Annotated in this window: 42 protein-coding genes (2 of these 42 cut by a window edge); 30 read left to right on the top strand and 12 right to left on the bottom strand. The window is 50.7% G+C overall.

Translation table 11 applies throughout. From position 1 onward, the window contains the following. On the bottom strand, nucleotides 1–668 hold the start of the coding sequence (locus tag EFA69_RS01955; protein ID WP_123131497.1) for an aldehyde dehydrogenase. 718 nt of this gene lie to the left of the window's left edge; only the first 668 of its 1,386 coding nucleotides appear in the window; its start codon is at nucleotides 666–668; its stop codon lies beyond the left edge, outside the window. 279 nt (nucleotides 669–947) lie between these two features. On the opposite strand from EFA69_RS01955, the gene EFA69_RS01950 reads away from it, so the two are divergent. Beyond that, entirely contained in the window at nucleotides 948–1,430 is a 483-nt protein-coding gene (locus EFA69_RS01950) for a hypothetical protein (protein WP_123131390.1), read from the top strand. 142 nt (nucleotides 1,431–1,572) lie between these two features. Here the strand turns inward: EFA69_RS01950 and EFA69_RS01945 are convergent, their stop codons facing one another. Continuing rightward, entirely contained in the window at nucleotides 1,573–7,959 is a 6,387-nt protein-coding gene (locus EFA69_RS01945) for a T9SS type A sorting domain-containing protein (RefSeq protein ID WP_123131389.1), read from the bottom strand. A gap of 554 nt (nucleotides 7,960–8,513) precedes the next feature. On the opposite strand from EFA69_RS01945, the gene EFA69_RS01940 reads away from it, so the two are divergent. The 3 genes from EFA69_RS01940 (at nucleotide 8,514) to EFA69_RS01930 (ending at nucleotide 10,550) form a co-directional block, all read left to right on the top strand. Continuing rightward, complete coding sequence (locus tag EFA69_RS01940) at nucleotides 8,514–8,885, top strand: DMT family protein (RefSeq protein WP_123131388.1); 372 nt, start codon at nucleotides 8,514–8,516, stop codon at nucleotides 8,883–8,885. A 53-nt stretch (nucleotides 8,886–8,938) separates the two neighbouring features. Next, nucleotides 8,939–9,931, top strand: coding sequence for an AAA family ATPase (locus EFA69_RS01935; RefSeq protein ID WP_123131387.1), 993 nt, complete (start codon nucleotides 8,939–8,941; stop codon nucleotides 9,929–9,931). Between the two features lie 283 nt (nucleotides 9,932–10,214). Next, entirely contained in the window at nucleotides 10,215–10,550 is a 336-nt protein-coding gene (locus tag EFA69_RS01930; protein WP_148041228.1) for a hypothetical protein, read from the top strand. 199 nt (nucleotides 10,551–10,749) lie between these two features. Here the strand turns inward: EFA69_RS01930 and EFA69_RS01925 are convergent, their stop codons facing one another. Next, nucleotides 10,750–12,087: a T9SS C-terminal target domain-containing protein gene (locus EFA69_RS01925; RefSeq protein WP_123131385.1), complete on the bottom strand. Its 1,338-nt coding sequence runs from the start codon at nucleotides 12,085–12,087 to the stop codon at nucleotides 10,750–10,752. 42 nt (nucleotides 12,088–12,129) lie between these two features. Continuing rightward, nucleotides 12,130–14,943, bottom strand: coding sequence for a TonB-dependent receptor (locus tag EFA69_RS01920; protein WP_123131384.1), 2,814 nt, complete (start codon nucleotides 14,941–14,943; stop codon nucleotides 12,130–12,132). A gap of 600 nt (nucleotides 14,944–15,543) precedes the next feature. Between EFA69_RS01920 and EFA69_RS01915 the strand changes: the two genes are divergently transcribed. The 13 genes from EFA69_RS01915 to recO all read left to right on the top strand — a co-directional run bounded on the left by EFA69_RS01915 (nucleotide 15,544) and on the right by recO (nucleotide 27,179). Continuing rightward, nucleotides 15,544–16,185 (top strand): heme exporter protein CcmB, encoded by a 642-nt coding sequence (locus tag EFA69_RS01915; RefSeq protein WP_123131496.1) that lies wholly within the window; start codon nucleotides 15,544–15,546, stop codon nucleotides 16,183–16,185. Nucleotides 16,186–16,209: 24 nt separating this feature from the next. Next, nucleotides 16,210–16,875 carry a cytochrome c biogenesis protein CcsA gene (ccsA, locus tag EFA69_RS01910; RefSeq protein WP_123131383.1) on the top strand — a complete coding sequence of 222 codons (666 nt, stop codon included), beginning with the start codon at nucleotides 16,210–16,212 and terminating at the stop codon, nucleotides 16,873–16,875. After that, entirely contained in the window at nucleotides 16,862–17,140 is a 279-nt protein-coding gene (locus EFA69_RS01905; protein WP_123131382.1) for a CcmD family protein, read from the top strand. Before ccsA (EFA69_RS01910) ends, EFA69_RS01905 begins: the two co-directional genes overlap by 14 nt. A gap of 143 nt (nucleotides 17,141–17,283) precedes the next feature. Beyond that, nucleotides 17,284–17,709, top strand: a complete 426-nt coding sequence (locus tag EFA69_RS01900) for a cytochrome c maturation protein CcmE domain-containing protein (RefSeq protein ID WP_123131381.1) — start codon at nucleotides 17,284–17,286, stop codon at nucleotides 17,707–17,709. A 154-nt stretch (nucleotides 17,710–17,863) separates the two neighbouring features. Further along, on the top strand, nucleotides 17,864–20,458 hold the full coding sequence (gene ccsA / locus EFA69_RS01895) for a cytochrome c biogenesis protein CcsA (RefSeq protein WP_123131380.1): 2,595 nt from the start codon (nucleotides 17,864–17,866) through the stop codon (nucleotides 20,456–20,458). 164 nt (nucleotides 20,459–20,622) lie between these two features. Then, entirely contained in the window at nucleotides 20,623–21,405 is a 783-nt protein-coding gene (locus EFA69_RS01890) for a Rossmann-like and DUF2520 domain-containing protein (RefSeq protein ID WP_123131379.1), read from the top strand. Nucleotides 21,406–21,519: 114 nt separating this feature from the next. Beyond that, complete coding sequence (locus EFA69_RS01885) at nucleotides 21,520–21,849, top strand: 2Fe-2S iron-sulfur cluster-binding protein (protein WP_123131378.1); 330 nt, start codon at nucleotides 21,520–21,522, stop codon at nucleotides 21,847–21,849. 11 nt (nucleotides 21,850–21,860) lie between these two features. Beyond that, nucleotides 21,861–22,100 carry a Fe-S cluster assembly protein IscX gene (iscX, locus tag EFA69_RS01880; RefSeq protein ID WP_123131377.1) on the top strand — a complete coding sequence of 80 codons (240 nt, stop codon included), beginning with the start codon at nucleotides 21,861–21,863 and terminating at the stop codon, nucleotides 22,098–22,100. Nucleotides 22,101–22,187: 87 nt separating this feature from the next. Continuing rightward, nucleotides 22,188–22,682 (top strand): KdsC family phosphatase, encoded by a 495-nt coding sequence (locus EFA69_RS01875; RefSeq protein WP_123131376.1) that lies wholly within the window; start codon nucleotides 22,188–22,190, stop codon nucleotides 22,680–22,682. 111 nt (nucleotides 22,683–22,793) lie between these two features. Further along, nucleotides 22,794–22,988: a cold-shock protein gene (locus tag EFA69_RS01870; protein WP_062543874.1), complete on the top strand. Its 195-nt coding sequence runs from the start codon at nucleotides 22,794–22,796 to the stop codon at nucleotides 22,986–22,988. A 113-nt stretch (nucleotides 22,989–23,101) separates the two neighbouring features. Next, nucleotides 23,102–23,947 carry a geranylgeranylglycerol-phosphate geranylgeranyltransferase gene (locus tag EFA69_RS01865; RefSeq protein ID WP_123131495.1) on the top strand — a complete coding sequence of 282 codons (846 nt, stop codon included), beginning with the start codon at nucleotides 23,102–23,104 and terminating at the stop codon, nucleotides 23,945–23,947. A gap of 144 nt (nucleotides 23,948–24,091) precedes the next feature. Then, entirely contained in the window at nucleotides 24,092–26,374 is a 2,283-nt protein-coding gene (gene porZ, locus EFA69_RS01860) for a type IX secretion system anionic LPS delivery protein PorZ (RefSeq protein ID WP_221175650.1), read from the top strand. 94 nt (nucleotides 26,375–26,468) lie between these two features. Continuing rightward, nucleotides 26,469–27,179, top strand: a complete 711-nt coding sequence (gene recO, locus EFA69_RS01855; RefSeq protein ID WP_123131374.1) for a DNA repair protein RecO — start codon at nucleotides 26,469–26,471, stop codon at nucleotides 27,177–27,179. 106 nt (nucleotides 27,180–27,285) lie between these two features. Here the strand turns inward: recO and EFA69_RS01850 are convergent, their stop codons facing one another. Genes EFA69_RS01850 through EFA69_RS01840 form a run of 3 tightly spaced genes read right to left on the bottom strand, consistent with a single transcriptional unit; the run spans nucleotide 27,286 to nucleotide 29,860 of the window. Further along, nucleotides 27,286–27,807, bottom strand: a complete 522-nt coding sequence (locus tag EFA69_RS01850; protein ID WP_123131373.1) for an FKBP-type peptidyl-prolyl cis-trans isomerase — start codon at nucleotides 27,805–27,807, stop codon at nucleotides 27,286–27,288. Between the two features lie 18 nt (nucleotides 27,808–27,825). After that, entirely contained in the window at nucleotides 27,826–28,818 is a 993-nt protein-coding gene (locus tag EFA69_RS01845; protein WP_123131372.1) for an FKBP-type peptidyl-prolyl cis-trans isomerase, read from the bottom strand. A 31-nt stretch (nucleotides 28,819–28,849) separates the two neighbouring features. Then, nucleotides 28,850–29,860 carry a DHH family phosphoesterase gene (locus EFA69_RS01840; protein ID WP_123131371.1) on the bottom strand — a complete coding sequence of 337 codons (1,011 nt, stop codon included), beginning with the start codon at nucleotides 29,858–29,860 and terminating at the stop codon, nucleotides 28,850–28,852. A gap of 189 nt (nucleotides 29,861–30,049) precedes the next feature. Between EFA69_RS01840 and EFA69_RS01835 the strand changes: the two genes are divergently transcribed. Continuing rightward, entirely contained in the window at nucleotides 30,050–30,469 is a 420-nt protein-coding gene (locus tag EFA69_RS01835) for a nucleoside-diphosphate kinase (RefSeq protein ID WP_123131370.1), read from the top strand. A 300-nt stretch (nucleotides 30,470–30,769) separates the two neighbouring features. Next, nucleotides 30,770–31,531 carry a TonB family protein gene (locus EFA69_RS01830; RefSeq protein ID WP_183906653.1) on the top strand — a complete coding sequence of 254 codons (762 nt, stop codon included), beginning with the start codon at nucleotides 30,770–30,772 and terminating at the stop codon, nucleotides 31,529–31,531. Between the two features lie 146 nt (nucleotides 31,532–31,677). Here the strand turns inward: EFA69_RS01830 and EFA69_RS01825 are convergent, their stop codons facing one another. From EFA69_RS01825 to EFA69_RS01815, 3 genes are all read right to left on the bottom strand, one after another. Next, on the bottom strand, nucleotides 31,678–32,160 hold the full coding sequence (locus tag EFA69_RS01825; protein WP_123131368.1) for a DUF4199 domain-containing protein: 483 nt from the start codon (nucleotides 32,158–32,160) through the stop codon (nucleotides 31,678–31,680). A gap of 374 nt (nucleotides 32,161–32,534) precedes the next feature. Continuing rightward, nucleotides 32,535–33,590 (bottom strand): lysylphosphatidylglycerol synthase transmembrane domain-containing protein, encoded by a 1,056-nt coding sequence (locus EFA69_RS01820; RefSeq protein WP_123131367.1) that lies wholly within the window; start codon nucleotides 33,588–33,590, stop codon nucleotides 32,535–32,537. Next, on the bottom strand, nucleotides 33,574–34,350 hold the full coding sequence (locus tag EFA69_RS01815) for a segregation and condensation protein A (RefSeq protein WP_183906652.1): 777 nt from the start codon (nucleotides 34,348–34,350) through the stop codon (nucleotides 33,574–33,576). Before EFA69_RS01815 ends, EFA69_RS01820 begins: the two co-directional genes overlap by 17 nt. Nucleotides 34,351–34,670: 320 nt before the next feature. On the opposite strand from EFA69_RS01815, the gene dxs reads away from it, so the two are divergent. From dxs to EFA69_RS01795, 4 genes are all read left to right on the top strand, one after another. Then, nucleotides 34,671–36,587 carry a 1-deoxy-D-xylulose-5-phosphate synthase gene (dxs, locus tag EFA69_RS01810; RefSeq protein WP_123131366.1) on the top strand — a complete coding sequence of 639 codons (1,917 nt, stop codon included), beginning with the start codon at nucleotides 34,671–34,673 and terminating at the stop codon, nucleotides 36,585–36,587. Nucleotides 36,588–36,749: 162 nt separating this feature from the next. Then, nucleotides 36,750–37,034, top strand: coding sequence for a hypothetical protein (locus EFA69_RS01805; RefSeq protein WP_123131365.1), 285 nt, complete (start codon nucleotides 36,750–36,752; stop codon nucleotides 37,032–37,034). Between the two features lie 62 nt (nucleotides 37,035–37,096). After that, nucleotides 37,097–37,894 carry an alpha/beta fold hydrolase gene (locus tag EFA69_RS01800; RefSeq protein WP_123131364.1) on the top strand — a complete coding sequence of 266 codons (798 nt, stop codon included), beginning with the start codon at nucleotides 37,097–37,099 and terminating at the stop codon, nucleotides 37,892–37,894. Between the two features lie 214 nt (nucleotides 37,895–38,108). Further along, nucleotides 38,109–41,051: a VPS10 domain-containing protein gene (locus EFA69_RS01795; RefSeq protein WP_245964467.1), complete on the top strand. Its 2,943-nt coding sequence runs from the start codon at nucleotides 38,109–38,111 to the stop codon at nucleotides 41,049–41,051. A gap of 107 nt (nucleotides 41,052–41,158) precedes the next feature. On the opposite strand, the gene EFA69_RS01790 is transcribed toward EFA69_RS01795, so the two are convergent. Next, nucleotides 41,159–41,584, bottom strand: coding sequence for a response regulator (locus tag EFA69_RS01790; protein WP_123131363.1), 426 nt, complete (start codon nucleotides 41,582–41,584; stop codon nucleotides 41,159–41,161). Between the two features lie 230 nt (nucleotides 41,585–41,814). Between EFA69_RS01790 and EFA69_RS01785 the strand changes: the two genes are divergently transcribed. The 3 genes from EFA69_RS01785 (at nucleotide 41,815) to EFA69_RS01775 (ending at nucleotide 49,329) form a co-directional block, all read left to right on the top strand. Next, the gene (locus tag EFA69_RS01785; RefSeq protein ID WP_245964466.1) at nucleotides 41,815–42,885 is read left to right on the top strand and encodes a hypothetical protein; all 1,071 of its coding nucleotides are present in this window, start codon (nucleotides 41,815–41,817) and stop codon (nucleotides 42,883–42,885) included. Nucleotides 42,886–43,322: 437 nt separating this feature from the next. Beyond that, entirely contained in the window at nucleotides 43,323–48,821 is a 5,499-nt protein-coding gene (locus EFA69_RS01780; protein ID WP_123131362.1) for a phosphodiester glycosidase family protein, read from the top strand. 160 nt (nucleotides 48,822–48,981) lie between these two features. Beyond that, nucleotides 48,982–49,329 carry a DUF6970 domain-containing protein gene (locus EFA69_RS01775; protein WP_123131361.1) on the top strand — a complete coding sequence of 116 codons (348 nt, stop codon included), beginning with the start codon at nucleotides 48,982–48,984 and terminating at the stop codon, nucleotides 49,327–49,329. 82 nt (nucleotides 49,330–49,411) lie between these two features. Here EFA69_RS01775 and EFA69_RS01770 read toward each other — a convergent pair whose 3' ends face one another. Continuing rightward, nucleotides 49,412–50,401, bottom strand: a complete 990-nt coding sequence (locus EFA69_RS01770; RefSeq protein ID WP_123131491.1) for an aspartate-semialdehyde dehydrogenase — start codon at nucleotides 50,399–50,401, stop codon at nucleotides 49,412–49,414. Nucleotides 50,402–50,567: 166 nt separating this feature from the next. On the opposite strand from EFA69_RS01770, the gene EFA69_RS01765 reads away from it, so the two are divergent. The 4 genes from EFA69_RS01765 to EFA69_RS01750 form a co-directional block, all read left to right on the top strand. Next, a complete protein-coding gene (locus EFA69_RS01765; RefSeq protein ID WP_123131360.1) occupies nucleotides 50,568–53,138 on the top strand; it encodes a lamin tail domain-containing protein in 2,571 nt (856 codons plus the stop codon). Between the two features lie 119 nt (nucleotides 53,139–53,257). Then, nucleotides 53,258–54,013, top strand: a complete 756-nt coding sequence (locus EFA69_RS01760) for a sulfite exporter TauE/SafE family protein (RefSeq protein WP_123131359.1) — start codon at nucleotides 53,258–53,260, stop codon at nucleotides 54,011–54,013. Between the two features lie 166 nt (nucleotides 54,014–54,179). Further along, nucleotides 54,180–55,277, top strand: coding sequence for a DUF6588 family protein (locus tag EFA69_RS01755; protein WP_123131358.1), 1,098 nt, complete (start codon nucleotides 54,180–54,182; stop codon nucleotides 55,275–55,277). 543 nt (nucleotides 55,278–55,820) lie between these two features. Further along, nucleotides 55,821–57,671, top strand: the 5' portion of a protein-coding gene (locus EFA69_RS01750) for a SusC/RagA family TonB-linked outer membrane protein (RefSeq protein ID WP_245964465.1). The gene runs 1,278 nt beyond the window's last position; only the first 1,851 of its 3,129 coding nucleotides appear in the window; it begins with the start codon at nucleotides 55,821–55,823; its stop codon lies off the right edge, out of view.

Raw genomic sequence — 57,671 nt, 5'->3', positions numbered from 1 at the left:
TCTACCAGGCAGGGGCTTTTGCCGCCTAATTCCAAAGTGACCGGAATTAATTGCTTGGCGGCGGCCTGAGCTACAATTCTACCAACCGGTACGCTGCCGGTGAAAAAGATCTTGTCGAACGGGAGCTCCAGGAGGGCTTGGCTGGTTTCCGGGCCTCCCTGTACCACCGTTAAATATTCCGGCGGAAAAGTCTCCTGAAGCAGGCGGGCGGTAAGTTGGCTGGTGGCTGGGGTGAGCTCAGATGGTTTTAAGATGGCGCAGCATCCGGCCGCAATGGCCCCTAGCATAGGAGATAGCGTGAGTTGGAAGGGGTAGTTCCAGGCGCCAATAACTAAGGCTACACCGTAGGGCTCTGGGTAGATCAGGTCTTTGGACGGGAAATTCAGGAAACTTGACTTCACCCGCTTCGGCTTTGCCCACTTACCCAGGTGGCGCAGCATGAATTTGATCTCAGAGAGCAGAATGGCAATCTCAGTGGCATAGGTTTCAAAGGCTGGTTTGCCAAAATCAGCGGCTAAGGCTGCCATGATGGCGCTCTCTTCTTTTTCAATGGCGCTTTGGAGGCGGCGCAGCATCTGCAGCCTGAATGGCAGCGAACGCGTCTTACCGCTGTTGAAATGTTCTTTCTGCAGTTGCACCAGTGTCTGTAAATTGAGTAAAGCGTTCATAGAAGCGAGTGTTATTCTTACCATCTTCTTATACTCTTTCTGCTCCAAAAAGGCGTAGCAGGCTGGCAATAACCGGTTTGTATTTTCGGCCGCCGCCGCCCAGAAACTTAAGAATAGCTAAATTTCGTTTTTAAGCTATTTTTGCAAAAACAGCCGCTAAACGCAGCCTAACCCACAAGGTTTTCTGAATTTTGGCAGGCAATTTTTGAAACAGACACGTAAAAAGGAAAGCACTTTTTAAAGGCGAAAATTTATTTACAAAGCAAAAAGAGAACAGGCATGGCACCACGCGGCAGTTACGATGATGAATATGGCTACGATGAGGATGATTTCAACAGCAATCATTTTGATGATGAGTTCTCCTTTGACGATGACGACGATGATGATGTGTTAGGCGGCGGAAGAGGCGGTTTTGGCGCAGATGATGACGAGGAGGTAAACTTACCTTATGAGGGAGAGCTTTTCAATGAGATGCTGAGCAAACTGCACGGCACCCTTATCATGTATGGCGAAGATGACCCTGCCCTCATGGACCTGCAGGCCGAACTTCTGCAAGTAGACAATGACAAATTAGGCACTGCCACAGATGATATGTTCTATCTGGAAGAGGCCAGCCAGATTGCGAAGGTGTTGAAGAAACACATCTCTGCTTCGCCCAAGATCAAGGAGATCCATGACAATTTCATGAAGGACATCACCCGTTTCAGCGATGAGTCTGCGGAAGGTCACAAAGGCGATTATTATCTGGAAGACGAAGAGTAAAAACACTGCGCTACATAAAAAGGGCGGTCCTGCCAATTGGCGGGGCCGCCCTTTTTATGTAGCGCAAGTATAAGGTTTCTCCTGGTGTAAAAAACAGAATCGGCTCCTTTGGGAGCCGATTCTGTTTAGGAAGAGGTAGAGTTTATTGTTTCACCACACGAAGTACTGTCTCAAAACCGTTGCCGGCTAGCTTGAGCAGGTAAGTACCCGTGGCTACATTAGTCAGGTCAAGTGTCTGTACTGCGCCTCCCTCTAGTTCAGCGGTTTTCACCATGCGGCCATCCAGCGCGAACACTTTCACCATCACTTTGGCCGGGGCCACATTGGTCAGGTCAAGGTTCACCGCATCGGTGGTGGGGTTAGGGTATGCTTTCACAGTTACCTGAGGGGCAGCGGCTGCCTTGGTCTGCACGGCTATGATCTTGCTGTACTCAAACTTGCCGTCAAAGTCTACCTGTTTCAGGCGGTAATAGCTGGTTCCGCTCACAGACTTATTGTCAAGGAAGCCGTAGTTCAGGAGAACGTTACTGTTGCCGCCGCCTTTCACCTGTCCAATAACACTGAAGTTCTTGCCGTCTGTGCTTCTTTCAACAGAGAAGAAATCATTGTTTTTCTCTGCGGCAGTAGCCCACTCTAACTGTACCCCATCTTTCTGCACCTTGGCTGTGAAGCTGATCATGGTAACTGGCAGCGGAGTAACAATTGCAGCGGTACGGTAGGCGTATTCATTGTCTTCTTCGGTCTGCATAGAAGCACCACGGCCTCCATTGTCTGTGTCAAACAAATCTATGATACCATCATTGTTGGTGTCATGGTAGTAGGCGGATCCCTTGGTTAAGTAGTTAGGATATCCATTGGTTAACTTTAACCACTGCGGGGTACCATCTTTATCTTTGATGGTGTTCACGTACCAACCCTTGCTCGTTGCATCCTCAAACAGTCTGGCTCGTTCCATCAGGTCATCCATGGCTTTGCCGTCGTTGTTGTCATCAAAACCTTCTACATAGTCCATTGACATGTCATTGTCAGAGTCAAGGTCAAGATAATCTGGTGTGCCATCTTTGTCTGTGTCTACCGGTGTAATACTGGTGCCGCCGGTAGTGGCGTCATATTCATCACTGAGGCCGTCAAGATCACTGTCTAACCCAATACCATTTATGTAGCTGCTAGTGGCTTGAGCTTCATAGTTATCTAAGATGCCGTCATTGTCAGAATCTAGGTCTTCATAGTCACGGATGCCATCTTTGTCTGTGTCTGGGTATGATAGGATAGAAGTCGTGTTGTTGTTGCTAGGTTGTAACACTATGGGTATACCATTGGCGTTAACGGAGCCTTTGAAAACACCTATGGCTGCATTATAGATATCGCTAGAGGGAACTATGCCTCCATTAGATTCTACTGCGTTCGGGATACCGTCACCGTCAATGTCAGTGTCAAATCCTTTGATCAGTCCGTCTAAGTCTAAGTCAAACGCATCATTGATGTCATCATGGTTCTTATCCCGGAAGGCGCCATAGAGGGGATGGATGAAGTCTTTGTCCAAGAAGTTAGGGATTCCATCGCCGTCTGCGTCAGCGGTACCATCGGTGGCATTGTTTACCTGGGAGGTGAAGATACCGTCGTTGTTGTCGTCAAGGTCAAGAGCATCAGGCACTCCGTCGTTGTCCCAGTCGTCTGAGATCCGGAAGCTAATGGTGTTCTGCGTCATGCCCCCTATCGCATCTGCGGTTTCAATAGTTATGGTGTAAGTGCCAGCTACCAAGGCAAATCTGTTGCTCACTTCAATATCACCATTGCTTTCCAATTTGAGACCGGCAGGCAAGGTGCCGTTGACAACCTTGGCATTATTGATAGGGCCATCTTGGTCAGTTGCTTCCGCGATATTGTCTCCATTGCGCATAGCAAACGGGTGCTTGTTCACGGCGATCACCTGGTATTTCGCTTTCCGGTCAACGGCCGTGATGTACACAATGGTAGTATTGTTGCCGTCTTTGGTACTGCCTCCGTTTGGATCAAATTCATTGCCTGCTGACTTATAGCCAATGCTGTTCAGAACCCCAAGCGCAGTTGGCTGAACCAATAGAGATACTGTCTTGGTCTCATTCACTCCCAGGTTGCCAATAGTCCAGATGCCGGTGGCGGGATTGATGCTCGTACCTGCGTCTGGCGACCCGCTGCCAGGAACCAACGTCAAGCCTGGCGCTACCCCGGCCGTTACGGCTACCCCTGTGGCAGGGTCTGGCCCTATGTTAGTGGCGGTGATCGTTACTTTGTACTGCCCTCCTACATAATAAGGACCGGCTTCAATTATGCTGCTCAAAGCAATGTCTGCGGAAACGGTACCTTGTATACTTGCCTGCTGGCTGTTGTTAGAGGTAACCTGGTCATATTGGCCGGAGGCCACCACAGAAGCGGTTGTTGTATAGGTTATGGCACTTTGTGGTTTCACTCTGATGACTAATGTCTGAGCGTTGGCGGCGCCTGGGAGCACATCAGAATCTAAGGTCCAGCGGCCAGTGGCTGGGTCATAAGAACCGGAAGTGACGGTTGCGCTCACAAAGCTGAGGCCGGCGGGTAATTTGTCCTCAATGACTACACCGGTGGCAGCGTCTGGCCCGTTGTTCTGCAGTCTCACTGTGAACGACGTCTCCTGGCCATTGTAGAAGGTGGCTGCACTTGCTGTATTGGTTACGGCTAATTCTGCTACCGGCAACACATTGAGCAGGGCAACAGCGGTATTGTTTTCAGTAATGGCATCATATTGGTCCTGATTGGTTATTCTACCTCCTAGTGCCAAACGCCCTGTGGTGTTAGGAACGGCTTTCAAGGTTAAAGTGGCAGATTGGCCAGACTCTAAACTTCCAACTGACCAGATACCGGTTTCAAAGTTATAAACAGTGCCTTCTGAGGTGGCCAAATAGAAAGGAGTGTTCAAGGTTCCGGTGCGCGTGTCTCTTCCTGCAAGGTTGGTAACGCGGTCTGGGCCGTTGTTGGTCACTTTTATGGTGAAGGTAGCCTCTGAGATACCATTGTAGAATTTTCCCTCTGGGTCATTGCTTACCACAGTGAGCTCAGCTTTAACGTCTGCTTTCTTCCGGACAACCAAAGAGGTAGAAGCCGTGTTGTTAGAAGCTACATTATCTACCTGTTCTGCCGTGCCTGTTCTGGAAGCGGTGAAGGTGTAATTTTTATCTCCTGTTACTGTTGCGTCCGCATTGGGAACAGCCATCAAAATTAATTCAGTAGAGGCTCCGTCTGCTAAGGTTGGAATTGTCCAGATGCCGTTGGAGTAAGTTCCTGTTGTAGCATTTACCCGGTTTAAGGTAAAGCCAGCAGGAAGAGCTGCATCTACGGTAACATTGGTAGCCGCATCTGGCCCCGCATTCCTTACCACTACTTTAAATGGAACCAAATCCCGTGTATAATATTCATTAGAAGGAGTTGACACAGCCACGACAATATCTGCCGTGATGATACCTGAGCCCGATTGGATCGTGTTGGAGGCACTGTTGTTTCCAGCCACGTTGTCAAATTCAGTATGCGTCTGGCTGGCGGTAGTAGTGATTACCGCACTTTCTTTGATGATCGCTTTCACCGTTAGCGTTGCTGTAGCTCCGCTCGCCATAGAAGGGATAGTCCACTCTACTTTTCCGGTACTTGCAGTGGTGGTTACGGTTCCGGTGGTTACTTGGGCTGGCGAAATCTGCAGAGAAGTAGGGAATTGATCTGTGACTACTACATTGGTAGCGGTGCTTGGCCCGTTGTTTCTGACAACTACTGTATAGGTAACTTCTTCGTCATTCTCATACGTTGTTCCTGCCGGGGCAGAGACAGTGTTGGTCACGGCAACATCTGCGGTTGGCCGCACCGTAATGGTCTGCGAAGCGCTGTTGTTTGTTGCTACATTGTCATTCTCTGTATGCGTCTGCGTAGCGGTAAGGGTAAAAGTACCTACTAAGGTTGGAACCGCGGTAACAACCAATGTTTGCGTGGCAGATGGCTGAATGGTTCCTACTGTCCAGTACGCGACACCTGACACCACAGACACAGAACCCGTGCTGGGGGTAAAGGCTGTAGGAGTAAGGCCTGCCGGAATAGGGCTGCTCAGAACTACGTTGGTAGCGTTGTTAGGGCCGTTGTTGATGGCTCTGAAGGTGAACGTGATAGCGCTGTTCTGATTAGGTGTTGTGTTGGACACTACGTTGGTCACGGCCACATCTGCAGAAGGTGACACATTGATGGTGACAGAAGAGGTATTGTTTCCGGCGTTTTCATCCAACTCAAAGCCTGTTCTGCTGCCAAGATCGGCGGTTGTAGTGATTGTGCCTAGAGCAGTTGCTCTTGCCGTTAAGGTTAAGGTTTTGGTTTCGTTCACCGCTAATGCACCCACTGTCCAGTTACCGGTAGCGGCATCATATCCCGCAGGGGCAGCACCTTCCAACGTTAAGCCCGCAGGCAACTTATCTGTTACCACCACGCCTGTAGCGGCATTAGGCCCCAGGTTTTTAGCGGTAACGGTAAAGGTTACCAGATCACCGTTGCTATAGGTAGTCTTGGTAGTTGTGTTCTTTACTTCAATATCTGCGGCAGCCTGTACGGTGATGGAAGCTGTGGCGCTGTTATTGGAGGCTACATTGTCTACCTCTGTGTGCGTTTGAGTGGCGGTAGTGGAAATAGTGCCTAAAACCAACGGTTTGGCCGTAATAGTCAGTGTCTTGGACGCTCCAACGGCTAGGGCGCCAATGTTCCAGATGCCAGTGCTGGTGTTATAATTGGCCGCGTCTGATGAGCTTACAAATTCCAGTTTGGTAAGGTCTAATTTATCTGTTACCTGTACATTGCTAGCCGTGATAGGACCATTATTGGTAGCCGTTACGGTATAGGTAAAGGGTTTGCCAATGGTATAGGGAGCAGCGGCGGCAGTATTGGTAACGGCCACATCTGCGCTACAGTCGTACGTGAAGGTGGCTGATTGGGTAGAAGAGCCTGTATAGCCATAGGTCCAGGTATTCACGGTTTTCAGGTCACCGGCAGAGGTGGTGGCAGAGCCCCAGCGGTGTACGCCATTGGTAGAAACGGCACCAAAAAGCTCAGACTGTGGGGAAGGGAATGAGGAAGTAGGTAAGTTAGAGTCATCCCAGAAAAGGAGACCGTCATAGTTAGAACCGGCTACTGGCCTAACATCCTGTACCCTGAAACCGTCTGCGTTGGCTTCGGCATCCCATACCGGGAAATGGATGGGGGAGCTGTTGTTCCGGAAGAAGTAATTGATAGTGGTGTTCTTGGCTACAATTTGGTTGAGGCCGTTCAAACCGTTCCACTCCACGGTACGGGCTCCTTTGGTGCCGGTAGACTCCAGCAACACATCAGCTGTGCCCGGTTGGTAACCGGCTACTCCGTTTAGGTTGATCAAGACCACAAAGGTGCTGCTTTCTGAGGTGTTCAGGTTAAAGGTAGATTTACCTCCGTTGGTAGCGGTGTTACAGCCGGATTTTACATCTACAGTAAAGGTAGGGGCCGTGGCACTTGGCCAAATGGCAGGGTCTGGGTCATTCACGAAGTTGAACAACTCCGGGTAATCTGTCTGTGCGCCCTGGCTTTTTCTTCTTTCAGCGTCAGTGGTTCTTCCGGTGGCAGAAGTAGAGCCATAGCGGTTGGTCACAAAGCGGAAGAAGTTCTGCGGGGCAATACCCGCTAACTCTATCTCTTTTACAAAATATCTGTCAAGTTGGTCTTCGCTGGGAATCAGCGGATACATGTTAAAGTCTTTGGAGAAAACGTTATTGGTGCCGCCCGCTGAGAAAGACCATAATTTGCTGCGCATACGGCCCGGTTTCTCTGTGCCCGTCCCGTCAATGACCGTGAAATCCCATAAATCATATACAGAGAACAATTGGCCGTCAGACATGTTGGCCTCTCCCACCTGAGTGAACTCAACCCAATAATCTCTGTCTGCGCCAGTATTGTTGGTTATTAACAATGGGGTGTAACCGCCAGAGTTGCGGGTGGTGCCGCTTTGGGTGAACGTTGGGCCTGCCAACGCCTGAGCGGGAGTGGCAATTACCCCTGCCTGGTTGGTGTTCAGCAACATTTGCCTGGTGGAGCTCTGGTTTCTGAGAAGGGTAGTCTGCCGGGCAATAGTACCCGCAACGTCTGAGCTGGACGCCGCATACCTAACAGTTATAACCAAATCTCCCTGGTTAGAGGTGGTTTGGTCATGGATGGCCCTGCGAACCCCATACATTAACCGCTCCCCGTTTTTTACCCTAATCAACAACCGGTGATCTGCCGAGAAGGTAGCCCCGTTCCGGCTAAAGCCAGCCGGTTTCAGAAAGCTAAGCGAAGTAATGGCTACGCCAGAGGCACTTGGAAAGTTGGCATCATGGGCCAGGTAACCTACCTTGTCATTGGCTGGATCTGTCAACCCAGCCGTAGACCTGTTGGGAGTGAGCTGCTTTGATCCCTCACCAAACATGGTGAGAGGGAGTAGAAGCAAAGCAAAGAAGGACAAGAGTAATTTTTGTTTCATATACTTTTTTTTACTAGTGTTCTCTAACAATCTGGGATTTAAGCTCACAGGAATGATCAGCCGTTCTCTAAGGATAAATCTGGTATTAGATTTAGGCTATGTACAAGGTTATAGGTGCTGATGCTTAGTTGCTTAGCACAGGTCAAAAATGTGCAATAAGTTCCGTTGAGCGTAAGAATATTCGTTCAACAGGTAACTTCACCCGATGAATGGGTGAAATAATCGAGATTTGATTAAGTAATTAGCAATCAAGAGGCTATGTGAGCTGTTTGGCAAATGGCTAAAAATACCTGAATAGAAGAGAAATCTATGGGGAAAGAGGTAACGATGTGGAATTGGTTTATTAGAAATGTTATAATTTTTGTGATGCTATTTATAATAGTAGAAATTATATTTAATTATTAAGCTTTATTGGTACGTGACCTATGGCCTTGATTTTCTATTAAAGAGTTACTGAATCCGTTTAGCGGCTCTTTTTCAAAAAAGAGGCGCTAAACGCAAACTCCCAGCATAGGTTTATTTCTTAAGAATATGTTGCCTCAAAATAACCTTCTATGAAACCATTGTACACGATTTTATTGCTGGCCCTTTCTAACCTGTTCATGACCTTTGCCTGGTACGGACACTTGCAGTTCAAGAAAATAGCCGGTTTGCAGAAATTAGGATTAGTGAGCGTTATACTCATTAGCTGGGGATTGGCGTTCTTTGAGTACATTTTTCAAGTGCCCGCCAACAAAATTGGTTACCGCGACAACGGTGGGCCTTTTTCCCTCTTTGAACTGAAGACATTGCAGGAAGTCATCTCCTTGACCGTATTTACGTTAGTAACCGTCTATGTCTTTAGAACAGAGAAGTTGGCATGGAACCATTTAGTGGGCTTTGGCCTATTGATACTAGCGGTTTTCTTTGTCTTCAAGAAGTGGTAGACCAAGACTGTGCCACAGAATGGTTACCTTAGCCCATTCGTAAATAAGATGACATGCAGACGGAAGAACTCTCATACCAGGAAAAAATAAGGGAGCACCAGCTGAAGATAAAGCAGGTGTTCAGGGAAATGAGCAAGGTAGTGGTAGGGCAACAATACATGGTCAACCGCCTCCTCATTGGCTTGTTTACCAATGGGCACATCTTATTGGAAGGAGTGCCGGGTTTGGCCAAGACTTTAACCATCAATACCCTGGCCAAAGTGCTGCACCTTAATTTTCAGCGGATCCAGTTTACGCCAGACTTATTGCCCTCAGACCTCATCGGGACCATGATCTATAACCAGAGCTCATCGGCGTTTGAGGTGAAGAAGGGGCCTATTTTTGCCAACCTGATCTTAGCCGATGAGGTAAACCGCTCACCCGCCAAAGTGCAGTCTGCCCTGCTGGAGGCCATGCAGGAAAAACAGGTGACTATTGGCGAAAAAACGTACCGACTAGACTTGCCGTTTCTGGTGCTGGCTACCCAAAACCCCGTGGAGCAGGAGGGAACCTACCCCTTGCCCGAAGCGCAGGTAGACCGATTCATGATGAAGGTATATGTGGATTATCTTTCCAAAGCCGATGAGCTGGAGGTAATGCGCCGCATGTCTAACCTCTCTTACAGCAGCACCGTCAACACCATTCTCACCAAGCAAGACATCTTTGACATCCGGAACGAGATAAACCAGGTGCAAATCTCCGAGACGCTGGAGCGCTACATCATAGAACTGGTGTTTGCCACCCGCCGCCCCGCCGACTATGACTTGGCAGATTTCGCCCAATACCTGCAGTTCGGGGTCTCGCCCAGGGCGAGCATCGCGTTGAACCTGGCCGCCAAAGCCGTCGCTTTTTTTGATGAGCGTGATTACGTACTGCCTGAGGACATCAAGGAAATTGCCTCAGACGTGTTGAGCCACCGCGTGATTCTGAACTATGAAGCTGAGGCCGACAATGTGCAGACCAAAGATTTTGTGGAGGCCGTGCTGCGCAAGGTGCCCATCAGTTAAGGAATGAACTCGCTATTATAATTAGGAAAGGCAGTCTGTAAGATTGCCTTTTCTGTTTTAGGCCAGTTTTTGGAAAAACGGCCGCTAAACGGACCTGAGCCTGTTTAACCGGCTGAGAATGGGATTCAATCTGCGTTTTTTCTTCTACCAATAGGAATGGGCTGGCTTAATCGGGAGAAAATGTTGTTTAAACTCTTGTTTATGGGTATTGGCCTAAATTAAAGTTTCTGCCTGTAAAAGCGCCCTACCTTTGAATCAGAAATACAAACAGCACCCTTTACCCATGAAAACTTTAGCCCTTATCATCGTCTTCATCCTGTCTTACTCCCTAACCGCTTCCGCCGATTCTTTCTCAATTGAGAATAAGGGGCTTAAAATGGAAATGCGTAGGTTGTATGCTGAGCTAAAGTTAAGCGAGACACAGTTTGTGAAACTGAAAGGGTTGGAGAGAGAAAGGCTGCGTGAGTTAGAAGAAGTTCAAAACGTAGTTTCCGGAACCCGGCTGGAAATCTTGCACACCCAAATCAACAGCTGGTATGAAGACGCGGTTCTGCAACGGTTGACTCCGGTTCAGCAGAAGAAATACCTCATCTGCAAAGGCTCCTTCAGAAGAAAATAGACCATCCATACACCTACTTAATTTATAAACAGAACGTCCCTCCATTGGAGGGACGTTCTGTTTATGTTCTCTCATGATAAAAAAAGCCCGCCATTGCTGGCGGGCCCCTTTGTGCGTGGGAGACTAAGCCATGCACAAAGTGATTGTTCCATCCTTATTTCTCACCCATATTGATGGACAATCTTGCTGTTGGACTAGGTTAGTAGTCTGTGTTCTGTGGATCCCAGTTGGTCCAGCCGGTAGTCCAGTTAGTGGTTCCGAAGGCGCCAATGTAGGCTACTTCCTCAAATCCGGTGAGGCCGGCGAAAGAGGCACCTGTTAAGGCCGGAGAACCCGTCTGCGGCAGGTAAGGGGCTGTAGTGGCTAAATTCAGCTCGGCCAGCGTCTTAATGCTGTTGCCATTGGCAGAGGTATTGAACCAGTTGGCGGCGTTGAACTCAGAAGTAGAAGAAGAGGCCTTGTTAAGGGCAGTGTTGGCACCTGCTCCCGCTACTACTGTGTTCATGATTTTGATGCCGCCGTTCTGGGCATAACCTTCCACTAGGGTACCGTCTAAGGTGATTCCTTTGTTGTACCCACTAATGATGGTATTGCGGATGTTGAGTTTAGTGCCTTTTTTCAGATGGGCACCTTGGCCAAATTGAGCATTAGCCGGTAAGTTGCTACCCGGGCCAATAATAGTCACGTTAGAGAAGGTAGCAGTAGTGAAGGGTTCACGGGTAGAACCGTTTCCGTCATTGTCAGACTCAAAACCGTTGGTGGCACCGCCTGAGGCAACGTCCCACAGGAGTGGATCACTGATGCCAAGGGCATACTGTACCTTACCGGAGAAGCCGTAGTCTGTGTCAAACATGTCGTCTGTGTTTCTGTAGGCCACTAAGTGTGTTGCCTTCACCGCGCCGCCAAACCACTCAAAGGCATCGTCGCCACCAAAGGAAACCTGAATGTGGTCAATCTTGGTACCTGACCCTACTGAGCCCATGGTCAAACCATTCAATTCCTGGTTAGGCTGTAAAGGATAGCCGGCAAACTCAATGCGTACATAGCTGAATACCCCTGAATTGTCGGCGTCATTGGTTCCTCCGTACACGGCTTCTGGTCCGCCTTCCACTTTAGGGTCTGAGGGTTGATTGTGCTTGGCTCTTCCCAAGATCACCACGCCACCCCAGTCGCCAGGCAGGCGGCTTCCTTTAGGTTGGTTGGAGGTGAACACGATAGGTTTTTCAGCGGTGCCTTGGGCCATGATCTTGCCGCCGCGCTGTATAATCAATGTACCTTGGGTAGCTTTCTCACCTTTGATGACTGTGCCGGGCTCAATGGTTAAGGTGCCACCATCTGCTACATACACAAAGCCTTTGAGGGTATAGACGGTATCTGCATCCAATGTTCTGCTACCGCTAATGCTGCCCTGTAAGTTGGCCGTGCCTTTGCCAGTAGGACCAGGAGTTGGCTCGCTTGAATCGTCATCTCCGCAGGAAGAAAATCCTAAGGCAACGCAGGTCATGAGCAATGCAGATAATTTTCCGAATTCTTTCATACTTGTTTTAGTAATGGTTAAAATTGTCTTGATAGAGCAGGGTTAGAAGGTGTAGCCTAGGGTGAAGGTGCCGTAAACACCTCTGTTAAAGTTGTAGATGGGCAGGTCTGAGGCATCAATCTTGCCGCTCAGGTTGGTATCTTCCTTAAACCGGAACTGCTGGTTGAACAAGTCCGTTACCCCTGCCTTCACCTGCATTCTGTTCTTGAAGTTCTTGGTGATGGTGATATCTACCACGTGGCGGGGCAGTTCATAGATAGAAGGGGTCTGGGAATCGCCTACGCGGTAAATTCTGGTGCCTAACACGTTGTACATGATAGAATACTGCCAGCCGGTCTGCTCATCCTGGAAATAGAGCCCCGTGTTCACGATGTAGGGCGATTGGCCCATCATGGGGCGGTCTTGTTCTTCAGAAGAAGCCTCATCTCCTAAATTCACGCGGCTGTGGATCAGCGATGCGTTAAGCACGAAGGAGTGGTTCTGGATAAACTTGTTACCGCTTAGCTCCAGGAATGACTTTCTCACTTCGGCCTCCACGCCAATGCTGTTGGCATACTTGCCGTTCACGTAGGTGTAGTTGATGCCCGTGCCCGGCACAAGTTTGGTCTCAATGGGGTTCACAAACCGCTTGTAGAACACCCCCAGGGAGAGGAACTCTGCGGCAGAAGGATAGAACTCATACCGCAGATCCAGGTTATGGATGGTGGCCGTTTTCAGGTTGCTGTTCCCCTGTACTGATGCATTCTCGTTGAAGTCATAGAAGTTGAAGCGAGCCTGCTCCCTGAACTCCGGTCGGTTCACCGTCATGCCGTAGGCAACGCGTACCAAAGAACGCAGGCTGAAATTATAAGCAGCGTTCACAGAAGGTAGCACATACAGCTTTTTGTCATCTACCGGGTAAGAACCAGATTGGTCTGCGGTGTTTACTTCGCGTCTGTTGAATTCGGCCCTAACTCCTCCGTAGAGGTTTATTTTCTCCAGGAAGGTTTTGGCAATACCCGCGTAACCCGCTACCAGCGTGTTGGCGGCATTGTATTGGTCGGCAATGGAAGTGCCTTCGTCAAAGAGCAGGCCGTTGGGGTAGGTTAGGTTCTGCGGGGCAAAGATTTGCTCTACCGGCAGGTTAAGGATGGCCTGGTCTGTAGTACCGCCGCCGGCTCCGGTGTTTCTCTTGTAGTTGAGTGTGCGGGCATTGAACTCACGGTCTTTTCTTTCGGCGTAAAACCCTATGTTCAGTTTGGGCGCGTTTTCTACGTCTGTGGAGTCTGCGGCATGGAACAGGTGTTGCCACTGGCCTTCGGCGATGTAGGCACTTTCTGTTAAGTCAGAGAAGAACCGGGAAGCGTCATATAAAGTGATGCCGCTGGCAATCTGCACCTGGAACGGACCTTCTGAACCGGCATTGCGCTGGGTGCGCACTCTTCTAAGGTCTGGCTCATTCCTGCTGATGTAATTGTACCCCGCCGACCAGGTAAAGGTGTTTCTCTGATCTGCCGTGGAGTGGGTGCCTTGCAGCTGCCCGGTGTAGATGCTCCGGCTCTCGTAGCGCAGCGCGTAGTTTCTTTCCTCGGCGGTGCTGCCAGACTGGTAGTTGAACCCTTCCCGCACCGTTGCCTGGGAAACCCCTATCTGATTGAAGAGATTGCGGAAATCCAGCTTGTTGTTCTCGTTTAACCGTAGGGAGAAGTTCTGCAACACGCCTACCCGTACTGAGTTGCCCGAAAGTTGGTCTACGTAGCTCCACTCCGGGTCTACCCCGCCGTCTGGGCGCTGCTGTTGATAGCTGTTGCGGGTGGTGTTCTGGTTCAGGTGCGAGTTGGAGTAAGAAATAGACGTGATGCTGGACAAGCGGTTCCCGCCTAGATCAAACACGCGGTTCAGGCCCACATTCAGGCGAAGGTCTGGCGCGGCGGTAGATTGCTCCGGTTTCCAGACGTTGGACAAAGACAGATTCTGTCCGTACTGGTTCTTCTGCTCGTAAGACAGGCCTTGGAACTGAGCCGTAGAAGGAAAATTGCTAGCCAGTTGTCTGGTGCCGCTGTCAAAGCCCAGGAAATCGGTTTTGCTTCCTTTGTAGGTGTTGTATTGTTTGAAGGTGGTGCCGGAACGGAGGCCGGTACCAATGCTGAAGGTGGTGGAATTCTCTGTTACGGCATTTCTGGTAGTGACTTTGATAGCCCCGCCGGCAAAATCTCCGGGTAATTCCGGGGCCGGCGATTTGTAGATGAGGATGCGGTCAATCACGCTGGTGGGCAGTACGTCAAAGGAAAAGGCCCGCACATCTACCTCAGAACTGGGGGTAAGCACGTTGTTCAGCAGCACAGAATTGTAGCGTTCGCTCAAGCCCCGCACAATAATGAACCGGTTGTCTTGGATAGTTACCCCGGGAATCCTTCTCACGGCCTCGGCGGCGTCACGGTCCTGCGCCTTCACAATCTGCTCATTAGACATCCCGCTCACCACCACGTTGCTTTGCTTTATGTCCTTGATAAGGGAAATATCATTGTTTACCTGGCGCTCGGCTACCACGGTTACTTCGCCCAGGCTATGGGCATCGTCTTCCAAAGCGGGGTTGAGCGTGGTGGTTTTGCCGGCTTCTATCTTGATGCCCTCCAAAGTGAGAGGCTTATAGGAGACATAGGTAACAGTGACTTTGTAAGTGCCGGGTGCCAGTTTAAGTGAGTAGCTTCCGTCCAGGTCAGTAGCCGCGACATTGGAAGTTGTAGCCGAAACAGTAGCGCCGATAATGGCTTCACCGGTTTTTTTGTCCTTTACTTTTCCGGAGAGGGTTCCTTGCTGTGCGTAGCTAACGGTGGCGCTGATCAGGAGAGAGAGGGTGAGTAAAAAGGCTTTCATCAGGTAAGTATTAGTCTCGCTGCAAAACTAGAGCGACCACTTTACCCCATGATTAACCGCCTATTAAGCTATTGTTAAGGAGCCCGAGGGAATATTACTCATATGTTATCCTAGCTTTTGAGTGCGCAAGGAGCAGTCCGTTTAGGGGCTGTTTTCAGAAAAAGAGCCCCTAAACGCAACAAGTTAGATGCCTGCCCAGGGAAGCTGCTTATGCTGTGGAAGGGTGCATGGAAGGACGTGCCGCTGAGATTTACTTTAAAGCAGTTTTCAGAAAAAGAGGCGCTAAACGCGAAAAGTATGAGGTGGCGACGAGGTTTTACCTGAAGACAGCAGATGTGCTAAGGGAGCAGGGCAGTACCGCAACTACGATGCACTAATAAGAAGACCACGGCTGTTTCTAGAAGGAGCAGGAGAAGAATTGCCATTAAAGCTCTAAATAAAGCCAAAGCATCTTCGTTCTTTACCTGATTTCCCGGAGGTAAGCCCAAAAGCCAGCCCTGCCGCAGGATAAATGACAGAAATCATCTTACCTCATGCATTTGTGTTGTACCTTTGCCCCAAAATTAAAGCGAAGTGCTGCTGAAAGAGGTTATCTACCTGATGCAAAAGGATTTTGTGCTGGAATGGCGGCAGAAGTACGCCTTCAACGGCATGCTCCTGTACGTGGGAAGCACGGTTTTCATCTGCTACCTCAGTTTCAGTTTGCGCTTTGGTGGGCTGGAGGTGCCGGTCTGGAACGCGCTGTACTGGATCATTCTGCTGTTTACCGCCGTGAACGCCATTGCCAAGGGGTTTGCCCAGGAAAGCCGCGGGCGCTTGCTCTACTATTATAGTATTGTGAGTCCGCAAGGAGTGATTCTGGCCAAGATGCTCTACAATGCCGCGCTTATGTTGGTGCTGTCTCTGCTGTGTTTCATCTTTTACGCAGTGGTGATTGGCAATCCGGTGCAGGATGTGGGCATGTTTCTGCTCACCATTGTGCTGGGGGCGCTGGGGTTCGCCTCCTCGCTCACTATGATCTCGGGTATTGCGGCCAAAGCGGCCAACACGGGTACTTTGATGGCGGTGCTGAGCTTTCCGGTTATGGTGCCCATGCTGCTCATGCTCATGAAGATGTCCAAGAACGCCATTGACGGACTAGACCCTTCAGTGAGTTTAGATGAGGCGCTGGTGCTGCTGGCCATTAATATGATTGTAATTACCGTGTCTTATATTCTGTTCCCGTACTTGTGGCGCAGCTAAGACCATAGATAACCTAAAACGACAATGAAGCTTACTTTGTGGAAATGGCTGACAATTGCGCTGCTGCTGTATACAGTGGTGGTGGGCATGCTGAGTGAGGTGCCCCGTCTGGCTATCCTGAACGAGACCATCCGGAACCTGTATTTCCACGTGCCTATGTGGTTTGGGATGATTGTCATCTTGCTGGTGTCTGTGGTGTATTCCATCAAATACCTTCGCAACCCCTTAACCAGAAACGATATTATTGCCCATGAGGCGGCCAAAGTGGGGATCCTGTTTGGCGTGCTGGGCATTGTTACCGGCATGGAGTGGGCACGTTTCACGTGGGGCGAATACTGGAGCAATGACCCTAAGCAGAACGCATCGGCCATTGGGTTGCTCATTTACTTCGCCTATCTCATTCTGCGCGGCTCGTTCCAGGACCATCAGCAACGCGCGCGTATCAGTGCGGTGTACAACATCTTCGCGTTTGCGGCGCTCATTCCGCTGTTATTCATTCTGCCTCGCCTCACAGACTCTCTGCACCCGGGCAACGGCGGAAACCCCGGTTTCAACTCCTATGACCTGGACAGCCGCCTGCGGGCCGTGTTCTACCCGGCCGTGATTGCCTGGACTCTGCTGGGGATTTGGATGGTGCACCTGCGTACGCGTTTAGAAGTTTTAAAGCAACGTTTTTATGAAAATGCATAAGTGGCTCCTGATGCTGCTCCTCACGTGGGCGGCTGCTTTCTCTACTCCTGCGGCGGCGCAGTCTGCCCCGGAGCAGATGTCTACCGTTGAGTTTTCTTCGCAGGCGCCTGCCGCCTCTCAACCTGAGATGGCCGATGTCATGCGCCAGGACGGTAAAATCTACATTGTGGTGGTGGTATTGGTGAGCGTTCTGCTGGGCGTTCTGTTCTATCTCATCAATCTGGATAAAAAAATTGGCCGGTTAGAGCGTGAGCTTCGGCAATAAATCTGTTTAGGGGCTGTTTTTGGAAAAAGAGGCCCTAAACGGAAAAGTGCTTCCGGCAGCCAGAAAAATGCCGGGAACGGATTTAATTTTAAATAAGTGTTGTTAAAGGGGCGGTGCAAAATCTGCCCAAGCTTGAATAACCTATGAAAAGAGTACACATTGTCGGGATTTTAGTCATTGCGGTGGCGATCATGATCATTATGTCTACGGCCTCAGACGCCAGCGTTTATGTGCCTTTCTCTGAAGCCCAGGCCCGCGCCAAAGAAGGCGATGACACCAAAGTGCACGTGGTGGGCCGCCTCAAGAAAGATGCCCAGGGCCATATCGTAGGCATGAAGTATGACCCTGTGCTGGACCCCAATTATTTCTCTTTTGTATTGGTAGACACCAACCGGGTAGAGCAGCAGGTGGTGTATTACAGCCCCAAGCCACAGGATTTTGACCGTTCTGAGCAAGTGGTAATCACTGGTAACATGCAGGGCAATACCTTCGTGGCCGACAAAATATTGCTTAAGTGCCCTTCTAAATACACTGAAAACGAAGTAAAGGCAGAGACAGCAAGCCTCTAACTATAGTCCTAGTGCAGAGTCTTGAGTCCTGAGTTGAATTATTCAAGCCAAGCCTGTACTTAGTTGTGTTATTGTTTATTTACCTGAGTGAATCGTTCTGGATTTGGGTATTTCAGACTCAAGACTTAGAACTCAAGACTCAAGACTCTTTATAATGGTTAATACTTTAATTGGTGATTTAGGGCACTACAGCGTCATTATCGCGTTTGTGACGGCGCTTGTTTCTTCGTTCTCTTTTTCCTTTGCCGCCAATGGCAATGCCTTGGATTCTGAGCAGGCCGCTTGGAAGAAATTAGCCCGCGGCGCCTTCCTTGTGCACGTGTTGGCTGTTTTTGGAGTTATCTTCTGTCTTTTCAACATCATTTACGAGCACCGCTACGAGTACCACTACGCGTGGAGTCACTCGTCTAACCACTTGCCGGTGCATTACATGATTTCCTGCTTCTGGGAAGGGCAGGAAGGGTCTTTCCTCCTCTGGATTTTCTGGCACGCGCTGCTGGGCTTGGTGCTCATCAAGTATGCCGGTAAGAAATGGGAAAGCCCGGTGATGGCTGTTTTCTCTTTTGTGCAGCTGTTCCTGACCTCCATGATTCTGGGGGTGGTGATTGGTGACCTGAAGATTGGTTCCTCGCCGTTCATCCTCATGCGCGATTTCATGACCGATGCCCCAGTGTTCCAGATGGACCCCAACTTCGTGCCGAAAGATGGTACCGGCCTTAACCCGCTCCTGCAGAACTACTGGATGGTGATTCACCCGCCGGTGCTGTTCCTGGGCTTTGCCGCCACCTTGGTACCTTTTGCGTTTGCCATTGCCGGTCTCTGGAAAAAAGAATTCTCTTCCTGGACTAAACCCGCTTTGCCCTGGGGCTTGTTTGCCGCCGTGGTATTGGGCATTGGGATCATGATGGGAGCCTACTGGGCATATGAAACCCTGAACTTTGGTGGCTACTGGAACTGGGATCCGGTAGAAAACGCAGTGTATATTCCGTGGTTGGTGCTGGTGGGGGCTATCCATACCTTGCTGGCCTATCGTAAAAGCAGAACCGCTTTGCGTGCCACGTTCATCCTGTTCATTTCTTCTTTCCTGTTGGTGTTATATGCTACCTTCTTAACCAGAAGCGGTATCTTAGGTAATGCCTCCGTCCACTCCTTCACTGACCTGGGCTTATCTGGGCAGTTGTTCACCTACCTGGCTGCGTTCTTTGTGCTGGCCATTGGTCTGTTGGTGTACCGCTGGAAAAAGATTCCGGTTACTGAGAAAGAAATTGCTACCTACTCCGGTGAGTTCTGGGTGTTTGTGGGTGCCGCCGTACTTTGCTTAGGTGCGTTCCAGGTACTGGTAACCACTTCCATTCCGGTATATAATTCTTTCATGGGCTTTATTGGCGTGAAAACCAACGTAGCCCTGCCCGCCGACCAGATTGCACACTACACCAAGTTCCAGATGTGGATGGGAATTGCCATCGCTATCTTGAGCGGTACGGGGCAGTTGCTGTGGTGGCGCAAGCAGAACAGCGGTGCCAAGCTTTCTGAAGTGTTCATCTTGCCGCTCATCTTAACGGCGCTGTTCACCAGCCTTATCCTGCTGTTGAGCAAAATGGACTACATAGAACGCATTGATAATCCGTCTTACATTTTGCTTTTGGCCACCTCTTTATATGCGGTGTTCAGCAACCTAGCTATCCTTTTTGGGGTGCTCAGAAAGAACGTTTCTATTGCCGGTGGTGCCGTGGCCCACATTGGAGTTGCCCTCATGCTGCTGGGTATTCTGTTCTCTTCGGGTTACTCCAACATTATCTCCACCAACATGTCTGGCATGGTGTACGCCCGTGAGTTCGGGGATGAAATTAACCGTGATAACGTGCTGCTGTGGCGTAACGCTGCCACTGACATGGGCCCCTATAAAGTAACCTACAAAGGGCAGTTTCTGGAAGTGAAGGATGTGCCAGACTATGTGAACAAGCAGCGCCTGATCCGGATTGATGACGAATTCAAAGCCATTGCCCGCGGTCCGCTGAAAGATGGAGAAAAAGTCTTGTTTACCGCCGGCGACACCGTAGAGATTTACCCAGAGAACACGTATTATGAGGTAGAATTCAAGAACCGGGAAACCGAGAAAGTCTTCACCTTATACCCAAGGGCACAGGCTAACCCACAGATGGGACTTTTGGCTTCGCCAGACGTGAAGATGTTTGGAACCCATGACCTGTACACCCACGTTTCTGCCACTCCGCCTGAGAATGAAGAGAAAGAGTGGAGCGAGCTGAAGGAATTCCAGGTGAAAATTGGCGATACTATCTTCATCAATGACTATGTAGCGGTACTGCACGGCATTGAGCCTGCCAAAGACACCCTGCTGCTGAACCTTGGCGCCGGAGATATAGCGGTACAGGCCAACATGCAGGTGTTGGGAGAGCGCCATACCTACCATGCACACCCCATCTACGCCATCAGAGACCGGATGGTGGGGCAGGTGCCCGAAGAGATTGAAGATCTGGGAATGCGTATCCTGTTAATGAACATCAACCCTGAGAAGGGCATCATGACCATCGGGATCAATACCACCCAGAAAGACTACATCATCCTCAAAGCTATGGAGAAGCCCTTCATCAGCATCCTGTGGATTGGCACTTTAGTAATGTCGCTTGGATTTGTGATGGCCATTGTTCGCCACTACAAAGACGGAAAAGGCAATACCAAAGCTGTGACCAGCAAAGTATCTGTGAAAAGGGAGAAGCAGCTCGCTTAATCTTCTTAGATCATCTTCAGAAAAAGGGGTGAGGGATTTTCAAATCCTTCACCCCTTTTTCTTTTAGGTTGTTTGGAGGCTGATTTCGGAAAAACGGCTGCTAAACGCAAGGTCTTCTTTACATCTGAGCTAAGTCTTACCTTTGGCGCAAAACAAGCTTCTGTATGAAAGTAGGAATCATAGGGTCCGGGAACGTGGCTACACATTTAGTAAAGGGCTTTTGGAAGGCAGGCGTTGAGATAGCCGTCGTTTACAGCCGTACCCTAAGTGCGGCCCAGAAGCTAGCCGCTGAGCGGGGGGGCGTACATGTCACAGATTCGTTAGACTTTTTACAGGCTCCCAAGGCAGACATTTATCTCATGGCTGTGGCAGACCAGGCATTGCCAGAGGTAGCGGCGCAAATGGACGTTCCAGCGGGAGCCGTAGTGGCCCATACATCGGGGACTCAGCCGCTGGAGGCGCTGGCAGGTTTAACTGGTGGGCAGACAGGCGTGTTCTACCCATTGCAGACGTTCAGCAAAGAAAAGACAGTAGAATGGACGGATATTCCCATTTGCTTGGAGGGTTCTACAAAGGAGGCAGAGCAGAGTTTAGAGGCGTTGGCTCAACGCCTGAGCAGGAAGGTAGTGCTATTGGCTGGTCCGGCGCGGAAGCAGTTGCATTTAGCGGCCGTGTTTGCCTGTAATTTCACCAACCACCTCTGGGGAGTGGCGCAGGACATCTTACAGCGGGCAGCGCTGCCCACAGACTTGCTGGAGCCATTGGTGCGCGAGACCATGCAGAAAGCGTTTCTCTTTCCGCCGTTCACGGTGCAGACCGGCCCCGCCCAGCGCGGCGATTTTTCCACTATACAGGCACACCTGCAGTTGTTGGAGACAATGCCCCAGTACCGGCAGCTGTATGAGGAAATCACCCAAAGCATTCAGGACCAGAAGGAGAAGGCCTAGAATTTAGCCGCTCAACTGCTGAGTATACTTCGCGTAGGTTTCCTGGAGGGGAAAACGGCGGTTTTGATAAGGGCGTCTCTATGCCTACCTTTGCATTCTTAAAGCACTGCAAGAATGAAAGTAGTTAACGTTACATATAAGTTTGAGGACGGCAAGCCAGATGAAACCCATTTAGGGGCAGAAGGCGAGTCTGTGCTAGACGTGGCCTTGAACAACGGTATCCAGTTACAGCACAACTGCGGCGGCGTGTGCGGCTGCAGCACCTGCCACGTGTACGTGGAAAGCGGGATGGATGACCTGCCCGAGATCACCGACAAAGAAGAAGATTACATTGACCGCGCCGTTAACCCGCGCATCAACTCGCGCCTGGGTTGCCAGTGCGTGATCCAGGGCGGTCAGGATTTGGTCATTACCATTCCAAAACAAGATTTCTTAGGGCATTAATCAAGAAAGATATGAGCAATCTATACGAGCCACCCATGAAGTGGAGCGACCATGAAGACATAGCCATGGCGCTGTATGAAAAGTTTGGCGATGAGTTCTCCGAGAACAAGATCTACCGCATTCGGTTCACTGATCTGATTGAATGGGTATTGTCACTGCCTAATTTTGAAGGCAAACGCGAAGAAGCCAACGAAGGGCACCTGGAGCAGATCCAGGCCAAGTGGGTGTACGAGTGGCGCGATAACCAATAGCAACATATACCTTTGCGTTTAGCGCCTGTTTTTCCAAAAACGGGCGCTAAACGCAATACAAGTTCTCACCCTCTTGACGCAATAGCCATGCAAGCTCTTCCAGATTTCAAGAACATCACCACCTTTATCTTTGACGTGGATGGCGTCTTGACAGACGGCTCCTTGTTATGTTTCTCTACCGGAGAGCAAGCCCGCGCCTTCAACATCAAGGATGGGTACGCCATTAGACACGCCCTCAAGAAAGGGTACCGGGTAGCCATTATCTCGGGAAGGAACGAACCTGGGGTACGCAAGCGGCTGGAGTCTCTGGATGTGAAAGACATTTACCTGGGGGTGGAGAACAAGCTGGACACGTTCCAGAATTACGCCTACTATTACGGCATTGACCCAGACACCGTCGTGTTCATGGGCGATGACATGCCTGACCTGGAAGTGATGCAGCACTGCGGAATTTCAGCGTGCCCGGCAGATGCCGCGATTGATATCTGTGACATCAGTCAGTACGTGGCCTCAGCGGAAGGCGGCAAGGGAGCCGTGCGTGAACTCATTGAAATGGTGATGAAACTGCAGAAGAAGTGGTAGGCCAAATATGCCCTTTTCTAATTAGTTTCAATATTTTGTAAATAAAGTTTGAATTTTATATAATAATCATATATTTACAGAATCATTCATTATTTCAATTTTTAAATTTTTATGAAAACAGGAACTGTTAAATTCTTCAACGAATCCAAAGGCTACGGCTTTATCACAGAAGAAGCCACCAATGAGGATTTCTTTGTACACATTACAGGCCTCAACGGTATCCAGATCCAACAGCACGACAAAGTAGAGTTCGACACCAAAGAAGGTAAAAAAGGCATCAATGCCGTTAACGTTAAGAAGATCTAACACTTCTACGTTCTCATAACTCATTTTGTATTCCCCTCAAAAGCCCCTGCACCCCAGGGGCTTTTTTCATAGGTGGTAATTTAAACGTAACTTCCGCTTTCCTTTGTGTAGTGGTGAAGCAGTTTCTCTCCCTGGTAAGGGTTCCTAATTTAGTTATCATGCTGCTGGCGCAGGTGCTGGTCCGGAAGTTCCTGGTGTTCCCGGAGCGTTCCCTGGCGCAGTCACTGTCATGGCCGTTTGGGGTGCTGTTGCTGGCTACTATCTGCGTGGCGGCGGCGGGGTACATCATCAATGATTACTATGACCTCAAGATTGACCGCATCAACAAGCCCGAACGGGTAGTGGTGGGCAAAACCCTTACCCGGCGCAAAGCCATGATGATCCATCTCTACCTCTCTGCCACCGGTGTGGTGTTAGGCTTGCTGCTGGGCTGGCGCATTGCGTTAGTGCTGCTGGGGGTGGCGTTGCTGCTGTGGGGGTATTCTGCCCAGTTCAAGAAGCGCCCTCTGATAGGGAATGTGACCATTGCCCTGCTCTCGGCGGCCATGGTGCTGGTGGTGCCGTTACAGGCGGGGCAGCCATCTAAAGCGGCCTGGGCCTATGGTATGTTCGCGTTTCTCATTTCACTGGTGCGCGAGATCATCAAAGACATGGAAGATGTGCGCGGCGATGCCTCTTTCCAGTGCCGAACCTTGCCCATTGTGGCAGGCATTCCTAAAACCAAATGGGTGCTCTATCTGCTGCTGGCGCTGTTCCTGGTTTTTACGGGCTTTGTGATGCTGGAGCGCCAGCATGAACCGCAGTTTGTCTGGTATCTCTTTGTGGGCGTGGTGCTGCCTACGCTGGTGCTGGTACGGCAACTCTTCTTCGCCGACAGGAAAAGAGAGTTCACCCATCTTAGCTGGCTTTGTAAGGTCATCATGCTCACGGGCATCTGTTCTATGCTCGTGCTGCATTAAGCTTTGCCGAAACGAGGTGTTCTGAGTTTCCGGCAAAGGAGATAACTGCTGTGTTTTAGCCCAAATTTCGGAAAAACAGGCTCTAAACGTCTTGAATCCTGTGTAACTTTACGTATGGTGCCTTCAGGTTTAATGAAATGGAGCATGCTTTGGATGGCCTTATTGGCGGCTGTAGCAGCCGGTGCGCAAACCAGCAGTCTCCCTATTGGCACATGGCAGATCCATGTGCCTAATCATCGTGCCAAAGCCGTGGCTGAAACACCTTCCTCGGTTTACTGCGCCACAGAGGATGGCTTCTTCAGGTTAATCAAAGACGAGAACACGCTCCAGACCCTTTCCCGTACAGATGGCTTCAGTGATGTGAACATAAGTACATTGGCGTATGATACCGTGACGGCAACACTGCTAGTGGCGTATGAGAACACCAACTTAGATCTCGTTTCCAATGGGAAGGTAAATAACCTAACCGAACTTCTCCGTAAGCCCATGGCGGGCGCTAAGGTAATCCATCATCTCTATACACATAATAAGAAAGCTTACGTGGCCACCTCCTTCGGATTGGTGGTGGTGGATCTGGTGAAGCTGGAGATAAAAGACACCTACAGCAACCTTGGGGCGCAGGGCGAAGTGGTGCAGGTCTATGCCTCTACCGTTTTAAACGACAGTCTTTACATTGCTTCCTCCGGAGGAGTAATGGCTGCCTCTCTCAACAGTACTAATCTGCTGGACTTTAGAAGCTGGAAACGGTTTGGCAGCTCTCAGGGTCTACCCGCGGCCGGGGCTGAAACCATTAAAACCATAGCCGCTTTTGCCGGAGGAATATATGTGGGTGTGAACGGAAATGGGTTGTACCGTTTCAATGGGGCTTCTTGGTCAAAAACCGCTTTCTCTACTTCAGATAATCAATTCAGCTCATTACAGAGCAACGGGAAAAGGCTAACGGTATCTGGGACAGCCCAAGTGCTGGAGGTGTCAGGGACAGGTCAAGTAGCTCAGTACACAGATCCTGTGCTCTCAAACGTGCGTATGGCGCTCCCTGCCAGAAGTGGGGGTGTCTGGGCGGCCAGTTATGACCGGGGACTGGTATATGTTTCCGGTACAGGAGTGAGAAGTTACGTGCCTAATGGTCCCGCCAATGTTGATGTGTTTAGTGTGTATGCAGAACCCGGATTGTTTACGGTGCTTGGGGGCGGATACAACCAAGCGTACCTACAGCAAGGATCGGGCGCAGGATTCTACCAGTACCAGAACGGGCAGTGGGTGAGCTATAACTTTGCCAGTGGAGGTCAGTTCCCATCCCATGCCCGTGACTTGGTGATGGCGCATCGTAATGTAGTAACAGGTAAATTCTACATCGCCAGCTATGGAGCAGGGCTTCTTGAGTGGAACGGACTGAACGATGTGAAGCTCTACAACAACACCAACAGCCCGCTGTTGAGCGCTATTGACGCCAATGACAGGTCTTATATAAGGGTTACAGGCTTGGCAACAGACGCAGCAGGCAGCCTGTGGGTAGCCAACAGAAATCAAATTGCCAATGCCCCGGGTTTGTTTGAGTTGAAACCAGACGGTACCTGGAAATCACACCCATTTACCGGTTACGGGTTAGGGAGCGGGGTAGATAAGGTAATTGTGGATGGCAATGGCTATAAATGGGTGACCATTAGCACCAACGGCCGCGACGCTGGCCTGATTGTGTATGATGATGTGACCTCTGCGTATGTGCATCTTGGAGGGGCAGGACAGGGCGGGTTGCCCGGCATTCAGGTGTTCAGTCTGGCCGTAGATTTGCAGGGCGAGGTATGGGCAGGAACCAATAACGGTGTTGCCGTATTTACCAGCTCACCAGATATCTTCACGTCTTCTTACGCAGGAGCATATTTACCCATCTATGAACGGCGCCCCTTGCTGCAAGGGCAGGTGATCAGAAGTATTGCCATAGACGGCGGTAACCGGAAATGGATTGGGACTGATACCGGCCTCTGGCTATTCAATGAAACCGGCGAAGAGATGATGCATCATTTCACCACTAAGAATAGCCCTCTTCCCTCAGACAAAATCAGGGATATTTCCATTAACCATGCCACCGGTGAAGTACTCATTGGTACTGAGGCAGGAGTGGCTATTTACAGGGGCACGGCTACCCGTACAGAGAAAGTAAATAAAGGTTGCTTGAAGGTATTTCCAAACCCAGTGCGCGCGGGTTTTACCGGTACCATTGGCATTGCGGGAGTGCCAGACAACGGCTGGGTGAAGATTACAGATGCAGCAGGACTGCTGGTGTTTGAGGGAAAAGCAACCGGCGGCACTTTTGCCTGGAACGGACGTGATTACAGCGGCCGTAAAGCGAAGCCCGGCGTGTATCTGGTCATGGCTTCTTCCGCAGATGGAGCGCAGACCTGCATGACTAAAATAGCCATTCAGTAAATTTACTTCTCCCAAATTACTATACCGTATATTCCCTTTTCTGCTTCTGCGGAATTACTACGTATGAAGAAGCATTCATTACTTCTAGAAATCTATGTTGGTTAAAACCAGGGGCATTGTCCTGAACTTCATCAAATTCAGGGAGTCATCTATCATTGTGCGCATTTACACAGAGGAGTTGGGGTTGCAGAGCTATATAGTGAACAGTGTCCGGAAGAAAGGAAGTGCGTCGCGTATTGCATTGTTTCAGCCATTCACGCTGCTGGATATGGTGGTGTACCCATCGGCCAAAGGTGGGCTTACCCGAATTTCAGAATATAAATGCAGTTATCAGTTCTCTTCAGTGGCCTATGACATCAGAAAAAGCAGCATTCTACTTTTTTTATCTGAATTGGTGTCTAAGGCTGTTAGGGAAGAAGAAGAAAATAGATACTTATTTGAGTTTCTGTACCATTCCATCCTGCACTTTGACCAAATGCAGACCAGATTTGAGAATTTCCACTTGGCTTTTATGCTGGAGTTGGCTGGACTTCTGGGCTTTGGGGTTTCCTCAGCCGAGGAAGTCATCACGCAGGTGGCTTTTGAGGCCGGAGGGGCTGCTACACTAGGTAACAGCTTAATGCAATTGCAGCGGCTGGAGCCATATCTAAAAGAAGTAATCACCAGGAAAGAAGAAGCTAATCTACCTAACGGAACAGTCCGCCGCGAGCTTCTGTATCTGTTGGTGCGCTATTTTCAGCTGCACATTGATCAACTAGGCGAAATAAAATCGCTGCCTGTCCTCTCGGAAGTGCTGAGTGAATAAGTGAGCATGTAGTGAGATAGAAGCTTATGCCTTCTGCTTTATTGTAAAAGGAGAGGCTCCCTGTGATGAACAGGGAGCCTCTCCTTTTACTGAATTCTTTCTCCTATTAGAAGTTGATTAACTGCACTTCAAACATGATAGGCGTATTGGGGGGAATGCTGCCGCTTCCCATCAAGCCATAGGCTAATCTTGAAGGAATAAGCAGCAAGGCTTTTTCACCTTTTGGCATTAAGGCTACACCTTCATCCCAACCAGGAATTACCTCTTTCCGGCCAAGGTTAAATCGAAAATTTTGGCCTCTTTTGAAGGAAGAATCAAAGATATAGCCGCTTTGAATGATTTTACCTATGTAGGTTACTTCTACATTAGTACCTACAGTGGGCTTATTACCAGTGCCGGCTTCTAATTTTACATAATAGAGACCAGAAGCCGTACGGGTGAAATCAGTAATATTGTTATCTGTCAGATATTTCTTAATGACTTCTTCATCCCGGGCAGCCTGCGCGGCATGGTCAAAGTTTGCATAAGGATTGTAAGGATCCTCGTCTTTGCAGGAAAGAAAGCTGAACATGACACAAATAGCCAGCATCCATTTCCACACTTTGCTTCTTATCACTATCTGTTGCATATAATTAAACTAAAAAGATTATAAACCAGGAGCGGCAGGACCTGCCGGAGCAGCCGGTGCATCTTTAATGTCTACCAGTTCCACGTCGAAACGAAGGATGGAGTTGGCTGGCAAGTCTGCGCCACGGGCCATTGAGCCGTAGCCTTGTGGTGAAGGAATCAACAGAATGCCTTTGCTGCCTTTGTTGAATTGTTTAATGCCTTCTTCCCAACCTTTGATTACCTGGCCTTGGCCTAATGGGAATTCAATTGGGTTACCACCGTTAGATTTGTCTGAAGAGTCAAACTCTTTGCCGTTCAGCAGGGTGCCTTTGTATTTCACGCTCACTACTTTGCCGTCTGTCGCGTTGGCACCGGTACCTGCCTGTGTAACGGCATAGTACACGCCAGAAGGAGTTTTCTGCATCTGCAGTTTCTCTTTCTTCACATACTCCTGAATCAATTTGTCATCAAGCGGACCTTGTTTAGCGGCGCGGGCTTCCATTTCTTTCTTCTGGCGCTCCATCATCTTTGGATAATCCGCCATGGCTTCCTGCTCCGTCTGCAAGTTAATTGCCTTTACATAGAAGGTCAGGTAGCTGCCTTTCTCAATGAAAGGAGGCAATGGGCTTCTGAAGGTTTTGGCAAACAAGGTGTCTGCGTTGATTTTGAACACGGCGCTGTCACCTTTGTCCAACATCAGGAACGCTTCTTCAATGCTGCCTTTGTTTGGAGACTCCACCATTTTAATCTGAATTGGCATGGCGTTGTCTTTAGAGTTGAACAGCAGGGAGTCTTTGCTGTTGCGGTACTCCATCTCAAAGCTCATTACTTTGTCTAGTTTGGCTTTGTAGGCAGCGGAGTCAACTTTGTATTCTTTTACTTCATATTCTCCTTCTTTGGTTTGGGAGTAAAGTTTGTACTCCAGTCCGGAAGGGGCTTTCACGAATTCATCTTTGCCCAGGTTCTTGCAAGAGTAAGAGAATAGGGCTACCGCTACGGCTGGTAGCAGGTAAAGTGATTTTTTAAACATTGTTTTTAGATTAGTATGCTTCTTAAAGGGTTTAGTTTATTAATTGATCCGCGTAAAGCGGTAATAGACTCACAAACTTATCAACGGTTTCGTTCAGAGGAATATAGGAGATACCACCCGCTGCGTTTTTGTGCCCACCGCCATTGAAGTGCTGGCGGGCAAACTCATTGACAGAGATATCACCCACAGACCGGAAAGAGATTTTCACGGCTTCTGTGCGGTCTATGAACAGGGCGGCAAAGCGTACGCCTTCAATAGAAAGAGCAAAGTTCACCAGACCTTCGGTGTCGCCGGTCTGGGAGTTGTATTCCTTCAGCTCTGCTGCGGTGACCGCAATAAAGGCCGTATTGTATTCCCGAACTACTTTGAGCTTATCTTTCAGCACATAACCCAGGAACCGCAAACGGGTTTCTGAGTAGCTGTCATAGATATTGCGGTGAATTTTGCAGATGTCTATGCCGTTGTGCAGCAAATCTGCAATAATCATGTGCACGTTACGGGTGGTGCTGGCATGGCGGAAAGAGCCGGTATCGGTCATAATGCCGGCGTACAGGCATTCGCCAATAGGCACGTCTACCAATGCCTCGTCGCCCAACGCCCTGATTACCTCATACACAATTTCGGCCGTGGCGGCAGCATTGGTGTCTGAGAACATGATGTCTGCGAAATCTTCGGGTTGCAGGTGGTGGTCAATAAGTACCTTGGTGCCCTTGGCTTGGCGCACGTATTCCCCCAGTTCGTTGATTCTGCTCAGGGCACTGAAGTCCAGGCAAAAGAGGACTTCGGCTTCCCTGATAATCTGTTGGGCTTTGGCATCTGTTTTGGGGCCGAACACCAACACTTCTTCATTGCCGCTCATCCAGTTAAGGAAAGAGGGGTAATCTGAAGGGGTGATCACCTGTACCTGATGGCCTTTTTTCTTAAGATAGCCGGCTAGCCCCAGAGAAGAACCCAAAGCGTCCGCATCCGGTTTATGGTGCGTCGTGATCATGATCTTCTTAGGAGATGCCAGAAGCTCCTTTAGCGCGTTGATTTGCTGCATTGTATACTCTCAGTCCGCTAAAAAAATGGAGCGGATACAAGATGCAAAATTCTGAAGAAATAAAGTACAAACCAAATTTAATGAGCAGGCCAGAAACTGGGGTTCTAATTTTGCCGTACAACGTGGGTTTTGGCCTAAACTGTGTTAATTTTGGGCAAAATTTAATTTGTATCTAAAACGAAGAAGAAAATGGCTGGAAACGTAACGTTCACCATGATTAAACCAGATGCCGTGCAGGACAACCACATTGGCGGTATCACTAAAATGATGGAAGAAGCTGGCTTTAGAGTAGTGGCCATGAAAAAGACCCGCCTGACAGAGGAGCGTGCCGGTAAATTCTACGAAGTGCACAAAGAGCGTCCTTTCTACGGTGACCTGGTGAAATACATGAGCTCTGGCCCAATTGTAGCCATGATCTTGGAGAAAGAGAACGCGGTACTGGATTTCCGTACGTTGATTGGTGCTACTAACCCAGCCCAGGCCGAGGAAGGAACCATCCGGAAGATCTATGCAAAGTCTGTAGAGGCTAACGCGGTGCACGGGTCAGACTCTGACGAGAACGCCCAGATTGAAGGCGACTTCTTCTTCTCTGCTGACGAGCGTTTTTAAGCTCTTTTTTAGAAAATAAGGCAAAACCGCCTGGCTGCAAAGTCAGGCGGTTTTTTATTGTCCATGTCTGGAGCAGCAACTATGCTTGAAAATCTTACCTTTAAAAGAAAATACCTGTTCATGAGAATGCCTTTTCTCCTCTTTCTGTTACTGGCATTGCCTCTGCTGGGGCACACCCAGCAATCAGATTTACATAATTACAAAGTAGAGATAACCCGCCAAAGAATACAACAAGACAGTCTCTTTAGATACGGCCAAAACTCTCCCTTGCCCGCAGAGGAGAAGGCCAGCTTCAAGGGTTTGGCCTATTTTCCAGTCAATGAAGCTTACCGGGTGCAGGCTAAGTTTGTGCGCACCGCGCAGGAAGCCATTTTCAAGATGCCCGCCACCGGCCCGCGCCTAGCCGACTATGTCAAGTACGGGGAACTGCATTTCCAACTTCAGGGGAGGCCGCTGCAATTGAACGTGTACCAGAACCAGGAACTTATAAAGCAGCCCAAATACCACACGTACCTGTTTATTCCGTTCACAGATGCCACCACTGGGCAGGAAACCTATGCTACCGGCCGCTACCTGGATTTTTCCATCCCCTTAGGCCAAGACAGCGTGTGGCTGGATTTCAATAAGGCGTATAACCCATACTGTGCCTATAACTCCGGTTATTCCTGTCCTATTCCGCCCAAAGAAAATAAGTTACCCGTGCGTGTGGAAGCAGGGGTGAAAACGTATGAAAAGGCTGGTGCAGGAGGTGCTACCCAGGGAGAAGAGAAAATGCCTGAATTTCCGGGAGGCATACCGGCGTTCATGAAATTCATGGACAAGACATTTGTGCTGCCACCCCTGGCACGAAACGCTGGAGTGAGTGGAACAGTAGAATTCTCTTTCGTGGTGAAAGCAGACGGAACTCTGGCGGATTTCCAAGTAACCAAATCTCTGCGACCTGATGTGGATGAGGCCGTTTTGCATACTGCCAAGCAGATGCCTCTCTGGAAACCAGGCATGCTGAATGGGAAAGCAGTCAACGTAAAATTTACAGCTCCCTACAGGGTAAAGAGCCGCTAGAGTTGCCTTTACTGTTGCCCCTCACTTGAAACTACTTGGTGGTCTTAAACTGAAATTTATGAAAAAAAGCTGCCTCTGTGATGCGTTTAGGGCCTGTTTTTGGAAAAACAGGCCCTAAACGCATCACAGAGGCAGCTTTCTGGAAATTATTTATACGCTCCGCCAGATTTGTCAAAAGCCATCATGAGCACATAGCCCGTCATGGCGCCCACCGCCGTGCCTAAGATCACCACAGATCCGGCTACCATCATCAGCGGAAGCTGCACACCGTAATAATCCTGGGTCTCCAGAACGCCGGCATACTCTGGGTCAAGAAATATGGCATGGAGCAAAATAAATGCTGCATAGAGGGCAGACCCAATCAAACCCACCAGAAAGCCTATGGCCAGGCCAGGTAAATAGGGAGTTTGTCTGTTTCTGCCGTCATAGTGTTTCTTGAGGCTGGCAATAGCCAGTACCACGGCGCCTAAAATAAAGATATTGCTCCCAAAGCGCACCAGCTCTGAGTCTTGCAACCCAATTGCGTTAATTACAAAAAAGTATATGATCATCACTACGGCAGACAAAATACCATAGCGTACCCCAATGCCCTGGGTTGATGAAGTTGATCTAGTTGCTATCGTTTCCATAGTGGTAGAATAAAGGTTTAAAACAAACGCCTTTAATAAGACTACTCACTTGGATACGTAAGAAAATGGGCTTGGTTTATTGGGTGGCCCTAACCGAAGAGGCATTAAGATGCTTTGTGATCTGTTCCCAGTTCTGAAAGGAAAGACAGATTAGGCACGAGTCTAAACTGGAGCGACTCAGAGAAGTGAGGTTTTTGGTACGCCCTTCGGCTGCTGAATATTTCGTGCTAGAGCATGGGCGAATTGCCTAGTGCGCTGGCGCAACAGGCCTAAAATGGCTTCAGAGAAAGTGATTGGGAGAGAAAAGCGATGTGACGTTGGCAGAAGCCGTTTAGGGGCTCTTTTTCCAAAAAGAGCCCCTAAACGCAAAAGGATTATTCTTCATCCTGCGGATGCTCGCCAAACACGCGCAGTACCCAGCGGGGCAGGAAGATAGAACCTAAGATAAGGTACAGGTAATACGTAACCACGCGGTACAGCAGTACAATCACCGTGGTGAACCGGCCCAGGAACTGCCCGAAGAAGGTAGGGAAAGCCACCTCGGCAATACCGGCGCCGCCCGGCGTCACGGCCACCAAGAGCACAATCTTATACACCATGTTGCGCGAGAAAATAAGCACGTGGTCATGGAAGCTGATGTCTGTGAACGCCGCAATTAGGCAGTTGATCACAAAGTAACGGGCTGTCCAGACGAAGGCGGTGCTGAGGGCGGCATTGGCCCAGTAACTGAACGTGCTGCCCTTCAATTGCTGCGAGGCCCACACCAGTTCGTTCCCGTTTTTGTAGGCGGCAGGTCTCCAGCGGCGGGTTAACCTAAAGGAGGTGGCCCGCAGGAAAATGCGTTTTACGGCCGTGGGGTTAATGAGTAGCCCGTACGCCATCAGGAACGCATACACCGCAATGAGCAGATAACTGATCACAAACGCGATTTCCAGACTCTGGGTCACGGAAAACTCCATGGCGCTCACCTCCGGGAAAATATCTCCGGCAGTGATCAGGAACACCAGCGGCACCGCAATGATGAAGTACAGGTTGTCCAGCATGGCGGTCACCATCACGTAGGCCAGTGATTTGCCCAGGCTCAAGCCCTCTTTGTTCAGGATGAAAGCGGCCACCGTAGAGCCGCCCACCACAGAAGGCATCACGCAGGAGGCAAACTCCCAGAGCATGATCACGTCCAGGCTTTTGCGCCAGCTCAGGAACTTCTCCGTCACGTACCTGATGCGCCAGATATACCCGAAGTCCCGCACCACCAGCACGGCAAAGGTCATGAAGAGCCAGAACGGTTTGGCGTTGTAAAGTGGCGTGAAATCCATCTCCGCGCTGTCGCGGTAGAACATGTACCCAATCATGCCCAGGCCAATCACCACCGGAATGAGAATGCGTTGCGGCGTGAAATAGGAGAGCAGTTTCTTACGATTCAGATCCATGGTCAGTGACGGTCAGGTGCTGGGTTTCAGAATAGGGCACAATGCGGAAGTTATTAAAGCCATCCCCAATCTCCAAGCCAATCTCATTGAGCTGGAGCAAGTCCAAGATAGCCAGGAAGTTAAAGATTAACCCGATTTTGTCTGGGAAAGCCTCCACCAGATCTGTGAAGGGCAGCACGCCCTGCGCCCGTACGCGGGTTTTGATGTAGGTGCGCTGCTGGTCTATGGTGTAGGGGTAGGTGACCACCGTATGCTTGGGCCGGTTCTGCTCTTCCTCGTAGCGCTGCATAGCCCGGTGGAAGCTTTGCATGAGGTGGTAGAGGTTGAGGTCTTTGAGCTCGTACTCCAGCTGGTGTTTGGCGGCGATCTTGCTCAGTTCCTCGTCTGTGTTGCCGCGCTGTTCCTGTTGCAGGCGCACGTCTTCCAGCAGGCTCAGGTCGCCCAGCACTTCTTTGTAGCGTTTGTACTCCAGCAGGTGCTGCACCAGTTCCTGGCGGGGGTCTATCTCGTTGCCTTCCTCATCTTTCTCAAAGCGGGGCAGCAGCATCTTGGCCTTGATGCGCATGAGCGTGGCGGCGGTGAGAATGAACTCGCTGGCCACCTCCATGTTCAGGCTCTCCAACTCCCGTATGTACCCCACAAAGTCATTCGTGATCTTGAAGATGGGAATATCATGGATGTCCAGCTCGTCGCGCTCAATAAAGAAAAGCAACAAATCAAACGGGCCCTCAAACAGCGACAGCTTTATCTCAAAACTCACAGGCTAGCGTACGGCAATGGTTCAAGTCTCAAAATTAAGCAGAAGAAACGCCATCCGCCAATGTTCCTCCCACCTTTAGTCGTTTTTGCCTTAATTTCTGAAAAACAGCCCCTAAACGCACGTGAAGCCCGCGGCAGAACGGCTATTCTTTGGCCAAAGGCAGGTTTTCTGGCATTTTATTTGTCTTCTTCGGTTCAGCGGCGGGAGAGGGCTACTGTAAGAAAAAATCTGTAATTTTACCTTTTACTTGGGCGTTGCACGTATAGGTAAACTTTCAGAGCCTTTCCCTGTTTCACCCATATCCACCCAATTGCATACCTATGATCATTGAACCCGGAGAACTGCTGGCCAAGATTGATTCGCCAGCCGATTTGCGCCAGCTGTCTGAAGACCAGTTGCTGCAGGTGTGCCAGGAATTACGGCAGTTCATCATTGATAATGTGTCTATCTACGGGGGGCACTTTGGGGCGAGCCTGGGCGTGGTGGAACTGACGGTGGCGTTGCACTACGTGTTCAACACGCCGTATGACCAGCTGGTCTGGGACGTGGGGCACCAGGCCTACGGCCATAAGATCCTGACTGGCCGCCGCGACGCCTTCCATACCAACCGTAAACTCAACGGCATCTCCGGCTTTCCCAAACGCAAAGAAAGCGAGTATGATACCTTTGGCGTAGGCCACTCCAGCACGTCTATCTCGGCGGCTCTGGGCATGGCCGTGGCCTCCCAATACAAACAGGAACTGGACCGCCACCACATAGCCGTGATTGGCGACGGTTCCATGACCGCCGGTATGGCCTTTGAGGCCCTTAACCACGCAGGCGCCACTGACGCCGATCTGCTGGTGGTGCTCAATGACAACTGCATGAGCATTGACCCCAACGTGGGCGCGCTCAAAGAATACCTCACAGATATTACCACCTCCCGCACCTACAACAAAGTGCGCGACGAGATCTGGAACATTCTGGGCAAGATCAGCAAGTTTGGGCCCAATGCCCAGCAGATTGCCTCTAAGGTGGAAAGCGGCATCAAAGCCACGCTCCTGAAGCAGAGCAACTTATTTGAGAGCCTTAAATTCCGCTATTTCGGGCCGATTGACGGGCACGATGTGCATCATCTGGCCATGGTCCTCAACGACCTTAAAAAGATACCGGGCCCTAAAATCCTGCACTGTGTGACGGTAAAGGGCAAGGGCTTCGCCCTGGCGGAGAAAGAGCAGACCAAGTGGCACGCGCCCGGCCTGTTTGACAAAGTAACCGGCGAAATCTACAAAGTACACCACACCACGCCGCAGCCACCCAAGTACCAGGATGTGTTTGGGCACACGCTGCTGGAGATGGCTGAGCAGAACCCGAAGATTTTTGGGGTAACGCCCGCCATGCCCAGTGGGTCTTCCATGAACATCATGATGAAGGCCATGCCAGACCGCGCGCTGGATGTGGGAATTGCCGAACAGCACGCCGTCACCTTCTCGGCGGGTCTGGCCACGCAAGGGCTGGTACCGTTCTGCAACATCTACTCCAGCTTCATGCAGCGCGGCTATGACCAGGTGGTGCATGACGTGTGTCTGCAGAACCTGCACGTAGTTTTCTGCCTGGACCGGGCCGGTTTTGCCGGCGCCGACGGCCAGACCCACCACGGCTCCTATGACATTGCCTACATGCGCTGCATCCCTAACATGGTGGTGTCTTCGCCTATGAACGAGCAGGAGTTGCGTAACCTCATGTTCACCGCCAGTCAGGACGGCATGGGGCCTTTCACCATCCGTTACCCGCGCGGCGAGGGAGTGATGCCCGCCTGGCGCACCCCGCTGGAACTGATTGAGGTAGGCAAAGGCCGCACCATACAGGAAGGCGAGGAAGTAGCAGTTCTAACCATTGGCCACATTGGCAACTATGTGGTAGATGTGTGCAAAAACCTGAAACTGGACGGGCTCCGTCCGGGCCATTTTGACATGCGCTTTGCCAAGCCGCTGGATGAGAAATTGCTGCACCACATCTTCCAGAAGTATGACAAAGTACTCACCGTGGAAGACGGCTGCCTGCAAGGCGGTTTCGGGAGCGCGGTGCTGGAGTTCATGGCCGATCATGGCTACCAGGCCCAGGTGAAACGCCTCGGTATCCCAGACGTGATTGTGGAGCACGGTAGCCAACTGGAGCTGCACCGCCTCTGCGGTTTTGACCCCGAAGGCATTGAGCGTGCCGTAAGAGAGATGATGGACGTTGCCGTGCGCGTGTAGCCTGGCATTAACTTATAAGAAAGGCCCGCCGGTTTAAGTACCGGTGGGGCCTTTTGCGTTTAGGGGCAGTTTTTCCAAAAAGAGCCCCTAAACGTGAAAAGGCAGGCGAGGCCGTATTAGAGATAAAATCATTATCTTTCAGAAAATCAGAAATCCGTTTTCATGGCTGTACCCTCCATTCCGCTGAAAGAGAAAGTCCTCATCTGCCTGGGCTCTTTCCTACTCACCCTCACCATTTACCTCGTCATAGATTTATACACGCCCCTCAAGCAGCTGCTCGCTGGGCAAAAGATGACATTCTCTGAGGTGATGGCGCACTTTCAACTCCAGAAGAAAGCCCTCTTCATTGGTGTGATCACCGTTTTGGTGAGTCGAATCACCATCCGGAAGAGAAACCAGAAACTGGCCGATGCCGCCGCCTTAAACCCCCAGCCCCAACCGCACTAAATTCCAATTGCCGTTTAGCGGCTCTTTCTCGTAAAACGGACCTAAAACGAAAATACATTCCCATGACCCATTCCACTCTGGCTTACACCGATGCCGGTTCTGGTCCCGTCCTTGTCTTTCTGCACGGTTTCTGCGAAAGCAAAGACCTCTGGACCGATTTCACCAAACCCCTCCAGCACCAGTTCCGCGTGATTGCCCTTGACTTACCCGGCCACGGCGAGAACCCACCCACAGACGATTATTCCATGGAGAACCAGGCGCGGCAGGTGCGGGAAACCCTGCGGCAGCTCCAGGTAGACAAGTGTCTGCTGGTGGGGCACTCCATGGGCGGCTACGTGAGCCTGGCCCTGGCCGAAGAGTTTCCAGAATTGCTCTTCGGGCTCTGCCTGTTCCATTCCAGCGCTCTGCCAGACACCGAGGAGAAAAAGGAAGCCCGCAACAAAACCGCCGATTTTGTGCAGAAACACGGCGTGGACAAGTTCATGGATTCCTTCGTGGCGCCGCTCTTCGCGGAGAGTAACCGGCAGAGTTGCCAGGCCGCTATAGAGAAAATGCAGGCTATCGGCAAAGCCACCCCTCCAGAAACGATTATAGGCTGCCTCCAGGCCATGCGCGACCGGGCAGACAGAACTGAGGAGCTTAAAACCACCGTGGCCCCGGTTTTTTTTCTGGCGGGCAAAGAAGACCCGGCGGTGCCCTTGGAGGCCACGTTGCAGCAATGCCACCTTCCAGAGAACAGCATGACGTATTTTCTGGGGCACGTGGGGCACATGGGCATGTGGGAACGTACGGCGCTTACCCGGCAGGCGCTGCTTAAATTCGCGGAAACGCTTTCTCCCGCCAACGCACAGCCGCAATAGAAAAGCGATGTTCTTATAAAGGGACCGCCCCGCGTTTAGGGGCCGTTTTTAGAAAAACGGCCCCTAAACGCGGGGCGGTTTGGGTTCAGGCTGCAACCAGAAGGGTACGCTGGCTGGTAAATTAAGAGGGGCGGTTTCGTTAACTCCTGAAATTCCCTTACTTTCAGGGGTAAGATAGGCGTCATCGCTGTACATCCACCTAACCCTCGTCTCTGTGCGTTACACATTGTCTAAACCCGTTTTTCCGCTGGTGCTCATGGGGCTGTTGAGCCTGCCGGTTCTGGCCCAAAAGAAAGAAAAGCAACCTCCTTTTACCCCCGCCAAAGCCCGTCTGGAAGGCTATGAGCAACGGCTTAAATTGCAGCAAAACTCCCTAGTAGGCAATCTGCCCTTCCGGAACGTGGGGCCCACCGTTATGAGCGGGCGCGTGGTAGACGTGGAGGTGAACCCGGCAGACCCAACCCAATTCTACGTGGCCTACGCCTCCGGCGGATTGTGGCGCACCACCAACAACGGCATCTCTTTTGAACCGCTCTTTGACCGTGAGGCGGTCATGACCTTGGGAGACGTGGCCGTAGACTGGAAAACCAACACCATCTGGGCCGGCACCGGCGAGTCCAATTCCAGCCGCTCTTCTTACTCCGGAATGGGGATATACAAGAGTCAGGATGGAGGCAAAACCTGGCAGTACAAAGGCCTCCCGGAAAGCCAACATATTGGGCGCATCATGCTGCACCCCACAGACCCCAATGTGGCGTGGGTGGCGGCCGTGGGGCATCTCTACTCTGCCAACCCAGAGCGCGGCATCTATAAAACCACAGACGGCGGCACCACCTGGAAACACGTTCTGAAGGGCGCTGATGACAATACTGGGGCTGTTGATTTGGTCATAGACCCGGCCAATCCCAATACGCTGTACGCCAGCATGTGGCATCGCCAGCGCCGCGCCTGGAATTTTGTGGAAAGTGGTAGCGGATCCGGGATTTTCAAAAGCACCAACGGCGGTGAAACCTGGCAGCGCGTCACGGGCGGTAGCAGCGGTTTTCCCGGCGGAGAGGGGATAGGCCGCATTGGCCTGAGCATCTTCCCGCAGAACCCCAACATTCTGTACGCCAGCGTAGATAACCAAGACCTGCGCCAGGAGGTGAAAGCCGCGCCCGCCACGGGCAAAAAGCTGCGAAAAGAGCAGTTCAGGGATTTCACCAAAGAAGACTTCCTTAAGCTAGATGATGCCACCCTCAACACTTTTCTGGATGAAAACAACTTCCCGCGCCAGTACACCGCCAGAAGTGTGAAGGAGCTGGTGCGCTCAGAGCAAATAAGGCCGGTGGCACTCTCAGACTTCTTGGTAGACGCCAACTCCCTCATGATTGAGACGCCCGTGACCGGCGCGCAGGTGTACCGCTCAGACAATGGTGGCCAGATCTGGAAGAAAACCCACGAGGGCTACATAGATGATCTGTATTATACCTACGGTTACTACTTTGGCGTGATCAGGGTGTCACCGTTGAATCCAGACCATGTGTATGTGCTGGGTGTGCCCTTGCTTAAATCAGAGGATGCCGGCAAGACCTGGCGGGAGATCAGCGGCGATAACGTGCACTCAGACCATCAGGACATGTGGGTGAGCCCGCACCGCGCTGGGCACCTGGTCAACGGCAACGACGGCGGCATCAACATCACCTATGATGACGGAAAGACCTGGTTCAAGGCCAACACTCCGGCCGTGGGACAATTCTATTCGGTTGCCGTTGACATGGCCACTCCTTACCAAGTGTACGGCGGTCTGCAGGACAACGGCGTGTGGGGAGGCCCCAGCAGTTACCAGGCCAGCTCTGCCTGGACCGAGAACGGCCGCTATCCTTACCAACGCCTGGGCGGCGGCGACGGCATGATGGTACAGGTAGATTTCCGGGACAACAACATCGTGTACACCGGCTCCCAGTATGGGGCGTACTTCCGGTTGAACAAGGCTACCGGGCAGCGGCTCTCCATCCAGCCCAAGCATCAGCTAGGGGAGCGGCCGCTTCGGTTTAACTGGGAAAGCCCTATTCTGCTGTCGCGCCACAACCAGGACGTGCTGTATTTCGGCTCCAATAAATTCCACCGTTCGCTCAACAAAGGCGAGAACATGGAAGCGCTTTCCGGGGATCTCACCAAAGGCGGCCGCAAAGGCGACGTGGGCTACGGCACCTTAACTACCATTGAGGAATCACCCAAGAAATTCGGCCTGCTCTACACCGGCTCAGACGATGGTTTGATTCATGTGAGCAGAGATGGCGGTTACTCCTGGACTAAAATTTCAGATAAACTGCCGCAGGATATGTGGATCAGTGGTTTGGCGGCCTCTGCTGAGCAGGAGGGTACGGTGTACGCCACCTTGAACGGGTACCGCTGGGATGATTTCACGCCGTACCTCTACGTGTCACAGGACTACGGAAAAACCTGGAAACGCCTGGGCACAGATTTACCCAAAGAACCGCTGAACGTGGTCAAAGAAGACCCTAAAAATCCTAACATCCTGTATGTGGGTTCAGACAATGGATTGTATGTGTCCTTAGACAAAGGGAAAACTTTCCAGGCACTGGGGGGCGATGGGTTGCCGGCGGTGGCGGTGCATGATTTGGCCATTCACCCCAGGGAGAATGATCTGGTGGTGGGTACGCATGGCCGTTCCATCTATATAGGCAATGTAGCCCATCTGCAGCAACTCACGCCGGAGGTGCAGAAGAAAGGAGTGCACGCGTTCCCGTTCAATGCGCCACAGTATTCGGAGCGGTGGGGGCAGAAGTTTGGGGCCTGGAGCGAAGCTTTCGCGCCAGCGGTCACTATTCCGTTTTATGTGAATGCCGCCGGTACCACTACTGTGCGGGTGAAAACGGAGAAAGGGCAGGTCCTGAAAGAGTTGAGAGACCAAAGTGAGCGTGGGCTTAATTACGTTAGCTATGACTTCACGCTGGATGCCGCCCACGCCGCTGCCTATGAACAAGCCCTGAACGAAGGCCGCAAAGCCGGTGAGCCGGTGAAAGTAACGCCAGCGGCCAATGCGCAGCTTTATCTGAAGCCCGGAAAGTACGTGGTGGAAGTGGAGGCCAACGGTGCCAAAGTCACTCAGGACTTCACTCTGAAAGCCCCAGAACGCCGCGGCAGAGAATAGCCTCAGATAGTTTAATAGAAAGCCGCCTTGCGTTTAGGGGCCGTTTTTTCAAAAACGGCCCCTAAACGCAAGGCGGCTTCCTTCTTGATCGCTCCGGGAAAAGTTTTCTACAAAGCGCCTTCGTCCTGTGAGCCGAAGTGCTCTTTGATGAGGTGCAGAGCATCTGCCTGGGTAAGCGGTTTTGACAGGTGGCCGTCTACGTCAGAGAATTCTTTGAGGCGATGCAGGTCATAAAAGCTGGCCGAGGAAGACAGCGCGAACAGCTTTTTGGCTTTTTGGGCCGGCGGCAGCTGTTCATAGCGGTCCAGGAAGTCAAAACCATCCATACCAGACATTTTGATGTCTACCAGAATCAGGTCTAGGGGTAACGTAGCCTGCAAATGCTCTGGACTGCTTAAATAAGTGAGGGCGGCTTGGCCGTCTGTGACTACGTCTATCTGTTGCGCAACCTCAATCTTGTTTAAGACCCTCTTGTTCATGTAGTTGGTGATGTCGTCGTCGTCAATTAAAAGGACACGGTTTATCTTTTCCATGGTGGGAGCGCTAATTGATCAGTAAAGGTATTATATACGCAAAACTAAAAAAGGGAACGAGTTCATTTTAGCGCTATAAATACAGAGAATGAAGCGAGATGCCAGTTTTTCAACGCCGTGCCGCAGAATTCACGGCGTTTGGTCAATTCCTATGGAGAAGCAAGCGAAAAAGCCTATCTTCCAGACCCGTTTCTGCGGGAACACAGATTTACTTATTACAGTAGTACTCCATGAACATTGATTTGATCCGGAAAGGCAAGGGCTGTCGGCAGTTTTTATATGTACTAGCATTTGGATTCCTGGCGGCTTGCAGCTCAGAAGGCGCCAGAAAAGAAACCGGCACTCCTCCGGCTTCCGGTTCCTCCGTACCCAAAACAGATTCTAGCCAGACGGCAGTTGACACAACCAAAAAAACGGTTTCGGCTCCGGTGCCGGCTAAAGATACCACCGCCACCCCAGACTCAGCCGCCGCCGCGCCTGCTGTTGTAGTGAAAGACGAGGCTGCCTCCAAACCCGGGGCTATTTTGCCGCACAAGCGCATTGTGGCCTATTACGGAAATCCGCTCTCTAAACGCATGGGCATTCTGGGGGAGATAGCCCCGGATAAAATGCTGGAGAAGCTGGACGGTGAAGTGAAAGCCTGGCAGGCGGCAGACCCCGCCACTCCGGTACAACCGGCCCTGCACCTCATCTTCGTGACGGCACAGGGCGCACCCGGCAAAGGGGGAATGTACCGCCTCAGAATGAGCGACCACCTAGCCGATACCGTGATTTCCTGGGCCGCCAGAAGAAACGCCATTGTGTTTCTGGACATCCAGATAGGGCAGAGCACGGTAGAGGCCGAGTTGCCCCGCCTGGAGAAGTACCTCAAGCTACCCCAGGTGCACCTAGGCATTGACCCTGAGTTTGCCATGAAGAACGGTGCCGTGCCGGGGCGCAAGATTGGTACCTTAGACGCGAAGGAAATCAATTACGCCACCGCTTTTCTCAATGACCTGGCCGTTAGGTACAACCTGCCGCCCAAGATTCTGGTGGTGCACCGCTTCACCAAGCGTATGGTCACCAATTACAAAAACATTCAGCTGCGGCCCAACGTGCAGTTTGTCATGCACATGGACGGCTGGGGCGACAGGGCGCTGAAGAAGAACACGTACAACACCTATATTAAACGGGAACCGGTGCAGTACACTGGGTTTAAGATTTTCTACTACAATGATACCAAGAAGCCCGGTTCCAAACTGTACACTCCTAAAGAAGTGCTGGCGCTCAACCCCAAACCCTTGTACATCCAATACCAGTAGTTGAAGACGTTTAGGGGCTGATTTTCAAAAAACAACCCCTAAACGGAAAGATAAACAGCAGTGTCAGCTCCAAGGCGCCGGTAGAGTAAAAGTGAGGTGTTAAGAACAACCTCACTTTTACTCTACCGGCGCCTTTCTTTTTGGCCGTTGCCGCTGACCTGTTTTCTATTTTTTAACGCACAGGTAATATTAGTTTTAACTTATTGATAAAAAGTATAGCTACTTTTATAAAAATATTAAAGAAATAGTTGGTGATCAATAGAATATCTTCTATTTTGGAAAGCAGTTCTACCCCTAGCCTATAAAGATAAGAAGAGAATACAGCCGCCAGGAAGATGAGCTGGTTTAGTTAATGAAGTGAACGCTTACCCCATGCCTGCCAACAGCGGGTGCTATATACGTTTCAACTTACCCCCCTTAACTTAACCTAATCGTCAATGAAAAAACATCTACTTTCCCAGAAAGTCCGGATGGTGCTATGGGCGTGCCTGCTCCTGTGGGGGCAGCCGCTCTTTGCCCAATACACCTGGACCCAGCCCGAACAACTCAATGCCGGGCTTCCCCCCTCCATCAAAGTTTTCTATTCTGAAACCCCCGCCGCGCCAGGCGTGACCCCGCTCAGGATGTACTACACCCTGATAGACCTCAATGACCCTAACATGGAGTTCAAGGCCGTGTACGGCGGCGGTACCGGAGCCGGTTCCGGGAAAACGCCCGATGCCTGGGCGGCTTTAGAGAAAGAGCCGGTGTACGCCGTGATCAACGGCGGGTTCTTCAATACCACTACCTATGAGGCCATGGGTACTACTGTGCAGGATGGAAAAATTCTGGCCATCAATGCGAAATCCTCGGGCGGAAATTACCCCACCCGAAGCGCCTTCGGGATTTTGCCAGGCAACATTGCCGACATTGCCTGGATTTACCACGTGGGTTCAGCCAACACCATGTACCAGTACCCCAATCCCAATCCAGTAAGCCAGCTGAAGCAGCAGCCCACTGCTACTTACCCGGCCGGAGCGGCTTTATGGCCAGCTACCACCGCCCTGGGTGCTGGGCCGGTGCTGGTGCACAACGGCGTAAAACGCATGACCAAAGACGAAGAACTCATGTGGGCCAGCGGCGACAACCGCGAACCCCGCACCGCCATTGGCCGCACCGCAGACAACAAAGTGATCCTGATGGTGGTAGAGGGCCGAAACGATGGCATCAGTGCCGGGCTTTCCCTGCCGCAACTAGCAGATGTGCTGGTGAGCATTGGCGCTCAAGAAGCCATGAACTTAGACGGTGGCGGCTCATCTGCTATGTCAGTGAACGGGAAATGGACCATTCGGCCTTCAGATGCGGGTTTGCAGCGTCCGGTGCCCACGGCCTTGATCCTGAAACGCCGTACCCACGTCTATGATACAGACAATCCTGTTTTCTACGCAGAGCGGGGTGGAGCCTGGTCAGAGTCTTCCAACACTGGGTTTTACGGTACGTCCAAGTCGCGGCTCATGACCACCGGAGACGGCTCCAAATACGCCTCTTATAAACTGAAAGGAATATCGGCGGGCCGCTATGAACTCAGCGCCTGGTGGGTGGCCGCCAGCAACCGAAGCACCAATACGCCTTACATCATCTACCGTACCGGCGGTGCCGCCCCAGACACTGTGCGCGTGAACCAAACGGCAAACGGCGGCAAGTTTAATGTGCTGGGTACCTTTGATCTGGGTCCTAATGACTCTGTGGTCATCAGTAACAACGCCAGCGGGCAGTATGTGAACGCAGATGCCTTGTCTCTGGTGAAAGTAGGGGAGAGCATGCCCTCCATCGCTTTCTCTCATGGCCTGGAGGTAGAGGAAGTGGTGGAGAACCGCACTAGCTCCTTTGATCTTTTGCTTAACAGTCCTAACTCAGGGTTTACTTTGCAAAAACTGCGTGTTTTTAAGAAAATAGGCGAAAACCAGGAGCAGCAAGTGGGGGGAGACATTGCCTTGAACGGCGGTTACAGCCAAACTTACAACTTCAGCTATTTAGCCTCAGACCCGCTGGGGCCGGTATATTTCCGCTTTGAGCTGGAAGACAGCTTTGGGCGTACGGTGTCCAAGAACTTTGAGTACCGGGTGGTGTCGCTCACACAGGTGGTGTTCAAAGAAGGCAAAGAGTCTGGTCGTCATCCGTTCGGGCAGCCGCTCACGCTGGACCTGAACTTGGAAACCCGGGTGGCAGACATCAACCTGAAAGAACTCAAGGTCTTTAAATCTGTAGACGGTGGTTCTGAGCAGCAGTTGGGTGCCACCATTGCCCTAAAGGCTCAGCCGCAGCAAGACTATACCTTTACCCACAAGCTGGAAGACCCCATCAACAGCAAGGTGAATTTCCGGTTTGAGGTAACGGACGTACGCAACACCCGCGCCAGCCGCACCTACCAAGCCAAAGTGATGCCCGCCCGCGGCGATTTCCGGTTGGCCGTTATCAGTGACCTGAATTCAGGTTTCGGATCAGTGACCTATGAGTGGCAGGTAGACAGCATCATGCAGCGCATTCCGCGCCTGTGGCAACCAGACATGGTGGTAGCTGGCGGAGACATGATTGCCGGCCAATCGGCCTCTCTCAATGCCACTCAGGTAGCCAACATGTGGAACGGCTTTGACAACAAAGTAGCCAAACCACTGCGTGAAGCGGGTATTCCATTTGCCTTCACCATGGGCAACCATGATGCCGCCGCCGGAATGCCGGTTGACCGTCAGGAAGCCCTCAACTACTGGAGAAAGCCCGGTAACTTCCCTAACTGGCATCCGGTAGATACTACCAATTATCCGTTCTATTTCTCCTACAAGCCTACGGCCAACTCAGATATTTTCTTTGTGTCATGGGAAGCCAGCAGTGCCAACATCAGCGAAGCGCAATTGCAGTGGGTGCGCGCGCAGTTCAGCAGCCCGGCGGCCAAAGCGGCTAAGTTCCGGTTTCTAGTGGGCCACTTGCCGCTGTACGGGGTGGCGCAGGAATACAACTCTGCCGGTAACATCCTGAACAACGCCACCGCCTTGCAGGCCATGATGGAGGAACTGGACGTGCATACCTACATCAGCGGTCACCACCACGCGTACTATCCTGGCAAGCACGGGGGCGTGGATTTCATGAACGCCGGAGCGGCCGGTTCCGGGCCGCGCAAATACCTGGGGTATGATGCCGTGGCTCCTAACACGGTTACTTTGATGGATGTTTTCCTGGAACAGGACACCATTGTCTATACCACCTTCGAGATTAAGCACCCAGACGCTGATGCCATGCCGGTGTTCAACGAGAAGAGCCTGCCGGAAGTGATTGTGGGGGCCAATGGCCACCTGATCAGACGCGATGTGCAGATTAGCGGAGCCGGAGTAGGTACACTTTCTTCTTATAATAAGCGGAAGGCAACGGTAGGGCAAGCCACCGGCACGGTAGAAACCGTGGAAGTAGGCAATGACATCAGGATTGTAGGCTCGTTCAGCGGGTTGAAAGGCGCTGTCTTGCCAGAACGTACCGCTGTGGCTCTATACCAGGGACTATATCCCGAGGAAGGCACTCTGAAACTTGCCCTGCAAGTGGAATCAACAGATGGCCGGAACGGTACCTTTACCGGCAGCCTACCGGCTGATTATGCCGTGAAAGAACTCATGAGCATGGGCGCCTTCTATGTCCTCATCAAAACTGATTCACTGCCTGAAGGCGAAGTACGCACCCAACTTTATAAAACAACCAACCTGGCACCCGGAGTGGCGGTGATTTCCTCCCATGACACCGACACGGTATATCCGGTACGGAACATCAAAGGCTTCTTCTCCGTGAAATGGGAGGCAGAGGCAGACGCTGAAAGAAATACCGTGACCTATACGTACCAGGTTGCCAAAGATGCGCAGTTCAAGCAACTAGTGTTGCATAAGCCAGTAGGCCTCAACACCGAGTACAGCGTGCCGCAGGAAGAGTGGTTTGCTTTACTGGGAGATGCCGCTATAAACCAGCCTGTCACCTTCTACCACCGCGTTCTTGCCTCAGACGGGAAGAACGTGAGCATCAGCAACCCAATAGCCTTGCAACTTTCTAAAAGCGATGCGCCCATCACCGGGCCTGTTGAGATTCCGGCTCCCGGCTTTGTGTATGATTGCCGCGTAAAAGACCCAGACGGGAACTGTATCGCAGCCTTCGCTGCGGCACCTACCACCAATGCCCATGGCGTAACGGTAGACAGAAAAGGAAAGGTTTGGTCTGTGGGCTACAGCCGCGGTGTACGTGTGCATAACCCAGATGCGACCAAGTGGGAGCTCACCAGTGACAAGCTGGAGTTCTACCAAGGCGATAAATCCTATGTGCACTTCATCAACTTCAAAGGCTTTAGAGATGAGGTGAGGCTGGTGACCGGCATTGGCCTGGCCCATGACGGAAACATACTGGTCGCGTTCAATACCATTCTCTACAAACTGGATGCTACTACCGGAGAGCCACTGGCTCGGGTAGACACAGACATTTCGCTCACCAACCCAACTTCAGATGACAATGGCAATATCTTCGTGACTTCTGTGACGGGGAATAAGAGCTACCTCTTCAAGCAGAGTGCCACAGACCCTACTTCTTTTGAAACTGTGGTGACCTTGGCAGATGCGACTGCACTGTCGGGTCGTACGTCTGGTTCGGTAGCCAGAGCCTCGGCTATGTCGCCGGAAGGGAATACCCTTTATGTGCCTTACATCTCCGGAAACAAAATCGACAAGTATACCAGCACCAATGGTATTAACTGGAAGCTGGAAGAAACCATCAAGATTGTCTCTAACTCAAAGTCTATTTACGCAGCGAGCAACAACCGCATGTATGCTGTGGTAGACGCCAGCGGAGACCAACCGGCCAAGCTTATCTTCCGCGATGACAGCAATCCGGCCCAGAAACTTTCCTGGACCTTGCCACTGCCAGAAATCCATGGGACTGACCTTCGCGGTCTTACCCTGAGCCCTGGTTTGGATACCGCTTACATTGTGTCGTCTGCCGTAGGAAACGTGTACCGCTATGTGTTGCCTTCCGGCGACAGCAATGAGGAGGAGCCCCGTGAACTGCGGGAGTATACCATTGCCCAGGCGCGTGAGGTAGATGCCGCTGGCAAAGAGATCCACTTAGGCGAATACGTGCTGTTGAGAGGGGTGGTAGCCAGCCCTAACCTGTCTAAAGCGCACCTGGACCTGTCTCTGATGAGCGGAGGCAAAGCGGTGCAACTGTACCTTAGCGCCAAAGGTCTTAGAACGTTTGTTCCTAACCTCAAAGACAGTGTGGCCGCCATTGGGGTCCTGCGCAACTACAACGGCATGCTGCGGGTAGACGTGGATTCCCTGTTCCTGCTGAAGACCAACAGTGCGTTGCCTGCGCGGGCTACCGTGACCGCTATTGGTGAGGAGCTGGAGTCTGTGCCGGTGACCATTCATCGGGCTTACGTGGTGGATAAGAGCCAGTGGACTACCGGTTTAGGATACCATGGTTTTGAAGTGGCCTTGGAGACAACCGCTGGCATGGTAAACATGTTCGTACCTAGTACCTCTTCGCTTTACAACATGAAAGCGCCCACCGGAATGCTGAAGCTGGAAGGGGTGGTGCGGCAGTACAAAGACGCCCCGCCGTACACCTCTGGCTATCACCTGGTGCCGCTGAAGTTCGCCAACGAAATAGGCCGTGATAACGAGGACTATGTGCAGTCTGTGAAAGTGTACCCGGTACCTACTACCACAGGTATTGTCTACGTAGAGATTCCGCAGTCACAGCTCAGGGTTACTTCTATTCAGGTGACAGACATGTTCGGCCGGGTAGTACTGGCGAAAGAGAACCTGACTGAGAAAAAGGTAACCCTTGACCTGACCAATCAGCGGCAAGGAATGTACATAGTGACCGTACAGACCAAACACGGCAAAACCGTACACCGGATCATGAAGCAGTAGCGTTTATGTTGCTTTACTTTTGACTCTGTTTAGGGGCCGTTTTTCAAAAAACGGCCCCTAAACGTTACGGAATAGGCAAGAAGCGGAGGACTTCAAAAATGCAGAAAATCAGATGCAACCTCTAGGGTAGTTTGGGTATCTATGTAACAAAGCTGCTGCTATGAGATACCTGTACGCTCTCTGTTTTTTCTGTTTTTTTGCCCTCTCCGGCTGCGAGGAAGAAGTGCTTTATAAGGCCTGTGTGGTAAGCGAGCCCACCCAGAACATAGAGTGGCTGCGCAGGCGGGTGCAGGAGCTCCAGAAGTCTGAGTATTGCCAGGCCGTGCAGACCGGGAACCTGAATGGGCGTACCGTTTTTGTGCTCCGTAACTGTGACCCAGCCGTAAACTCCATTGACGCAGTGTATGACTGTGACGGCAATCTACTGTGTTATGCCGGCGATGATACCTGTCCTAACTTCTCTAAAGAAGTCCGGGAGCTGCGGGTGATCTGGACCAACGGGAAATAGTCGGGCTAATACTTTCTATCATCAAAAAGAAAGGCCACCCTACGCAGGTGGCCTTTCTTTTTATAATCTGGAGAAGCTAAACTTATACCAGTTTGTGCTCCACCAGGTATTCCGCAATCTGGACGGCATTGGTGGCGGCGCCTTTGCGCAGGTTATCGGCCACTACCCAGAGGTTTAGAGTATTGGGTTGGGTGTCATCACGGCGGATGCGGCCTACCAATACGTCGTCTTTGCCGTGGGCGTCCATAGGCATGGGGTATTTCAGGTTGGTCACATCGTCTACCACTACTACGCCAGGGGTTTCCTGTAGAATGCGGTACACTTCTTCCAGCGTGAAATCCTGCTCAAACTCCACGTTCACAGATTCTGAGTGACCGCCCATAACCGGAATACGCACCGTGGTGGCAGTTACCCTAATGGTGTCATCACCCATGATCTTCTTGGTCTCGTTCACCATTTTCATTTCCTCTTTGGTGTAGCCGTTTTCTGTGAACACATCAATGTGCGGAATCACGTTCAGGTCAATAGGGTAAGCGTAGGCTTTTTCTCCTTCTTTGCCGGCGCGCTCGTTCATAAGCTGGTCCACGGCTTTCTTACCGGTTCCGGTCACAGACTGGTAGGTGCTCACCACAATGCGCTTAATCTTGAAAGCCTTGTGCAGGTGGTTCAGGGCTACCACCATTTGGATGGTGGAACAGTTGGGGTTGGCAATGATTTTATCTGAAGGGGTCAGCTCAGACGCGTTGATTTCCGGAACCACCAGCTTTTTGGTGGGGTCCATGCGCCAGGCCGAGGAGTTGTCTACCACGGTGGTGCCGGCTTCGGCAAACTTAGGAGCCATTTCCTTGCTCACGCTGCCGCCCGCCGAGAAAATCGCGATCTGGGGTTTCTGCGCAATGGCATCGGCCATGCCGATGACTGTATATTCCTTGCCTTGGAATTCCATCTTCTGGCCCACTGACTTTTCAGAGGCTACTAACAATAATTCGTCTACCGGGAAGTTACGCTCCGCCAGGACCTTCAGCATTTCGCCACCCACTAGGCCGGTGGCGCCTACTACAGCTACTTTCATGTAAGGGTGTATATAATATAATAAGATGTCTGAGAGAACCTGCTGGTTTTCTCCAGAGTTATGGCTTTTGCGTTTAGCGCTTGTTTTCTGAAAATCAGGCTCTAAACGCCGCAGGCCAATTGCAAAGTAAGCCAACTTTTCATTATAATTAAAGTACAGGCTATACATGAGGCAATTCTTTCTTGTCTTTCTTCTGTGGCTAAGCGTTTTCCCGGGCCTGCGGGCGCAGGTACAGGAATCATTCTCTGACGGCGACTTCACCCAAGCTCCCGCCTGGCGCGGCGATCTTGATTTTTTTCAGGTGAACTCCACCCGCCAGTTGCAGAGCCGTGGTCCGGCCGTGACGGGTTCTGTGATTTATCTTTCTACCGCCAACTCTTTGGCCGGCAGTACCCAGTGGGAGTTCTATGCGCAACTGGCCTTCGCTACTTCTTCGGGCAACTATGCCGAGGTGTACTTGATCTCAGACGTGCCGGAGCTGAAAAGTGCTTTGCGCGGATATTTCGTGCGTATGGGCGGCACCGAAGACGAGGTGAGCCTCTACCGAAAAGACGGCACCGCAATAACCAGAATCATCAACGGCCCAGACAAAACCATAGCTGCCTCAGATAATAAGATTTGGGTAAGGGTAACCCGAACCGCCACCCACACCTGGACCTTAGAGTTGGACGTGAGCGGTACCCGGCAGCAGTATGCGGTGCAGGGAACGGTGCAGGATGCCCGTTACACCACCTCGGCGTACACCGGAGTTTTGTTCCGGTATTCGCAGGCTAATGCGCAGCGCTTCTTCTTTGATGATTTCACTGTGAAAGACATTGGTGCCCCCGCTTTAGTAAGTGCTGCTGCTACCGGACCAAGAACGGTAGAGCTTACCTTTTCTGAGCCCATTGCCGAGGCAGATGCTATGAATGCGTCTACTTATAAGCTGAATGGAAGCGTAACTCCTGTCTCTGTAGAGTGGCAAGCGAGCCAGCCAACGCTGGTACGGCTGCAGTTTGAGCAGGATTTTGAGACCGGCACCAACCAAATTCAGGTAGCAAGGGTGGCAGACGCAGATGGGAATACGGCTACTAACCTCAGCGCTTCATTCTCCTATGCGCCCATTGCCCAGGCGGGCGATGTCAGGATCACGGAAATATACCCCGACTTCAACCCCCGGCAAGATCTTCCGGCCGCAGAATATATAGAGCTTTATAACCGCAGTGACAAGACCTTTAACCTGCAAGGCTGGCAATACTCAGATGCAACGGCTTCCCGCGCTACTTTTCCGGGGTACTTGTTGCGGCCCGGTGCTTACGTGATTGTTTGTGCCGCGGCAGATACGGCTCTATATAAAGAGTATGGTCCGGTGGTGGGGCTGCCCACGTTTCCTTCCCTCAATGACACCGGCGATGACGTGGAACTGTTCAACGCCAATGGTCAGATTATAGATTTTGTGCGCTACACCGCCAACTGGTACCGTGACAATACAAAGAAAGAGGGTGGTTGGAGCCTTGAGTTGATAGATGTAAATAGTTCCTGCAAAGGTGCGTCACAGTGGAGGGCCTCAGAGAACCCACAGGGCGGGACACCCGGGCAAACTAATTCGGTGCAACAGGCAGACCAAGCCGCTCCCGTACTGCAGGCCGTTGCCGCCATTGCTCCCACTAAATTGCTGCTCACATTTAATGAAGCCGTAGACAGTGCCCAGGCAGTTGCCGTTTCCTTGTATACAGTGTCTGCGGGGCTAACGGTGCAGCAAGTGCGGGTGCTGTTGCCAGAGTTAAATCAAGTGGAAATTACGCTTGCCTCTGCCATGCAGGAGAATGCACAATACGTGGTAATGGTTCAAGGCTTGCGCGATTGTGCGGGGAATGTGGCGGCACCTCAGCAACAAACGGTATTACTGCCCGCCACTCCGCAGAAAGGTGATGTAGTGATCAATGAAGTGCTGTTCAACCCCAGGCCAAGCGGCGTAGATTTTGTGGAAATAGTAAACCGATCTGCCAAAAACCTGAACTTGCAGGGATGGAGGCTGGCCAACCGAGCCAGTGGGCAGATAGCAAGTGCACGCGTCATCACTGACCAGAACCTGATCATGGCGCCCGGGGCATATCTGGTGTTAACGGCAGACCCAGCAGCGCTGCAAACGGAATATCCGGCAGGGCGGGCAGATAGATATAGAAGTTTACCCTCCATGCCTTCCTATCCAGATGAAGCCGGAACCGTAGTGCTGCTTTTGCCCAATGACACTATTATGGATGAGGTAAGCTATCAGAGCAGCCAGCACTTCAGGCTCATTTCTGAGGCCGAGGGAATTTCGCTGGAGCGCATCTTGCTTACGGGACCATCTGTGGCGGCTAACTTCCATTCTGCCGCCACCACTGTGAAAGCCACGCCGGGCTATGAGAATTCACAAAGCCAGCAGGATAATCTCCAGAACCGGAAACTGACGCTTCAACCCAAGACCTTCACGCCAGACGGCGATGGGGTAGACGATGCGCTGCTCCTGCAGTTCAAACTGGCGCAGACGGGTTTTGTGGCCAACATCACCATCTTTGATGCCCAGGGCAGGCGGGTCCGGAAACTGGCGGCCAATACGCTGTTGGGCACGGAAAGCGTGCTGCAGTGGGACGGCCTCACCGACGGCGGGGCCAAGGCGGCCATTGGGTACTATGTGGTGCTGGTAGAACTGTTTAACCTTCAGGGCCAAAAGGAAATCCTTAAAGAAACCACCGTGGTGGGCGGCCGTTTTTGAGCAGATTTTGGAAAAACGGCCGCTAAACGCACTTTCTGTTTGGGCAGTGTTTGAATAGCCCGCGCCTTTTAGAATATTTGCAGAAACATCCGCCGCGTTGCTGGCGAAAATCATAGACGTTGGAAATTCTGTACCTGTGCCTGTTTGCCTTTCTGGCGGGCTTGATTGATTCTGTAGTGGGGGGCGGTGGACTGATACAGTTGCCGGCGTTGTTTGTGTTTCTGCCTCATGTACCGGTGCCCACAGTGTTCGGAACGGGTAAGCTTTCCAGTATTGCGGGTACCTCCGTCTCCATGTGGCGCTACGCCCGCAATGTGGAGATCAATTGGCGGGCCTTGGTTCCGGCGGCGGCCTCGGCTTTTATTTTCTCTTTTCTGGGAGCCCGGGCCGTGAGTCATTTTGATACCAGTTTGCTGCGCCCCTTGATTCTGGTGCTTCTGATCTCCGTAGCGGTGTACACCTTCTTCCGGAAAGACTTCGGGAGCATTCATGCGCCTCGGTTAGCTCCTGCCAAGGCAGTTTGGTATGGAGTTGCGGTAGGATTGGTCATTGGCTTCTATGATGGTTTTTTCGGTCCCGGTACCGGTTCCTTCCTGATGTTCATCTTCGTGGGGATCTTCGGGTTTAACTTTCTGGCGGCCTCCGCTTCGGCTAAGGTGGTGAATGTGGCTACCAACCTGTCGGCGCTGCTGTACTTTGGGTATAAAGGGTATATTCTCTACCACATCGGGATTCCAATGGCCATCAGCAGCATTGCAGGTTCTATGGTGGGAACGCGTATCGCCTTGGCGCAAGGCTCTGGTTTCGTGCGGAAGCTGTTTTTGGTGGTAGTAACGGGCATCATCCTCAAGTTCGCCTATGATACTTTTCAGTAGCACCCTTCTGGTTTTGCCCTAATTTTGGAAAAAGAGCCGCTAAACGGCTACTAACTCCTGCGTATTCTGGTGCGAAGCTATTTGAAAAGAATAGTTTTATGCTGAAGTTAGCAGGCTTTAAATCTTCAGGCAGTAGCAATTGACTACCTGTGCACTATATTGTACTATGATGAAATCTTTACTTAAAGTTTCTTTTTGGGCTGTGCCGGTGCTAGGCCTTCTCCTGACCACTACTGCCGCCCAGGCGCAGGATGAGGTAGGGGAGTTTCTGCGGGCCGGAAGGCAGGATGCCAATAAATTATTGGGAGCATACGTGGAGCCCGCCAGCAAATCTTTGGGCCACAGCCTGAATGGAGGCTGGTTTAACTCGGGCAAAGCCATGAAACTGGGCCGCTTTGACGTGAGGGTCTTTGCGACTGGCGCAGTGGTCCCAGATAAAGATAAGACGTTTGACCTGCAGGCCTTGGGCCTTACCCAGGTTAAGTTTAACCCCGGGAATTCTATTGCGCCTACCGTTTTAGGAAATGACCAGGAAGGGCCGGAACTTACCCTTGTGGCTAGAAACCCTCTCAACGGCCGGGATGAGGAAATCGCTAAAATCAATTCCCCGCAGGGAGCGGGTTTCAGCTTTTTGCCGGTGCCCATGGCGCAGGTTAGCTTAGGGCTGGTCAAAGACACCGAAATAGCGGTTAGGTTTTCCCCTAAGGTAAAGTTTGATGACTTTGAAGGGGAGTTGTGGGGAGTAGGGCTTAAACATGGGATTAAACAGTGGATTCCGGTCATCAGTATGATTCCCGGTTTTGACATTACCGTCTTTGGGGGTTACACCAATTTGAAGAGTGCTTATAGAGGTATTGATGTGCAGTTGGCAACGAGAGACCGAGCGTTTGCGAGCTCCCAGCAATTGCAGGAAGGCTATTATGACAACCAAGCTATCCGGTTAACTACCAAAGCCTGGACCGGCAGTTTAGTAGCTTCAAAGACCCTAAGTGTGCTCACTGCCTATGCGGGTGTGCGGTACAGCAACATTGAGACTGATTTGAATGCAGAGGGAAGATATCCAGTAGTGGCTTACCGGACTACCGCCCCTTATGCTAAATATGTAGAGGACCTGGAGAATCCGGTGACGCTTAATATGAAGGACTCCCAGTGGGGAGCCACGGCCGGTTTGCGCCTTAAACTAGCCTTCTTCTCCTTGTATGGGGAGTATACTCTTTCCAAATATTCAACGGCGTCTGCCGGTATTGGGTTGGGGTTTAATTAATACTATCTCTTTCTTCATCACAAAGAAGCCCCTGCTAATTCGCTGTCAGGGGCTTCTTTGTGATGAAGGGTAAGGTTTTTAGGAATCTAGGCGCAGTTTCAATAGCTATTGCGGTAGTAACACTCAACTTGTATAAGTGGAATATTTAAAATGTTCCCTGGCTTTGTGTTTAACCGTGTCTCTTGACTATAACATACAAACTTCCCTTTTCAAACTTTGTAGATAGCATCGTAGAACAAACTTCTTAGATAGACTATTTTTAGGTTATATTTTTCTAATGGAAGTTAGGGGTTTATGTTATTGTAAATTTTTTAACAAAGGTACGATATATGTTGAGGATATGATATAACCTCAGGAAGGATGTTAACTGATATTATGAAATATTTATATTATAATGCGCTGATAAGAAATTCTTAAACGTTTAAATGAAGTTTTGGTTTAGTTTTGAAAGTAATTATTGTGTTAATGATTTGTTAATGTGGTTATAAGTGATATATTTGATTATAAACTATATTCTAACTCTACAAACAAACCAAAAAACACATGAAGAAAAATTTACTTTTCAGCTTCGTCCTGATGCTGACGCTTCTGACACAGGCGTGGGCTCAGAGTCGAACTGTGTCAGGAAGAGTGACGGATGCCACAACAGGAGAGGGAATGCCTGGGGTGACTGTTCAGCTCAAAGGAACCAGTACAGCCTCCCCAACCGGAATTGATGGGAGTTATTCTATCAATGTGCCGAGTTCTGGAGGTGCCTTGGTGTTTTCTTTTATCGGTTACACTAACCAAGAAATTGCTATTGGTACCCAAACATCAATCAATGTTCGTCTTGCTACAGATTCTAAGGCACTAAGTGAAGTAGTAGTAGTAGGTGCTGGGGGTATTGAGAGGCAGGTTAAAGAGCAAGGTTATAATACAACCATTGTGAAGAGCGAGGAGTTGACGCAAGGTAGGGCTCAAAATGTTGCTGTTGGATTAACGGGAAAGGTTGCAGGTCTGCAAATAAATGCTGTTAGTAGCGGTGTAAACCCTAACGTTCGTATTGTATTAAGAGGTAACCGTTCTTTGACTGGTAATAACCAAGCGTTGATAGTACTGGATAATGTGATTGTTCCCAATGAAGTGCTAGGTAATCTAAACCCAGAAGATATTGAGACAGTCCAAGTGTTAAATGGTGCTAATGCGGCGGCACTTTATGGTTCAAGTGCTTCTAATGGTGCGATCCTCCTTTTTACTAAAAAAGGTAAAAAAGGTCAGTCTTCCATAAGGGTGGCGCATACAACCACTTTAGAGCAAGTAAGTTTTCATCCTGCTTTACAAAATGAGTTTGGTTCTGGATTTGCAACAGGCTTTTTGACTTACGTTCCATATGAGAACCAGCAGTATGGGCCAAGATTTGATGGCTCAATGGTTCAGATAGGTAAACCTCTGGAAGATGGTTCTATTCAAACTGTTCCATACACAGCTAGAGATGACAAATATGATTTCTGGGAAACAGGTGTGCAAAATCAAACAGATGTGTCTTTGTCTTCAGGGTCAGAAAACGGACGTACTACTTTTTATGTGTCAGCACAACGGTTGAAGAATAAAGGCACTACTTATAAAGATCAATACAACCGGGAGAGTGTCAGAGTAAATGGGACTCATGATTTGGGTAACAAAGTTAGTTTGGCATTCAATACAAATTACACCAGTAACTTGTATGATATAACATCACAGACTTCTGCTATCTATGATGCGTTGCTACAGACGCCTGCACATATTCCTCTTTTGCAGTATAAGGATTGGCAGAATAACAAGTTTGCTAACCCTAATGGGTATTACAATGAGTATTACGATAACCCATATTTCTTGATTGATAATAATAGACAAAATTCAAGGAATATATACTTGGTTGCCAGCACGGAAATTAAATATGCCCCTCTGGATTGGTTAGATTTTACATATCGTGTAGGTATTTCTAATAGAAATGTAACAACTAAATCAACTACTGGTGTATTTACACTAACTGACTATACAAAGTCAATTTCAGCTAGCAAGTATGATGTTACGGGAGGTGTTACTGATGGAAATACTACTACAAATCAGCTGAATGGTGATTTCTTAGCTCAATTTAATAAAAACGTTACTCCTGATTTCAATGTTCGTTTTATCCTTGGGCATAGCATTCGTACCAATTATTCAAAATCTTTGAGCGTAGGTACTTCTGGAGGTTTAGTTATTCCAGACTTGTACAATGTGAGTAACAGCCGCTTAAATACTAGGGCAGCTTCTGAGGCCAATTATACAGCACGTCAGATTGGCCTGTTTGGTGATTTAACTTTAGGATATAAAGACTATCTGTTTTTGCACTTAACAGGTCGTAATGACTGGGTATCTATCTTGGCACCTGAA

The organism is Rufibacter immobilis, from assembly GCF_003721565.1.
Taxonomy (GTDB): domain Bacteria; phylum Bacteroidota; class Bacteroidia; order Cytophagales; family Hymenobacteraceae; genus Nibribacter; species Nibribacter immobilis.
This window is presented reverse-complemented; position numbering and strand designations above follow the sequence as displayed.

Excerpts from the sequence above, each read along its gene's own strand:
- EFA69_RS01950 (WP_123131390.1), top strand. The coding sequence starts at position 948 with ATGGCACCACGCGGCAGTTACGATGATGAATATGGCTACGATGAGGAT.
- EFA69_RS01945 (WP_123131389.1), bottom strand. The coding sequence starts at position 7,959 with ATGAAACAAAAATTACTCTTGTCCTTCTTTGCTTTGCTTCTACTCCCT.
- EFA69_RS01940 (WP_123131388.1), top strand. The coding sequence starts at position 8,514 with ATGAAACCATTGTACACGATTTTATTGCTGGCCCTTTCTAACCTGTTC.
- EFA69_RS01935 (WP_123131387.1), top strand. The coding sequence starts at position 8,939 with ATGCAGACGGAAGAACTCTCATACCAGGAAAAAATAAGGGAGCACCAG.
- EFA69_RS01930 (WP_148041228.1), top strand. The coding sequence starts at position 10,215 with ATGAAAACTTTAGCCCTTATCATCGTCTTCATCCTGTCTTACTCCCTA.
- EFA69_RS01925 (WP_123131385.1), bottom strand. The coding sequence starts at position 12,087 with ATGAAAGAATTCGGAAAATTATCTGCATTGCTCATGACCTGCGTTGCC.
- EFA69_RS01920 (WP_123131384.1), bottom strand. The coding sequence starts at position 14,943 with ATGAAAGCCTTTTTACTCACCCTCTCTCTCCTGATCAGCGCCACCGTT.
- EFA69_RS01915 (WP_123131496.1), top strand. The coding sequence starts at position 15,544 with ATGCAAAAGGATTTTGTGCTGGAATGGCGGCAGAAGTACGCCTTCAAC.
- ccsA (WP_123131383.1), top strand. The coding sequence starts at position 16,210 with ATGAAGCTTACTTTGTGGAAATGGCTGACAATTGCGCTGCTGCTGTAT.
- EFA69_RS01905 (WP_123131382.1), top strand. The coding sequence starts at position 16,862 with ATGAAAATGCATAAGTGGCTCCTGATGCTGCTCCTCACGTGGGCGGCT.
- EFA69_RS01900 (WP_123131381.1), top strand. The coding sequence starts at position 17,284 with ATGAAAAGAGTACACATTGTCGGGATTTTAGTCATTGCGGTGGCGATC.
- ccsA (WP_123131380.1), top strand. The coding sequence starts at position 17,864 with ATGGTTAATACTTTAATTGGTGATTTAGGGCACTACAGCGTCATTATC.
- EFA69_RS01890 (WP_123131379.1), top strand. The coding sequence starts at position 20,623 with ATGAAAGTAGGAATCATAGGGTCCGGGAACGTGGCTACACATTTAGTA.
- EFA69_RS01885 (WP_123131378.1), top strand. The coding sequence starts at position 21,520 with ATGAAAGTAGTTAACGTTACATATAAGTTTGAGGACGGCAAGCCAGAT.
- iscX (WP_123131377.1), top strand. The coding sequence starts at position 21,861 with ATGAGCAATCTATACGAGCCACCCATGAAGTGGAGCGACCATGAAGAC.
- EFA69_RS01875 (WP_123131376.1), top strand. The coding sequence starts at position 22,188 with ATGCAAGCTCTTCCAGATTTCAAGAACATCACCACCTTTATCTTTGAC.
- EFA69_RS01870 (WP_062543874.1), top strand. The coding sequence starts at position 22,794 with ATGAAAACAGGAACTGTTAAATTCTTCAACGAATCCAAAGGCTACGGC.
- porZ (WP_221175650.1), top strand. The coding sequence starts at position 24,092 with ATGCTTTGGATGGCCTTATTGGCGGCTGTAGCAGCCGGTGCGCAAACC.
- recO (WP_123131374.1), top strand. The coding sequence starts at position 26,469 with ATGTTGGTTAAAACCAGGGGCATTGTCCTGAACTTCATCAAATTCAGG.
- EFA69_RS01850 (WP_123131373.1), bottom strand. The coding sequence starts at position 27,807 with ATGCAACAGATAGTGATAAGAAGCAAAGTGTGGAAATGGATGCTGGCT.
- EFA69_RS01845 (WP_123131372.1), bottom strand. The coding sequence starts at position 28,818 with ATGTTTAAAAAATCACTTTACCTGCTACCAGCCGTAGCGGTAGCCCTA.
- EFA69_RS01840 (WP_123131371.1), bottom strand. The coding sequence starts at position 29,860 with ATGCAGCAAATCAACGCGCTAAAGGAGCTTCTGGCATCTCCTAAGAAG.
- EFA69_RS01835 (WP_123131370.1), top strand. The coding sequence starts at position 30,050 with ATGGCTGGAAACGTAACGTTCACCATGATTAAACCAGATGCCGTGCAG.
- EFA69_RS01825 (WP_123131368.1), bottom strand. The coding sequence starts at position 32,160 with ATGGAAACGATAGCAACTAGATCAACTTCATCAACCCAGGGCATTGGG.
- EFA69_RS01820 (WP_123131367.1), bottom strand. The coding sequence starts at position 33,590 with ATGGATCTGAATCGTAAGAAACTGCTCTCCTATTTCACGCCGCAACGC.
- dxs (WP_123131366.1), top strand. The coding sequence starts at position 34,671 with ATGATCATTGAACCCGGAGAACTGCTGGCCAAGATTGATTCGCCAGCC.
- EFA69_RS01805 (WP_123131365.1), top strand. The coding sequence starts at position 36,750 with ATGGCTGTACCCTCCATTCCGCTGAAAGAGAAAGTCCTCATCTGCCTG.
- EFA69_RS01800 (WP_123131364.1), top strand. The coding sequence starts at position 37,097 with ATGACCCATTCCACTCTGGCTTACACCGATGCCGGTTCTGGTCCCGTC.
- EFA69_RS01790 (WP_123131363.1), bottom strand. The coding sequence starts at position 41,584 with ATGGAAAAGATAAACCGTGTCCTTTTAATTGACGACGACGACATCACC.
- EFA69_RS01785 (WP_245964466.1), top strand. The coding sequence starts at position 41,815 with ATGAACATTGATTTGATCCGGAAAGGCAAGGGCTGTCGGCAGTTTTTA.
- EFA69_RS01780 (WP_123131362.1), top strand. The coding sequence starts at position 43,323 with ATGAAAAAACATCTACTTTCCCAGAAAGTCCGGATGGTGCTATGGGCG.
- EFA69_RS01775 (WP_123131361.1), top strand. The coding sequence starts at position 48,982 with ATGAGATACCTGTACGCTCTCTGTTTTTTCTGTTTTTTTGCCCTCTCC.
- EFA69_RS01770 (WP_123131491.1), bottom strand. The coding sequence starts at position 50,401 with ATGAAAGTAGCTGTAGTAGGCGCCACCGGCCTAGTGGGTGGCGAAATG.
- EFA69_RS01765 (WP_123131360.1), top strand. The coding sequence starts at position 50,568 with ATGAGGCAATTCTTTCTTGTCTTTCTTCTGTGGCTAAGCGTTTTCCCG.
- EFA69_RS01755 (WP_123131358.1), top strand. The coding sequence starts at position 54,180 with ATGATGAAATCTTTACTTAAAGTTTCTTTTTGGGCTGTGCCGGTGCTA.